Below are 57671 nucleotides of genomic sequence, written 5' to 3'. Positions count from 1 at the left end.
TGGGCCCCGTGAAAGCGGCAGCCCAGGTACATGTGGTTGGGGTCGTATTTTTTCATGGCCTTGGCCACGATGGAGAAGTACTTTTCAGCCGCGAAAGCCAGGAAATCCTGCCGGTGCTGGTCGGTGATGGTGGCCAGGGTGACGCCGCGCTCATCGGCCCATTTCTTGGCCGCCATGTAGCCGGGCTCCGTCACGGGCAGGGTGAGGTAGCCGTCGAGGTTTTTGCGGAGCAGCGGCATCTCGTTGTCGGAGAAATAGCCGAAGAGGTTCTTGTCTTTCTTGTGCTTGGCGAGCTGCTTGGCATGCTCCTCGGCGAAAGCTTCAAACCCGGGGTCGAAGGCAAAAATGACGTCGTTAGGGTAGCCTTTGTGGCCGGGCTGCACGTAGGTGCCGCCGCGCTTGTCCCCGTATTTGCTCATGAAGTCCAGGTTGATGGTGTACGCCAGCGGCCGGTCGGCCCGGGTGTTTTCCGCCTGAATATCCGCGGTGGCCGACCATGCGCCGGTGCCGTTGAACCCGTTTTCGAGCAGGAATTTGCGGGTGCCGGCCATCCAGCCGGCGCGGTCGCCATACTTGTCCTGCAGGGCCTTTTGAGTGCGCTCAGAGCGACCGGGCTGCACGTCATTGGGGGCATTGTGCAGGTAGAAGTAGCCGTCGGGGTCCACGGCCCACCAGCGGCCGTCTACTTTCTTCACGTGGAAGAAGCCGGTGGCCTTGGTGCGCTTGTCCAAACGCCCGCCGTATTTGCTCAGCTTCACGATACTGGGCGTGAAACCTTGGAGCTGCGCAATGGTGCGCGTGGGGTAGTTCTTGTACTCCGCAAATCCGGCTTTGCCGTCGATGGTGGAGTTATTGATGGTCTTTTTGGCGGCGACGCGCAGGGTATATTCGGCGCTGTCGCGGGACTGGGCCTGGGTTTGGGCGGCGGGAGCTAGCCCAAGGAGCATGCCAGCGCCAATGAGCAATCTTTTACCCGATAATTGAACGTCATGCAGAGCGTAGCGAAGCATCTTGCCCGCTTCGGCGCAACGCCATTGATTTCTGCTGCACGCGAGATGCTTCGCTACGCTCTGCATGACGGGATTTGGGGTTGTTCTGGAACTCATTTCCCGTCGTATTTCTGAGTCATCTGCCGGTAGTATTCCTGCAGCACGTAGTAGGCTTTCTTCTTGGTGCCGGTGCTTGAAATCAAGCCTTTGCGGTTGAATCCATTCTGATAAACCGGATGCTGGCGGCGAGTGGCGCGGAAGTCGGCCAGAATCCAGGGCGTCATGCCGCGCAGGCCCTTGATGGTGCTCAGCATCTTAATCTGGCTCTGGTAGAGGGCTTCCTGGTACTCCTCGCTCCAGCGGGTTTCGGCGTCGCCGTGGTAGCCGGCCAGGGCATCGCCGCCAAACTCGCTCACCACCACCGGCTTGTTGTACTTGATATCGAACGTGTACTTGGTGATTTCGCTGGGCTTGCCGCCCCAGTACCAGCCGGCGTACTCGTTGAAGCTGGTCAGGTCCAGGAACTCGCCCAGCTGGTCGTCCACGTGCACCACGTTATCGGGCGTGCGGTGCAGCTCCAGGGCGGCGGCAATCAGGCGGGTATCGTCGAGGCTGCGGGCCTTTTTCACCAGGTTAGTCATGAAAGCCAGGCGCGGGTCGCCGAGCGGGGTTTCATTGCCTACCGACCATACCACCACGCTGGCGCGGTTTTTTCCCATCGAAATCAGGTCCGAGAGCTGGGCTTCGGCGTTCTGGTAGGTGGCGGGGTTGGTCCAGGCAATAGTCCAGTACACGGGCACTTCGGCCCACACCAGCAGGCCCATTTCATCAGCCAGCTTGAGCATGGTTTCGTTGTGCGGGTAGTGAGCCAGGCGCACGTAGTTGCAGCCCAGTTCCTTGGCCCAGGTCAGCAGCATGCGCAGGTCGCCTTCGTTGCGGGCCCGGCCGGGGATGAGCGGGTTCTCATCGTGCATGGAAATGCCGCGCATGTAGATGGATTTGCCATTTAGCAATATGTCCTGCCCCTTGGTCTGGATGGTGCGGAAGCCGATTTTATCCTGCACGGCATCTCCCCCACTGCTCAAGCTCACGGCATAGAGCTTGGGGCTCTGCGGCGACCACATCTTGAGCTTTTTAGCGGGAATGCTGAAGGTGGCGCGCCCTTCGGCGTCGGTCTTCATCGTTTGTTTGATGCCGGCCTCGGCAATGTTCAGGGTCACTGACTGGTTGGCTTTGCCCTCGCCACTGAGCTGCACGAACCCCGCCAGCGTGCCGGGCGCATCCTTGGCCAGTTGCACTTTGTAGTCATTGATAAAGGTGGCCGGGGTCTCGGCCACGAACACGTCGCGCGTGATGCCGCCGTAGTTCCACCAGTCGGTGTTGATGGTGGGCACCTCCTCGGGGCGGCGGGTATTGTCGGCCTTCACCACCACGAAGTTGTCGCCGGTGGCACTCAGCTGGCTGGTGATGTCGTACTGAATGGGCGTGAAGCCGCCCTTGTGCATGCCCAGCTTTTTGCCGTTCAGGTAAATGTGCGACTCGTAGTTGATGGCGCCGAAGTAGATAAAGTAGCGCTTGCCCGCCTGGGGCTTGAGGTTAAAGCTTTTCTTGTACCAGATGGTGCCCTCGTAGTAGAGCAGCTTGGGGTCCTGCGAGTTCCAGTCGCCCGGAATCTGCATGCCAGCGGACTGGTCGAAGTCGTACTCAATCAGCTCCGACTCCTGCGTGGAGCTGGGCTTCTGGTTGTCGTAGTAGCCGCCCTTGCCCGACTTGGATTGGTCGAAGGCCTCGCGGCGGTAGTCGTAAAAGCCGTTTTCGTAGGGGTCAATGATGTAGTTCCAGCGGCCGTTGAGGCTGAGCACGCTCCGGCCGGGGGCGTTCTGCAGCAAGCTGGTTTGGGCATATGCTGAAGAGCCAAATAAGAGGGCCACTAGCACCATTAGGGCCGGCGGCAGCATCTTCAACAGGTTGGGTGGGGTCATAAGCAGGCGGGAAAGACAAAAGCGAGAAACAGCTAAAAACGAAGTGGTGAGGGTTTGCGCGGCACCCCGCCGTGGCAGCCGCCGGGCGACGTTTGGCAAACCCTCACCTCCTCACTCACCAAATGGCTACAGGTAACCCTCGTTCTGTTTCAGAATTGGGTTGGTTTGAATTTCTTGAATCGGCACCGGAAACACCAGCTTGCGGGCTTCGAGGCGACTGGCCGAACCAGTGCGCATAAAGAAAGCATTCATCACGGGGATGGCGCGGTCGGTGCGCACGAGGTCGAACCAGCGGTGGCCCTCTAAATTCAATTCCAGGCGGCGCTCCAGCTCCAGGCGGGTGCGCAGGTCGGGTTGGCTGATGCTGGCGGGCAGGTCCACCGTTGGGGCGGCGGTGGCCACGGGCAGGTTGCGCGAGCGGCGAATTACTCGGTTCACGGCGTCGAGGGCCAGGGCGTCGGGCCCGCTTTGCTCGTTCACGGCTTCGGCGTACATGAGCAGCACGTCGGCGTAACGCAGGATAATCCAGTCGTTTTCGGCGTCAAAGGCGCTGGTGGGCACGTCGCTGTACTTCTTGGTGTAGTACTGCGTCAAGTTGGCTACGGTGGAAGCGCCAAACGAGGCGGCGGCCCGCACGTCGGAGGCACCGCTGGCCGTGAAGGCGGCCACCAGGTCGGGGTCCACGGAGTTGTACTGCTGGCCGGTACCCACGTTGCCGTTCACGGTGAGGGCCACGGCGGCGGGCAGCACCGGCATAAACCAGGTGCTGAAGTAGCTGCCCACGCCCAGGCCGCCCTTGGTGTAGCGGGCGGCGGCCAGGATTTCGCTGTTCATCTCGTTGGTTGTCAAAAAGATATTGGCGTAGTTGGCTTGCAGCGTGTAGGTGTTGGCATCAATGACCTTTTTTAGGGAAACGGCCGCGGCGCCGTACTTCTTCTGCGTGAGCTGCACTTTGCCCAGCAGGCCTTGGGCGGCACCTTTGGTAATGCGGCCCAAATTGGCGCCGGTGTAGGTTACGGGCAGGTTGGCTTCGGCAAAGGCCAGGTCTTCCTCAATCTGGGCGTACACCTGAATCTTCGGCACGCGGCCAAACTGGTAGGCGTCGGCGATGGAGGCGATTTCGCTGGTCACCAGCGGCACATCGCCCCAAATCTGCACGGCGTTAAAGTACGCCAGCGCCCGAATGAAGCGCACCTCGCCGTAGAAGCGGTTGCGGGTGGCGTCGGTGAGCTTCACGGCGCCCGCCCGGTTCAGGATGACGTTGCAGCGGGCAATGGCGCGGTAGGTAACCTGCCAGTGGCTTTGCAAGCGCGGGTTGATGCTGGAAAGGGTGAAGTCGTTGAACTCGTTGAGCAGCTCGCCGGACGTCAGCGCAAAGGTGTTATCGGACGGGAGTTCGCTGAAAACGAACAGTCCCCGGTTGCTGCCGTTGCCGTAAATGTCTTGCAGCGATGAATACGCCGCCGTCACGCCGGTCACGATGCTCAGCGAATCGGTGTACCCTTCGGCGCTCGGCAGGCGGGTGGGGTCGGCGAGGTCGATGAAGTCCTTGCTGCACGACGTGGTGCCCAAGGTGGCCAGGCCCAGCAGCGTGGCAAAGGCCGCGCCCGCGAAAGATTTATTGAAAGTCATGAGGGAATAGTCTAGAGGTTTGTTAGGGACAGCCCATTATGCTGAGTAGGCCGTAGCCGGTCCATCATTTAGAAGCCCAGCTGCACGCCCAGCGTGATGGTGCGGGCCATCGGGAAGGCTCCCTGGTCGACGCCGTAGGTGGGCGAAGTGGTGTTGCCGAAGTTGTTGGCTTCGGGGTTGTAGCCGAAGTACTTCGTGAAGGTGTACAGGTTCTGGATGCTGGTGTAGATGCCCAGGCTCTGCAGGCTGGCGCGCTTCACCAGTTCGCTGGGCACTTGGTAGCGCAGCGTCACGTTGCGGACGCGCAGGAACGAGGCGTCGTGCACGTAGTGGGAGTTGAACACGGTTTTAAGCGAGCCGTTGACGGTGGCCACGGGCGTCATGCCATCACCGGGGTTTTCGGGCGAGCGCCAGCGGTTCAGCAGGTTGGTGCGGCCGTTGGTGCCGCCCTGGCCGTTCACCACGTAGCGGTCGGAGCCGTAGAGCACGTCGTTGCCCTGCGAGCCCTGCAGCGTGAAGGCCAGCGAGAAGGCCTTGTAGCCGAGGGTGTTTTGCAGGCCGAAGGTAAAGTCCGGGAACGGGTTGCCGATGACGCCGATGTCGGACGAGTTAATCTGGCCGTCGCCGTTCACGTCGCGGAATTTCAAGTCGCCGGGCCGAATCACGGTGCCGCTGCCGGTCCACCTCGGGCTGCTGTCGATGTCGGCCTGGTTCAGGTACACGCCCTCCTGCTGGTAGCCGTAGAACACGCCCAGCGGCTGGCCCGGTACCACCCGGATGGAGCTGGCGTAGCCAAATACGGCATCAAACGTAATCTGCTCGTTGGCACCGGCCAGGGCAATTACCTGGTTGCGGTTGAAAGAGAGGTTGGCGGCCGTGCTCCAGGTGAAGTCTTTGCCCTGAATATTGGCCGTGTTCACCTGGAACTCCAGGCCGCGGTTGCGCACCTCGCCCACGTTGGCCAGGGCCCGCGTCGAGAAGCCCAGCAGGGCCGGAATGTTGCGGTTTAGGAGCAGGTCGGTGGTGTTGCGCTCGTAAGCCGCCACGGTCAGGTAGATGCGGTCGCGGAACAAGCCCAGGTCGAAGCCGGCGTCAAACTGCTTGTTGGTTTCCCAGCTCAGGTCGCGGATGGCCACGCCGTTGGGCGAGAAGCCAAAGGCGCGGGTTCCGGTGCCAGTGCCAAACACGTAGTTGGCGCCGGCCTGGTAAGCCTGGAAGTTGTAGTCACCGATGTTGTTGTTGCCGGTCACGCCGTAGCTGGCGCGCAGCTTCAGCTCGCTGATAGTCGAAAACTGCTTGATGAAGGGCTCCTCGGCCACGCGCCACGCCAGGGCCACCGACGGGAAGGTAGCGTAGCGCTTGTCGGGCCCGAAGCGCGAAGAACCGTCCGTCCGCAGCGCGGCAGTCAGGATGTAGCGCTCCTTGAACGCGTAGTCGAAGCGGCCGAACACCGACGTCAGGGCGTTCTCGTTATTGAAGAGGCCCTGGCCGAACACCTGGCCGGCGGCCGTGGGGTACTCAATGTTGGTGTTGGTGTAGGTGCCGGTCTGGCCGAGCACCGTGCTGCCTTCCGCCGTGTTGTACTGGGCGGCGTAGCCCGCCAGCAGGGTCACGCTGTGGTCGGAGCCGAAGCTGCGGTTGTAGGTGGCGGTGTTCTCCAGCAGCCAGTTAAGGTTGGTGCTGTTCAGGCGCCGGGCATCCACGTTGTTGAGGATGGGATTCGAAAGGTTGGCGGTTTGGTTGCTGGCGGTGCTCAGCGTGGCTGGCACGTAGATGCTGCGGCGGGAGTTAATGAGCTCGGCGCCGAAGTTGGTGCGCAGGTGCAGGCCCTTGAGTACCTCAAAATCAAGGAACATCGAGCCCAGGGCGCGCACGGCGCTGTTGCGGTCCTGGTAGAGGTCCAGCGGGGCCACCGGACTCAGCAGGTCGCCGGGGTTGGTGATGGCTTGGTTGCTGCCGGTCCGCAGGCCGGCGTAATCGCCGTTGGGCAGGCGCACGGGCACAATGGGCGCCAATATGAGGGCGGTGGTCACGGCGCCGGTTTGGCCGCCGGCGCCGTTGCTGGTGTTGGCGTTGTTGTAGCTGCCGGTGGTGGGCACCAGGTCGGTGCGGCTGAAGTTGGGCGCCAGGCTCAGGCCCAGCTTCAACTTGGAGTTCAGCTGCGCATCGTAGTTGGCGCGCAGCGAGAAGCGCTCGAAGCCGGAGCCTTTCACGATGCCCGTCTGATTGAAGTAGCCGCCCGAGATGTAGAAACGCGACTTGTCGGTGCCGCCGCTGGCCCCCAGCTGGTACTGCTGCTGCACACCGGTCTGGAAAATCTCATCCTGCCAGTCGGTATCGGGCAAGCTATTTTGGTCTTGGGCAAAGAGCGTCGTCATGGCCGGCGTGAAGGCCCGGTTGGCGTTGGTGTACGACTCCTTGAAATACTCCAGGAACTGGTCGCGGTTGAGCAGGTCCACGCGCTTGGCCACCTGCTGCACGCCCGTGTTGGCGCTGAAGTTGAAGCGGGTTTTGCCGTCGGTACCGCCGCGCTTGGTGGTCACAATCACAATGCCGTTGGCCCCGCGCGAGCCGTAGATGGCGCAGGCCGCGGCATCCTTCAGCACCTGCACGCTCTGGATGTCGGCGGGCGGAATCTGAAAGTAGCTGTCGGCGTTGTTAAGCGGGTAGCCGTCCACGACGTACAGCGGGTTGTTGCCGGCCGAAATCGAGCCCAAGCCGCGAATGCGAATAACCGCTCCGGCGCCCGGCTCGCCCGAAGGCTCCGTAATCTGGGCACCGGCCACCAGGCCTACGAGGGCCTCGGAAGGCGAGGCCACCGGCAGCAGCTCTACTTGCTTGGCGGAGATGGTAGAGATGGAAGTGGCCAGCAATTTCTTTTCCTGCACGCCGTAGCCCACCACCACCACCTCTTCCAGCGCCTTAGAGTCGGGATTGAGCTTGGAGTTGATAGTGGTGCGGCCGCCCACGGCCACCTCCTCGGCCAGGTAGCCTACGAAGGTGAACACCAAGGTGGCGTTGTCGGGGGCCACGAGCTTGTAGTTACCGGTGGCATCGGTTTGCACGCCGTTGCTAGTCCCCTTCACAATGACGTTGACGCCGGGCAGGCCCACGCCTTTTTCGTCCACCACCTGCCCGCTAATGGTGATGTCGGCCAGCACCGCGCGGGATGAAACGGCTGCCCGGGGCAGCGCGGCCAGGTGATTGCCGAGGCCCAGGCTCAGCGCGGGCAGCAAGACCAGCGGCCGGACGTAGCGCCGAAACTCTAGGGGTATAAAAGCCTTCATAAGGTGGGTGGGTTGGTGATTAGGAAGAAACGCCGCAAACCGGGGCAGCACCGGTTGAGGGCCGTTAGGGCTCAGCTGCCAACAAGGTGCTTGGTGACTAGCTAATGGACTTTTTGCCCATTGATTGCTCTGCGAATTACCGGATTGTTCCTTGCTATTAAATAGAAAACCACGTCTTTATTTACGCAAACGTTTTCAGGCATTTCGTCCGCAAACGTTTACATTAAATTGACCTGTATCAAGGCCTTGCTGACAGGTAGTGCACGAGTTTGTATCTTGCCGGGCAATCAAGAACTCTTACCCAGCCAATTTTTATTATTTCGCCCTACGCCTTGCTGCCATGACGCCTGTAAACCTCAAATCCCTGGCGCAGGCGCTAAATCTGTCCATTGCCACGGTTTCCCGAGCGTTGCAGGACAGCCACGAAGTGTCGACCCAGACCAAAGAGCGGGTGCGGGCCCTGGCCGCCGAGCTCAACTACCAGCCCAACGCCTACGCCAGCAGCCTGCGCCGCAACCTGAGCAAGACCATCGGGGTGGTCATCCCCAAGGTGGCCAACCACTTTTTCGCGCTCGCCATCAACGGCATCGAGGAGGTGGCCCGCCAAAGTGGCTACCACGTGCTCATCTACCTCACCCACGACGACTACGAGCGCGAAGTCTCCATTATCCAACACCTGAAGGGTGGCCGGATTGACGGCTTGCTCATGTCCGTGGCCAGCGGGACCGAAGACTTCGCCCATATCAAAAGCCTGCAGGACAGCAACGTGCCCATCGTGTTTTTCGACCGGGTGTGCGTCGAGGTATCCACGGCCAAAGTCACCACCAACGATTACGAAAGCGGATATCAGGCCACCGAGCACCTCGTTGCCGCCGGCTGCGAGCAGATTGCTCATTTGCTCATTTCCAACAACCTGTCCATAGGCCGCAACCGCCTGCAGGGTTACCTCGACGCCCTCCAAGCCCACGGCCGCATCCACGACCCCGAGTTGATTCTGCAGGGCGTGATGGACAACCAGCAGAACGTGGGCCTCATCCGGGAGCTGCTGGAGCGCCGGCCCGACATCGACGGCATCTTCGCTTCGGTCGAGCGGCTGGCCATCAGCTCCTACCACGTATGCCGGCAGTTGGGCCGCGTTATTCCCGACGACATCAAAATCATCGGCTTCTCCAACCTGGAAAGCGCCTCCCTGCTCGAACCGCCGCTGACCACCATCACGCAGCCGGCCTACGAAATCGGCAAAGAGGCCGCTAAAATCCTGCTGCGCGGCGTGGAAAAGAAGAAAGCCATACTGCCCAGCCAGAGTATGGTGCTGGAGTCGACGCTGTTCGGGCGAGAGTCTACGGCGCGCGTCTGAGGCCAATCCGTGGTGCTAATAGAGCGTCATCAAGCCGAAAGGGAGGTCCTGCTGCGCTACGCTAAGCAGGACCTCCCTTTCGGGTCTCAAGCGGAAGCTCTGCCGCCTCCCCTATTCCTTTACAATTTTCTGGTGCACCTGCCCGCTGGCCGTGCTCACGGTGAGCAGGTACAGGCCTTTGGCCAAGCCCTGCAAATCAACCTGCCCGGTGCGGTCCAGGCGCTGCGTGCGGCAGACCCGGCCCGTCATGTCGCGCAGCGTAACGTCGCTGGCCGCCGCGTCGATGGTAATGGTGAGGGAAGCCGAAGCAGGATTGGGAAACACGCTCAGGCTCTTGGCCAGGGCATCATTGGGGCCGGTGGCGCCGGCTAACGGGCCGCTGCCGCGCGCCTGCATCGGCTCATTTTCGGCGGGTGCGGCGTCGAAGCGCCATTGCTCGGAGAGGTAGTCGGCGAAGTAGGTGAATTGCACCAGGGGAATGTCGGCGGTCACGCCACCGCCTTTCACGTTCAGGTACTTGCCGCTGCGCTTGTTGCGGAGGCGGTAGTATCCCCCGGTGCCGGTGTATTCCACGCGCCACATCAGGTAGTCGTTGTTCAGGCTGTTTTCATTCAGGGCTTCCTGGCTGATGAGCTGGTTTTCTTGGATGCGCTCGGCATCGGAAGTGCCTTTGGGACGCATGGCAAGGTCGGTGAACTGGTTCACGATGTAGTAGTAGCCCGGGTCGGCGGGCTTGAGCAGCCACCGCGCCGAGCTGAACGTGGCAACACTGCCCACGTACTGCGTCACGTCATTGGTGGCCGTGCCGCCCAGGGGGCGGGCGTAGCCCGCGGTGCCGGCGGCAACGGAGCTGCGGCTCACAAAAGTGAAGGCCAGCTGCTGCCGCGGGGCGGGGTCGCCTTCGGCGTAATAAAGCTTGGACAAGACGTTTCCCTCGGGGTCGAGCTTGTAGAGGTGCGTGCTGCGCGGGGCAATGTTGTCAACCAACTCCCGGCTGAGGGCGGTGTAAGCCTCCAACCTGATTTTCACGGCTTCGGTGCCGGCGTGGAAGGTGTTGTCGAACGAGGCGCGGTACGAGTAGCTGCCGGTGGGCTGCATGTTCATCACCATCAGGGTGTAACCATCAGGGCCGCGCATGCCGATGAACACCAGGTTGTCCTGCTGCGCGCTTTGGGCGCCGTTCATCACGTTGGCCTGGCGGTAGTTGCTCAGCAAGGCCATGTGCCACATGGTGGAGCGCCGGGTGGGGTTGGTGCCGTTGTTGTTGTAAAAAGAGTAGTCGAACTTGGTGCGGGCGCCTTCGCTCTCAAAAATGCTCCAGGGCGTGAAGCACAGGCCGCCTTGCTTCATCACGTTCTTGGCCATGAGCGCCACAAACTGCCCGGCTTTGAAGTCCCAGGCTTTCATCTCGGCTTCCTTGCCTGGGTCCATGTTGTTGAAGGCATTCACCTCCGTCACGGCCACGGTGATGGGCGCGGCCGTGCCATTGGTGCGGCGGCCATTCGCGTTGACGTTATCCAGCAAACCCTTCAGGGTGGCAAAGCGCGCCTGCAGCAATGACTCCTTGCGGTCGGCGTAGAAATGGAAGGCAAAATGGTCCAGCAGCGGGCGTTTCTGGCCCGCGGCGTTGGTGTGGTAGGCAGCGCCTAGCTCGTCAATAAAGGGCTTGTAGTAGCGCGGCACACCGGCCTCGTTCGAGGCGTTGCCGACATCGTAGAACAGCCGAAAGTCGGGGCCAACGAGTTTGGCGTCGGGCTCCACGTCTTTAAGCCTGGTGGCCAGGGATTTGAACTTGGTGCGCCACGAAGCATAGGTATAGCCTTCGAACGTAAACGTGTTCGCGGCCCAGGCCACCGCTTCTGCTTCCACCCCCGGGTCGGGCTCATTGCCGATGGCCCAGTACCTGATGTTATAGCCCAGGCGACGGCAATCGGCCACAAACACTCCCAGCTCCGCAGGCGTCAGACTGATGGGTATTTGCATGAGCGGCTCGGCGTTCAGCGTGCGGGCATAAGCCACCGCCGGCCCGTAAGCACTGGCCGACTTGTAGGGTTGGTCCATGTTGAACCCATTGCCGCCGATGCGCAGCCATTTCAAATCGGCTTTGCGCAGGTCGGTGGTCAGGGAAGTGGCCGGGTTGGGATTCCAGTAGTTAATCCCGAAGAAACTGGGCGAGATGGCCTGCGCCGTAACCGGGAGCCGCGCGGCGCCCAGTGCCAAACACAAAAAGAGCAGCACCTTCCACCGCGAAATGAGCGGAATTGGAGCGCAGACCAGCCGCGGGGCTAGGCATGAAATGGGGCGGGTAGAACCTTGTTGTTTCATAGGAAAATCGGGTTGGTTGAAAATGAGAAAGAACTACCTAGGCTGGAGGGAATTAGCGGTTTTAGGGCGGAATTAACTCCCCTCTCCAATTGAGAATAAAGTGGCCAGTCCAGCGGCCGGTCGTCTCATCACTTGTCCTGATGGTGCTACCGGCAGCCGAACTGGCCATTTCTATTAAATCCAAGGCTGCTGGGGGCCGCGGCTTACTTTATCACCACAAGCCGTTGGGTTTTCACATGGCCGTTGCTCACCAGGCGGCAGGTGTAGATACCGGCGGGCAGGGAAGCCGCTTCCAACGTCACTTCGTAGTCGCGGCCGGCTTCGGCCACGGCGTCATAGAGCGTGGCTACCACCTGGCCCAGCGCGTTGAACACTTGCACTTGGGCGGCGGCCGTGGCGGCGGGCCGGAAGTGCACCACCGCGCGGGAGGTTACCGGGTTCGGATAAGTTTCGAAAACTGCGCCGGCGAGTACGTTTTCAACCGACTTTCGGGCTACCGGCCCACACGTGGCCAGGCGGCTACCAGCCTGCCCTAATTGGGCGGGCACGGCACTAGCAGCAATGCACAGGGAGCTGCCGTTTTGGCACACCAGCACCTTGTCGTTGGCATCGCCGCAGCGAACATCGAGCACCGTAATGGTCACCGAGGCGCTGGCCGTGCAGCCGAATTCGTTAGTGGCCAACACCGTAAAGGTGTACGTGCCGGCTGCGGTGGGTGCAAAGGCGGGATTGGCAACTTGCGCATTACTCAAGCCCGCGGCAGGTGCCCACGAGTAGGTAGTAGCAGCTGCAGCCGAGGTGCTGTTCGAGGCCGTGAGCACGACGCTTTGCGCCCCGTAGCCAATGGCGAGGGTAGTAGCGTCGAGTCCGGTGAACGTCTTGCTGGTTTTGGAGACTGCAATGGCCGGCACCGGCGTAGCGCCGATTACCGTGACCGTGGCCGGGGCCGAAGCGCGGTTGCCATTCACATCGGTCACGGTCAGCAGCACGGTGTTGGCCCCGGTGTTCGAGCAGTCGAAGCTGGTTTTGTCCAGGGTGAGCGTTTGCAGGCCGCAAGCGTCCGTCGAGCCATTGTCGACGGTAGCAGCGGTAACGGTGGCGCTACCCGCCACTAGACGCACGCTGATATTCTGCGTGCGCACGGTGGGCGGCGTCAGGTCCTTCACCACTACGCTTTGGATGGCGGTGCTGGTGCTGCCATCGCCGTAGGCAAAGCTCCACATGATGGTAAAGCTGCCCTGGGCCGAGTAAGTAGTGGGGTCGGTGGTGGTGGCCGTTACCGTGCCGCCGCAGTAGTCGGGCGCGGTAGGCGCCGTGGCCGTCACGGTGCACCCGGCCGTGAGCGTGGGCAGGTTGAGCGCGGTGCGGTCAGCCGTATTGGTGTTGGCAGCAGCGTAGCTGGAAAACAGGCCCTCGCCGGTGGTGCGCACTTTGTAGTAGTAGCGGGTGGCGTAGCGCAGGCAGGGGTCGGAGTAAGTCGTAGCATTGGGCGCCAGCGTGGCCACCAGGGTGTAGGTCACGCCATCAAGCGAGCGCACTACTTCAAACCCGCTTTCTGTGGCGGCGTTATCAGCCCAGGTCAGGGCAATGCTATTGTTCGTGGCGGTGGCCACCAGCGCGGTGGGCGCCGGCAGCAGGGCATTGCGTAAGGACTGGATGTACTGCTCGTTGCCAGGCCCGAAGCCGTAGCCCCAGTTGCGAACGGTGCCCCGGTAGATTTCACTTTTCGCGCCGTTGAAGTCGCTCAGCAGCTGGTCGGGGTTCAGCGGGTAGTGGAATGAGCTGGGGTCGCCGCCCGCATCGGTGTTGGGGGAAACCAGCTTGGGACTGGTTACGGAGGTATAAATGGCCGAAGGAACTCCGTTGTTGCCGCCGCCGCGGGTAGCAAAGGCATGGATGGCCCCAGCCACCCCGCCGGGTACGCCCGCCTTTATCATCACCATGTCAAACTGCGTGATGTTAAACACATTGCCGGCGGACTCGTTGGCCAGGTAAGTAGCGTTTTCGAGCAGCAAATCGATGGTAAAATCCGAGGCGTCGGTATCCTGGGCGTAGCCCGCCGGGCCGGCCAGCTTGCGCAGCACAATGGTGGTGCCGGCCCGCATGTCCTGCCAGAAAGCTGTGTTGTTGAAGCGGTACTTGCCGCCGTTGTCGGCGGTGATATTGGATTCAAAATCCTTCACCAGCAGTCCGCGAATGTCCAGGTGGTCCTGGGTAACGAGAAGCTCCACGGCATCGGCGCGGCCGTCGCCGTCGTTGCTGCCGTTGTACACCCGGTTCACCACAATGGCCCCGGGCGCAATGGTGCCGGCTGGCGGCGCAATAGACGCCCGCAGCGCCGCGATGTAGGCAATGTTGTTATCGCCAAAGCCGTTGCCCCAGTTAAAGCTGGTCGACGTAGACGCGGCGGCTTTCACCCCATCGTAGTCGGCCGTGGTTTGAGCGGCGCTGAGCGGATATTGGAACGTGCCGCCGCCATTGCCCAGCGTCGAGGCCAGCTTGGGACCGGTGACGGCCGCGTACAGGGTCGGATTGGTGCCGACGTTAGAGGCAAAGGCGTGCACTGCGTTGGTTACCCCGTTGGGGTCGCCAGTTTTCAGCAGCACCATGTCGGTGCTGGTCAGGTTGAAGGTGTGCCCGGCCAAGCCGACAAAGGTCAGTAAAGTGGGGTTTTCCAGGGCCAAATCCAGCTTGAAATCGGTGGGGTCCAGGTCTTGGGTGTAGCCGGCAATGTTGGCGGCCAACTTCCGCAATACGATGGTGGTGCCAATGCGCAGGTCCTGCCAGAGAGGCTGGTTGTTGAACTGGTATTTGCCGCCCACGTCCGTTGTCAGGCTGGCTTCAAAATCTTTGATAATCAGTCCGCGGATGTCCTGGTGGTCTTTCACCACCAGCAGCTCCACGGCATCCGACTGGCCGGTGGCCTCGTTGGTGGCATTATAAATACGGTTCACTACAATGCCCGCCGCGGGCTGCTCCTCAAACGTGAGCTTCGAGAAGTTGAAGCCGCTGCCCACAATGTCCAGCTTGAGGGTGGCATTTGGCGATGCTTCAAGGTAGACATTGTTAATAACTAGGTCCTGATAGACGCCAAAGCCGCCCGTGTTGGCTACCGTCACCAGGCCGGTTTTGTCCACGTCGTTCACCGACAGCCGCAGCACGCCGCCCGTTGCCGTGCCCGACGCTACCCGCGCCGTAACCTTGTAGAGGCCGCTGCGCAGTACGTTCACGGAGTATTTCACCCATTCGCCGGGAGCCGTGTACCCAATGTTGCCGAGGCCGCCGTCCCCGTTTTCGGTATCCACGGCCTCGTCGCCCCGCGGCACGGTGGCATCCCGAACAAAGCCCTGATTAGTTACATCGGAGTCGTTGTAGGCCGCGCCCTGGCCGCCGAAGTCGTACTCCACAGCCTTCACCACGCCGGGCAACACGGCCGGACTCCCCCGGAATGGCGTCCGAATGCAGCTGCTTACTAGCAGGTAGCCTGGTTTGTTCACCACGATGGTGGTGTCGGGGTTCACCAGCGTCAGGCTTACGTCTTTGGTGCCGGCCGTGGCATAATTCACGGTAAATGGCCCCTTGCCCGTGCCGGTAGCAGGCGTAGCGCCGGCCCCAAAATTCCAGTCGAGCGTCGTGAAATCGCCCAGTACCGAGGCCGTGTACATCACGGTTTCCGGCGCCACGCAAGCCAGGGTTTTATTGGCCGAAAACGCAGCCAGCGTCACCGTTTGGCCGGGCTTAAGGTACGTGGGCGGCATGGTGTTCTGCGCGTGCTGCAGCGAGTACACTATTTTGCTTGTGAGGGCGCCCTGGCTGTTAAAGAGCAGCACCAGCGTCGACTGCGCGAAGATTTTATCGGTGTAGAAGTTGTTGATATTGGCCGGCACGTTGATTTTCAGCGCGGCCGTGCCAGGCGCGGCGTTCGCGTTTAGCTGCACCGTGAAGTCGTAGTCCGCCACGTCGCTTTCGTTGAGCACCATCACGGCAGTGGTGCCGTTGTCGGTGCTGCTAAGCACTTTCACCAGCGCCTGGTTGTCGGTGGCGTTGAGGTTGGTGCCGTGCAGGTTCTCAGACACCAGCATCTCGTGCCAGAAGGCCGAGCGTGGCTTAAAGGTCGAAGCAGTATTGCCATCGATGTAGCCCAAATCGCCCACGCCCCGGGCGCCGCTGCCCTCGTGAATGGACCACGGCTGCATTGACACGCCTTCATACTTCATCCCCACCCCAAACACCTCGGCCCAGTACTGGCCATTGAGGAAAGAATGCACACCCACGCCTTCCACCGTATTGGCGGTGGGATTAGCGTAGTCGACGTTGAATTCAGTGAGGGCCCAGCGCAGGGCCGCGGCTCCCGTGCGGTTGTGCAAGGCGTTGGCATTCGCCATCAGGCCCAGCAGGTTGGTCACGGTATTGGCCAGGTTTTGGGGCGAGTTTATTACCTGAGCCCGCGTTTGGGTGCCGGCAAAGGGGTAGGTGTGGAAGGAAATGATGTCGATGTAGTAGCGGCCGTTGGCATCTTTGCCGGTCACGTCATTGGCTCCCCCCACCAGCGCGGGGTAGTAGCTGTTATAAGATGCGTTTTCGGGACCCACTATCAGAATAGTAGGGTCCACGGCCTTCATGGCCGACGCAAAGGCTTTGATGTAAGCCTCCACGCCCGCCACGGGGGTTGGATTAGGGTGCGAGGCGTTGTTGAGGTCGGGCTCGTTGCCAATAATCCAGTACTTGATGTTGCGGCCCATCGTGATGTTCACATGGTTCACCACCTGCGCCGCCTGCGCCGCCGTGAACCTCCCCCGCCCTTCCGCCACCTGCACCATGGGCTCGGCGCCAATTTTTCGGATGGAGTCAATCTGGGCGATGTACTGCTGATTGGTGACCAGGTTAGAGTTCGCGCCATTGCCCCCAATGCGAATCATCTTCACCTGCGACTGCTTCACCAGTGGCCACAGCCTGTCGAGTTGCCCGTTGAATACCTGCGTGCCCAGGGCAGTAGGCAGCCAGGCGTTTTGGCCGGCCAGGTAGGGCGAAATAGCTTGGCTAAATGCAACTGTGGTTGATAACCAGCTGAGCATTACAAAGTAGACAACTCTTTTCATAGGAGAATTTTGGTTAGCAGGTTTCGTTTGCGATGGTTTCGTTCCGTAGCGTAGCTTGAAGCGGCCCCGATGCCCAAAGGCCCTCGAAGCGCCGGCGACCCCTGCTGATGGTAAAGCAGGCCGTATCCGGTAAGTATGGGCCTTGCAGCGACAGTTTTTGTGCCTCGGGGCGGGCAATAAAGCCTGGGGATATGGCACTAAAGCCCAAAAGGTCAGCGTCATTAGCGCACGGCATAGGGCCCCGCCTCTTCGGTAAAGGTGGGAAAACCAGCCGCCGAAAAACAGTAATACCCAATATTTATCTACGAAAACGTTTGCGGTGATGTCCCCGAAACATCATATAAGCACTCAAGCACTTAGCCCAAAAAAGAACTCAAGCAAGGCGTTAGCAGCCGACCCGCGGCGCCTACGGCAACCCTATGGCAACCATTGCCACTGGCAGCCGCGCTCGGCCAGGCCCAATCTGGTTTTGAAGGACAAGCGGGCGCTGGCAATGCCGGACGCAACGCGGGTGCTGGCTGTGGCGACTGGGCGCACGCCATGCGGCCCGGCGGAGGTCATCAACTCGGGGATGCCCAGGCGCCAATGCCGCCCGAGGCAAAGGCTGAATTGGCGGGCACCGTCTTGATTTTCTCTTCCAGCGTCAGCTTCTTGAGCTAAGCTTCCATCGCGGCGTCGTAAGCGGTGAGGGCCGTGGATTGCCGAGTAAGCACTGCGGGGCGTTTCGGCGGAGTCGGGGCATGGGACGAGCCAGGCTCAAGACGGCGCCGACAGCATGCAGGGCCTAGTCTGCCAGGGCCGCGAGTCGGAAGGAAGCGTAAAGCATACACTTGGTTGCGAAGAGGAAATTGCGAGAGAAAGGTAGGGCGCCCGGCTAGGGGCCAATACCTCGCCAAGGCGTGAGCGGAAGACTTTTTCGCGTAAACGTTTGCGTGAAAAAAGGGGGCCAGCCCACACCCGAAGCTTTCCGGCGCCATCTGCTTTCGTGTACTTGCAGGCCAAGTTCTCCTCGCTAGTCCATCACCCTCACCCTTCTATGCACCTACGAACCCTCCCGCTCCTTTTGGGAGCCGTGGCCGCCAGCTTCGCGGCGCAGGCCCAAAAGAGCATCTACCACAAGGGCTGGACGGACTTCAACAAAAACGGCCGACGCGACGTGTTCGAGGACAAGGCGCAGCCGCTGGAAAAGCGCCTCGACGACCTGCTCGGGCAGATGACGCTGGCCGAAAAATCCTGTCAGCTGGCCACCCTCTACGGCTACGGGCGGGTACTGAAGGACGAGATGCCCACGCCCGGCTGGAAAAAAGAAATCTGGAAGGACGGCATCGCCAACATCGACGAGGAGCTGAACAGCCTGCGCGAAACGTCGAAAGCCCAGACCAAGTACTCGTACCCCTTCAGCCGGCACGCGGCGGCCATCAACACCATCCAGCACTGGTTCGTGGAGGAAACGCGGCTGGGCATTCCCGTTGACTTCACCAACGAAGGCATCCATGGGCTGTGCCACGACCGCGCCACGCCCCTGCCCGCGCCCATCGCCACGGGCAGCACCTGGAACCGCGCACTCGTGCGCCAGGCCGGCGAAACGGTGGGCCGCGAGGCCAAGGCCCTGGGCTACACCAACGTATACGCGCCCATCCTCGACCCCGCCCGCGACCCGCGCTGGGGCCGCGTGGTGGAGTGCTACGGCGAGGACCCTTTCCTCATCGCCGAGCTGGGCAAGCAGATGGTGCTGGGCGTGCAGAGCCAGGGCGTGGCCTCCACGCTTAAGCACTACGCCGTGTACAGCGTGCCCAAGGGCGGGCGCGACGGCAACGCCCGCACCGACCCGCACGTGGCCCCGCGGGAGCTGCACGACATCTTTCTGTACCCCTTTCGCCGGGTGATTCAGGAAGCCCACCCGCTGGGCGTGATGAGCAGCTACAACGACTGGGACGGCCTGCCAGTGAGCGGCAGCCACTACTTCCTCACCGAGCTGCTGCGTCAGCAGTACGGCTTCGACGGCTACGTGGTGTCGGACAGTCGGGCCGTGGAGTTCCTGCACGAGAAGCACCGCGTGGCCACCGACTTCCAGGACGGCACCCGCCAAGCCATGGAGGCCGGCCTGAACGTGTGGACCAACTTCTACAGCCCCGCCCAGTACATCACCAACGTGCGCGAGCTGGTGACCAGCGGGCGCCTGGCTACCGCCACGCTCGACCAGCGGGTGCGCGAGGTGCTCAGCGTGAAATTCCGCCTCGGCCTCTTCGACCAGCCCTACGTGGCCGACCCTCAACGGGCTGACAAAATCGTGCATACGCCCGCCGACGAAGCCTTCGCGCTGCAGCTCAACCGGGAATCCCTGGTGCTGCTCAAAAACGAGAAGGGCCTGCTGCCGCTGAAAAAAATCCAACTGAAAAACATCCTCGTCACTGGCCCGCTGGCGGCGGAAAGCAGCCACGCCATCAGCCGCTACGGCCCCTCCAACAACCCCGTGACTACCGTGCTCCAGGGCCTGCAGGCCGCCGCCGGACCGGGGCTCACCGTGCTGTACGAGCAGGGTTGCGTGGCCCTGTCGCCCGGCTGGCCCGACTCCGAGCTGGTGCCCACGCCCCTGACGGTGGCCGAGCAGGCGGGCATCGCACAGGCCGTGGCCAAGGCCCGCGACGCCGACGTGATTGTGGCCGTGCTGGGCGAAACCGACAAGGCCGTGGGCGAGAGCCTCTCGCGCACCTCGCTGGAGCTGCCCGGCCGGCAGCAGCAGCTGCTCGAAGCCCTGCACGCCACGGGCAAGCCCGTGGTGCTGGTGCTCATTAACGGCCAGCCGCTCACCATCAACTGGGCCGACCGAAACGTGCCCGCCATTTTAGAGGCCTGGTTTCCGGGGCCCTCGGGCGGCCAGGCCGTGGCCGAGGCCCTGTTCGGCGACTACAACCCCGGCGGCAAGCTCACCATGACCTTTCCCAAAAGCACCGGCCAGATTGAGTTCAACTTTCCTTTCAAGCCCGGCTCGCAGGCCGGCCAGCCCAGCGCCGGCGACCCCAACGGCGGCGGCCGCACCAGCGCCAACGGCCCGCTTTACCCCTTCGGCTTCGGCCTGAGCTACACCACCTTCGCCTACTCCAACCTGCAGGTGTCGCCCCGGCAGGCCGCTCCTCAGGCCCTGATTGAGGTGGCCGTGGACGTGGCCAACACCGGCTCCTTGGCCGGCGACGAAGTGGTGCAGCTCTACCTGCGCGATGTGCTCAGCAGCGTGGTCACCTACGACAGCCAGCTGCGCGGCTTCGAACGCGTGCCCCTCCGGCCCGGCGAAAAGAAAACTGTCCGCTTCACCCTGCGCCCCGACGACCTGGCTCTGTTCAACCAAAGCATGAAGCGCGTGGTGGAGCCCGGCCGGTTCGAAGTGCTCATCGGCAGCTCATCCACTGATATTAGGGCGAAGGAATCGTTTGAAAGCCTGGCTAAATAAGCCCGGCCTACTTTGTGAATGTGGCCATTTGTTCCCGGTGGTTTTGGTCGCTATGCTCTATCCAAATGCTTGCTGTTGCAATATTTGGGTCCGTACGACCCCTCGTGGTCGGGAAGTACCACTTCGACGTTGGCTTCAAACCAAAATATGCCTACGACGACATTGACAACACGTACTCCCTCGTCACGGGCGTTTCCTCCCGCCCACCGCAGTGCAGCGCGATGCGCCAGCGCCCTTTGCAGACGACGGGCCAACACACCATAGACGGCTGTCACCTGCTGTTCCATGAACGGAGCTTTGGTCCACGCTGGTTTGGTAGGAGGATGTTTACCGGTTCAAAGGTGAGAATGCTATTGCCGCACCCGCCCGGCCTCAATTACTGGAACAAAAAATCACAGCGAAGGCAAATTCACTAGCGTGGTCTATGGCCGCCCTGACGAAGTGCTTGCCAACTCTGCGGTGCAGCAAACTAATCGGCGGCTACCAGCTGATTTCTGTGACGGGTTGAATGAAACGGTGATATTCCTACTTCTTACAAAAGCGGTTCGCTTTCATTGCTTGAGCCTACGCCCAATTTAAGAGTGTTGGCATATTGCCCAACAATACTGGCCACGTCTTCGCGGATGAGCTCAAAATTAGCTTGAATAACCGCCTGCACCGCGCTAACTGGCTCCAAAGCGGGAGTGCTGCCGGCCTGCCGGGCTGCCCGTCGCTGGCTCAGCCAATCCCGGCCTAAATCCTCCCCTGCCGGGGTATCCGCCTGCACGGGGGCCAGACCGCCCTCGAAGGTGGCCAGCGGGTGCAGGGGGTAATTCCCGGGCACCGCTTGGCGTTCTACTTTTCCCTTAAAAAAGGGCTGCTCGGTTTCGACGGTCTGGCCGATGAATTCGCCGGTCTCCAGCGTGATGGTATCCTGCAGGCGCACCAGATTGCGCTCCTGCCAGCTCACGCTCTGGTTGGTGCTGCTGCCCGCGCCGCGGCTGCCGCCGCTCTGGCTGCGCCCCAGGCTGGCCGAGACCATTTCGCGGTCTTCTTTGCCCACCAGCTCCGAAACAAACTTGGCCGTTTCGAGGGAGTTTACCTTGCCGAAAAACTGGTTGTTGAGGTTGCTCACCATCACCTGCATCTTCTCGCGGCCGTAGGCGTCAATCATCTGGCTTAAATCCTGGGTCATGTAAATCATGGCCACCTTGTTGCTGCGGGCCGTGGCCGGTATCACCTCCAGGTTGGGCACGTAGATGGTGGCGGCCTCGTCGAGAAACACGTAGCTCGGGTGCTTGTGCTGCTGGTTCATCAGCTTCAGGGCCACGGCCACGATGCAGCTGATAACCGGCGAGAAGGTTTCCTTCAGCGTGGGGTCGTTGCCTACTACCAAGACCTTGGGAGCCTTCGGGTTGTTGAGCTCCAAGCTGAACCCCTCCCCTCTCGCTTCGTCGGGCGTGAGCACCCAGGCAATTTCCGGCGAGTTGATGCGCGTGAGCACAATCTGCAGCGAGGCAATGACGCCGGCCACCTGCTTCTCGGCCCGCTGCTTCACGGCCGTCGTGATGGAACGCACCATGTCCCCGCACTCGGGGTCGGTGTCGAGCATGCTCAGCACGTGGGTAAAGTCCGGGTGCAGGGCCGTGTTCACCACGTGGGGCAGGGTGCAGAACGTGGGGAAGTTCTTCTTGTAAAACCAGATGATGGCCGTCAGGAAGGCGTTGGCGCTGGTGTCGAAGAAGTCCATCTTTTTGATGCTCTCCGGGTTTAGGTTGGCCATGATGGCGCGGGCGTACTCGTTGGCATAGGCCACCACCGGCATCTTGTCGGCCCGCAGCGGGTTCACCCGCTCGCTGCGTTCCAGGTCGTTGAAGTTGATGATGTGCAGCTGCACATGAGCTGGCTCCTCCCCTACTGCCCGGGCTTTGGCGTCGGCCAGCACGAAGGCTTTCTGCGCAGCTTCGGCCAGCACCGGGAACTTGAAGTCGTAGATGAGGCCGGCAAACCCCTTTTCCGTGAACTGCTCAATCAGGGGCTCCCCTATCGAATACGATTTACCCGCCCCCGCTCCGCCCAGGACCAGCGTACCCCGGAAGGGATCCAGCGTACCCCGGAAGGGATTGGGAATATTAATCCAGCCCCCGTCCGTCGTGGCCAGGCTGAAGCCGTGCTCCGAAATCTGCTGCCGGCGCTCGGTACGGAGCCCAAACCGCTCGGTCTTGTGCAGGGCGCGCGTCACGCCGGCAGCCAGGCCGGCGCCCAGAGCAAACAAAGCGGCCGCAGGGTACAGCCAAGCCACTACGCCGGCCGAAAACGTGGCGATGGGAAGCAACAGCGTCCCACTTAGCAGCACCAAGGCCGCTGCACCCAGCTGGATGCGCCGCAGCTGCAGCTGCGTGGGTTGCCAGCGCTGGTAAAACGTGGCCGTGCCCAGGAGTAGGCGGGAAGTAATGGAAGCACCCAGCCCTGATTGCGGGGCAGCCGAGGTAAGCGCCCCGGCAAAAAACAAGGGGTGAGACAGCAGGTAATACTCGCCGCCCGCCAGCACCACCAGCAAAAAACCCAGGGCGATATACAGCCCGGTCAGGCGGTGGCTACTCGGCTGCCGGGGGGCACTCATCATGCTCATAGAAGGGTGGATTTAGCGTACACGTTTGTTACAGTTCGGCTTCCCACTGGTGATGCCCGCGCCGGGGCTGCTCCCCAATATCCTGGGTGGCCACGCGCTCGGGCCCGGAGGTAGCGCGTAGCGTTTGCTGCAGGCTGTGCAGGGCGTGCCGCACCTGGTGACCGGTATTTGGGCGGGCCGGCTCCTCGCGGCCCGTGGCCAGCAGGTGGTAGGCGTTGTCGAGGGGCTGCCCCCGCCGGGCACGCCCCTCCAGCCGTCGCAGCCGGTCGTAGAAAATGGGGTCGTAGCCCCGCCCCTGCGCGATACGCTGCACCCGCTCCGCATCCAGGCGCTGGCGTGGGTCTGCCTGCCGGTTCAATTGTTCGACGCGCTGCGCAATCCGCGCGTTACGCTTCGGGTTGGGTGCGGAAATGGGAGGGGCCTTTCGCTGTTTGGAAGCGGGCCCCTGATACTGGAACTGCCGCTCAAATACCTGCCGGGCCTCATCCTGCCAGTCGCGCAGACTAAACCGGCTGACGCGCCCTCCGGGGTTGAGCGTGACGCGTTGGGCCCTGTCGCGAGCTGAAACCACCACGTGGATGTGAGCCTGCAGGCCGGGCCGCGGCTGCCCCGTCTTAGCATCTCCTTCCTTCACGGCCGGGTCCGTGCCGCGGTGGATGCGCTCCTGGTGAATAATAGCTCCCCATACCAGGTCCTCTTGCCCCACTGCCCCACCATCTTTCAGGCGGAAGCCCGCTGCGTAGGCGGCCATAACTTCCCGGGCAAAGGCGCGCAGCTTCGCTTCCTCCCCGCCGCCGATGTGCGCCAGCTCTTCCGGGCTGGGACTAATCACCAGGGAGTAGAACTTGGCCTCGTCGGCCCGTAGTCCCTTTACATTATTGTCCAGCGCCGCCAGCACCGAATCGCGGCTCAGCACGTCCTGCTGCCCATTAAAATAACGAGCTTCCTGGCCCTCCTTTCGGGCCTCATGGGTCAAATAATTCAAGGCCTGGGCCGCGCTGCCTTGATTATTATAGGCATTCTTGCCATTGCTTTTCGGGTTAATCAGCTTCGCATGCATGGCTTTAATCCCCGCTTTTGCGCCCTTTATTTAGCGCCTTTATATCCAGTGCGGCCAACCCTGCGGCCGTGGCTTCAGCAATGCGCTCCTGATTTTTTCGCTGAATTTTATGCAGAACCTCCCCTCCTTCCGGGGCCAATAAATTCTCAACTACCCGAAGGGTTTGCTCCTGCACCGCCTGCTGGTGCAACTGGGAACGCACTAGTTCCAGCAGCAAGCCCCGCTCCTGCTCCTGCAGGTAGGAAAACACCAGGTCGCCCAGTCGCTTTACCTCCGCCATGATAAGCTGTCCTTCCCGAGCCTGAGCTTCCACCGGGTTCAGGCTCCTTTCTGCAAAGTATCGAACGGCGGCGTCGGCATACTCCGTTCGCGTAAGGCCCAGCCGGGCCGACTCCGCTCCCACCAGCCGGTGCGCCGGTCCGCTGACCGTGAGGTGCTTCACAGCCGGTCCTCCAGACAGCTGTGAAACGGGTTGCTGTTCCTGCTCCTGCATACTGTTCTTAATTCTTACTGACTGATTTTTAAGGTCATACATTTTATAGTTAACCTTTATCAACTCTGTTGATAAATAACTACCAATTAATCAGTGCGTTAGCGCAGATAATTGGTAGTCTTCTTGCTAACTACCCTAATGGGGTCTTATCCAGCCGGTGGCTGGCATTCAGCGCAGGTACCGACCGCTGTTCGACCTAAGTAACCTAACCCCTGGGGTAACGTGGGCGTGTGGGCTAAAGCCTTATGGCTACTGTCATGGCCGATTGGTCTTGGCCTGCTGGGCAGCAAAACCTGGCGCAGTGCTCCCAGGAGCCGTTTAGCAGTTTCAGAAAGCATATTTTATTTCTTAAGAAATAAGTAAATTAGGAAAGCTAAAAATCTAGCATCCTGGGGACATTACGCCCCGTATGGCACTTTGTTTCTTAGTAATTTAGGAAATAAGTTTCTTAAGAGCTTTTAATTAATGTTTACTGAGAAACTTATAAACTATGTTTTATAGCAACTTAGAAATCAGGAAAACAAGAAATAAATCATTCTGTAAATAAGTTAACTTGTAATCTTATTTTCTAGGAAACAAAACAACAAGTTTACGAGTAACTTTGAAAATCAAGAAACAAGCTGCTTTATTTGCAACTTGCTTCCGCCCGCTGCGGCTTAACCCGTTAGTTCCCCTGCTTTATGAAAATCATTTGCGTTGCCAACCAGAAGGGCGGCATTGGTAAGAGTACTCTCATCACCGTACTGGCTGGCGCGCTCTCGGCCGACTATGGCTACCGGGTGCTCGTGGTCGATGCCGACTCGCAGCAAACCCTGGCCGGGGTGCGCCTCACCAACGACCAGCCCAGCGTGGAGCAGGAGCGCCTCGCCGGTACGCTTTCGGAGCCCGCTTTTCCCTACACGCTCGAATCCGTGGGCATGGGTCAGGTGTACGACCGGCTCGACGAAGTCGGCGACGAATACGACGTGGTGTTCATCGACGTGCCTGGCCGCTCGGACGACACGGCCATGATTGACGTGCTTAGCGGCGCTAACGTGGTGCTGGTGCCCGTCGGGGCCTCCGACGCCGAGCGCCTCGCCACCATCTCTTTCATGCAGCTGCTGCAGGAAATCTCCCGGCTCTCGCGGGAGCAAGGGCTGGACTTCAATTTTTTCGGCGTGCACTCGCACCGCACCAACCTGAAAGAGGAGAAGGACATGGACGAGTTCACCGACGCGCTGGGTCTGCCGCGCCTGCAGGCCTCGTTGCGTCAGCTCGGCTGCTATAAGCGCTTGTCGACCCGCTACAGCTACCTCAACCCGGCCTATCGTCGGTCAGTGGGGGCAGATGCATCCGTGGAAGCCGAAGTGCGCGCCCTGTGCGACGAACTGATTGCCCGTGCTCAACTCACTTCTGAACTCGTAGCGTAATGGCCAAGATTCAACGCCTGAAAATCTCCACAGACGAGAAGATATCCATGCTGCGCGGGCAACCCGGCCACATGCCGGCCGCACCCGCGGCTGCGGAGCCAGCTAAAGCTGAGCCAGCGGCAATCCCGGCGCCTGTGGCAGTCCCCGAACCAGCACCGGTGGCGGCCGCTCCACTAGCGGCCGCTCCAGCAGTAGCGCCGGCGCCGGCAGCAACCCCAGTGCCGGCAACGAAGCCCGCAGCCCAGCCGCAGCCCACGGCAATAGCCCCGGAACCCCGGAAGGGGAGGGGGCGCCCACCCAAGGTGCAGGCACCAGCTCCGGCAGCCGGTGCTTCCTCCGGGCTGCAGCCTTCCCTGATTCGCCTGGAAGGGGAAACCCAGCGGGCTGCCCTGGCTTACATCCACGAGGAGCTCATGTTCCACAGCCGGCGGGTGTACCTGAAGGAGCTGGTTGACGAAGCAGTCAACTACTACCTGCAGCACGGCCCGCCGGCGAAAGGCAAGTAGGGGAGGGGCGGCTCCTTATTAATTGAGGGACCGGCCGTTTAGAAATCTCGCAGACGGGCCCCAACCTGGCTCAGGGTAAGCTGGATGGCTGCCTTGGGAGGCAATACCCCTAGACGAGTTGCCGGAAAGCGCCCTGATAGGTTGGCACCAGTTGCTGCCAGGTTCGGCCCGCATCGGCGAACAGCTGCGCCTGGACTAGCGGCTGAGTAGCCCAGGCGCCCTGAAACTCCTGGTTGCGGGCGTCGTCGGCGCGTACCTCAGCCAGCAGGGTCTCGAACGCCGGGCTGGCCAGGAAAGCCTGCAGCGCGGGTTGCTGCAGGAGCTGGTGCAGGTCGTAAGCGTGGCGGATTTTCGCCCGCAGCTCAGCCAATGGGTCCGGCGCATAGCCCGCGCGTACCAAGGCCAGTATCTTCTCCACCAGCGTCCGCTCCAGGGCCAGTACGAGTACCTCAAATGGGGCCAGGCCGTGCTGCGCTACCATCTCCCGCTCGTCGCGCTGGGTCAGGAACTGACCGGCATAGGATTGCACCGACCGCCACTGGTTGGGGTGGGGGCGAGCGAAGGCGTTGACTTCGAGCAGCACCGCCCCCGGCCGCACCTGAGAGCCGGCAGCCGGGCCAACAATGGCTGGGTACTGGTGCAGGGTTTTGCGGAAGTGGCTGCCGCGCACGGTCACGCCCGGCTCCACCACGGCCGTCAGGCCCTGGGTAATGTGCTTGGCGCCCGCGTCCATGAGCTTCTTTATTTGCCCGCCCGTCCAGCCCTCGGTGCCGGCAATGGCCAGGTCGACGTCTTCAGCCCGTAGGCCTTGGACAGGGCCGTGCCGCCCTTGAACACCAGCTGCTCGCGAAAGGGTGAATCAGCCAGCGCCCGCAGCACATAGCTCACCCAATAGTCCTTCTCGACAAAGGCTTCGGGCAGCCCAGCTGCTGGGCCGTGGCCAGTAGGATTTGTCCGAACTCGGGGCTCAGGTGCAGGGTCATTGGATGTTCCAAGCGGCGCGGTTGGGCAGGGCCGCGGCGCTTAGGCCGAGGCGGTAGGTGGTCAGGGAATTGAGGGTGGCGCGCAGCTGGGCGGCGCCCTTCTTGTCGCCCTGCAATTCGAGCAGCGCGCCGAGCACGGCGCGGGCGCGGGGTGGGGCCTGGCGAGCGGCCAGCTCGGTCAGGCGGCGGCGCTGGGCAGAAGCGAGGGCTTTGACATAGCGCTGCACGCGGCCCAGTACCTCGTCGGGCTTAGCGTCGGGAATGCGGCGCAGGTCGCGCAGCACTTCCAGCCACTGCAGCAGCGGCACGTCGCTGGCCTGCTCCGGCACCGGGCGTACGACGAAGGCCACGCGCCGGGGCCGGGTGCGCCGCGGCTTGGGCGTGGTCACGACCAGTTCGGCCGGCACCTGGTTGGTTAGTCCCAGTTGATTGTACAAGCTGGTCCCAACCGGGTAAGCAGCTAATGTACCAGCGGCTTTCGTCAGCCCGCGCACCACCGACCCTTCAGAGGGCTGCAAGGTTCCGAACCGGCTGGTCTGGGGCCGGTAGTACTGGCCCTTGGCGTAACGCTTAAGCACGCCCTGCCGGGTCAGGCGGCTCAGGGCCGCCGCCACGGCCCCAAAGGAGGCGGGGTCGGTAGCCAGGTCCGCATAGGTCAGCAGCTCGCCCGGCTCGAAAGCCTGGACCTGCTGGCGGACGCGCTGCATAATGGAACCGGTCATGAACGAAAGAGATAACAAGGGCAAAAGTACGGAAAAGCGTCAAGTTTTTACACGTAAAAACTTGACGCTTTTCACACCTTACGAGTTCCGGTAGGCTACTCAGCTCCACTGGCCTGCACCTCGGCCAGCACGACGGCGATAATATTCTGCACGGGCTCGTTGAGCAAATCGGCCACGCGCAGCAACTCGGCAACGGTAAGGGTGGACGGGTCGGCCTCGCGCTGCTTGATGGTGCGGTAGGTCATGCGCAAATGCTCCATCAGCTCGCGCTCGGTGAAGGTGTAGCGGCCGTGGCGCAGCAGGTCACTAAAACGGCGGGGGAAACGGTGAGTAGTGGCGGACGGTGGGGGAGGGGAGGAGGGCATAAGGCAGTAGGCAAGAAGTTGTGAGGAAAGCCGGTGACAGCGGAACGGTACCCCACTGCCCCCGGCCCTGCCGGTGAAATCAGCACTCGTCGCCCGGGTACGGGTGGGGGTGCTGGCGGGCTTCCTCGGTTAGCGTGCGCTCTTCCCACTCGGCCACCCGCTGCATGATGTTGGTCAGCCAGCGCCCCAGCCGGGCGGGGTCGGTTTCGGGCAGTATCCGGGCGGTGGCCGTATGGCGCTGCTCGTCGGTGAAAGCGGGGTGCTCCAGCAGGCGGGGCAGCTCGATGCGCTGCGTGGCCACAACCACCGTGGTCAGGGAAGGCAGCGTTTTCTGCCCCAACACCACCGGCGGCAACGTGGGCAGCACCCATCACTACCGGCGCGACCGATGTCAGCGGCGCAGCAATGGTGCAATAATTTATTTCCTAGTAAATAAGTTTACCATTTTCTTGCTTTCCTGTATAATAAAAAGTCAAGTAGTTGCTGGCTTTGTCTTTTCCAGCCTGTTGGCGGCCGCAAATCCAGCTCAGGCGCAGATGGTGGTTAACGACCCCGTGCACATTGAGGACTTCGTCAAAAGGCTCACCCAGTGGACCGGAACGATGAAAAACTACAAGGTCATCAAAGATGCCCGGCAAATTGCCGGCGTCACCCGGGACATCACGGGGGAAGTTAAAAACATCACGGGCCAGAACCTCATGCTCCAGCAGCAGATTCAGGCCGACCTGCGCAAGGGGCAGTCGGTGAAAGACCTCCGCTACGCCAACCCCCTGGAGCTGTTTGGGCGCGCCATCGGAATGAACACCAGCTCCCAGCCCGACTACATGACGCCCGTTAGCAAAGCCCGGCGCTTGCGCCAGGCCCTGCAGGGGCGCACGGAGCAGGACGTGGAAACGGTGTGCCAGGCCTTCTCGGGCCTGGATATCGGCCGCAACGGGGCCCAGTCCTTTACTTACCGCGACTACAAGAACATGCGGGAAGAGGCCTTTGCCTCGGCGTATGCTTATGAGGAGGTGCTCAAGAAAAAGAACGTGGAAACAGCTTTCAATTACCAGAAGATTGCCGACGAGATGACGGCCCAGAGCGTAGAGTTCATGGCCACGCTCAAGAATCCGGGCCGGTACTCGATGACCGAAGCCGAGCGGCTGCGGGCTATGGGGCAGGCTAATGACAACATGGTAAAAGCGCTGCAGCGGCGGCAGGAAGCTGACCGCCTGATACACGAAGCTGGCAAGCCTGGACCAGCACGTATGGCTGTGGAAGGTGTTTATCGCGACCAATTACTGCAGAACCAACTGCTTAAGAGCATTAGTCGTTCGGGGAGATTTTGATTATCTACCAACTCTTTAATACCACTAAGTGCTATGCCATACCGGCGGGATGACATAGCTTTGACCATCGTAATGTGGGCTATTACGCGCCACATTTAGTACTCATCCTATCCCCAGTTTTTGCAGCTCATTGCAGGCCAGTTCGCTCTGTATACGGAGCATAGAATGTCAATCAGCCAGGTATGTGATAAGGTTAGCTACCTAGCTGAGGTAGTAGACCAAGTAGATAAGGCTGCTCGCACAACATATAGTCTTGGCCATGTCAATTAGGTATTATGCTCATGCAACGTCTTACTTCCCTTGGTGGAGGCTGCAAACATCTTGAGTAAAATAGCATACTGTCTTAGGCAGTTCGTTCATACTGAACTACCTCCTAAGCTACCTCAATCGACGGCGGTCAGGCTTTTACCCCACACGTGCTCCTTCCGGCGGAGCATCGCCGCCAAGGCCATCGAACCAAGCCGCCGCACCGGGAGTTATGGGTTGCTCTTCCCCTTCTAAGCAGCGCCGTTCCCGCATGAGACAGCTCAAAATCAGCAAGCAGATTACCAACCGCGAAAGCCAGTCCCTGGACAAGTACCTGCAGGAGATTGGCAAGGTGAGCCTGGTGTCGATAGACGAGGAAGTAGAGTTGGCCCAGCGCATTCGCGAGGGCGACCAGATGGCCCTCGAAAAGCTGACGAAAGCCAACCTGCGTTTTGTGGTCTCGGTGTCCAAGCAGTACCAGAACCAGGGCCTGACCCTGGGCGACCTCATCAACGAGGGCAACCTAGGGCTGATTAAGGCGGCCAAGCGCTTCGATGAAACGAAAGGCTTCAAGTTCATCTCCTACGCCGTGTGGTGGATTCGCCAGAGCATCCTGCAAGCCCTGGCCGAGCAGAGCCGCATCGTGCGCCTGCCCCTGAACCGCGTAGGCTCGCTGAATAAAATCAGCCGCTCGTTCGCGGAGCTGGAGCAAAAGTTCGAGCGCGAACCCTCGCCCGACGAGATTGCGGAGTTGCTGGACCTGAGCACGTCCGAGGTGGCAGACACGCTGAAAATTGGGGGGCGCCACGTCTCGATGGATGCGCCCTTCGTGCAGGGCGAGGAAAACGGCTTGCTCGACGTGATGGGGGACGAGGACGCGGACACGCCGGATGCGGGCTTGCTGCGGGACTCCCTGCGCCGGGAGGTGCAGCGCGCGCTCTCGACCCTGACGAGGCGGGAGGCCGACGTCATCACGCTCCATTTCGGGCTCAATGGCCAAGCCGCGCGCACGCTGGAGGAAGTCGGCGAGCAATTTGGCTTGACCCGCGAGCGGGTGCGGCAGATAAAGGAGAAGGCCATTCGGCGCCTGAAGCACACCTCGCGCTCGCAGTCGCTGAAATCGTACCTGGGCTAGCCCTTTTGTCAGCGTTCCTTTAAAGCAGACCCGCCCAGGCTGGCGGCTGACAACTTAGGCAAGGGGCAAGCAGGTGCCTTTTGCCGAAGCCTTGCGGAAGGAAGCATCGCAACCGGGCGTCAGGCAGGGAGTAAGAAGCAAAGGGGGGGGCGCTATTTCGGTTGGTGTGATAAGGCGCGATGAGGTTCACCTGCGAGTCGCTACCGGCGCGGCGTCTTAAGGTATGATAAGTCTTTAGCCCTGCCTACCAAATTTATAAGACCGGCTCACGGCTTTTGCCCCGCTGCCCCCGGCGCGGGCACTCCTTATAATAAGGAGTGCCCGCGGGCTACAAGCCGAGCTTCTGGGCGGCGTTGTGCTGGCGCACGTTGTCGAGGCGGGTGTAGCGGCGAATCATGTCGGTGGTCTTGTGCTTGGTCTGGTTCATCACCTCGGCGTCGTCGGCCCCGTTGAGCTTGGCAATGGTGACGAAGGAGGCGCGCAGCGAGTGGGCCGTGTAGGGCGCGCCCAGGCGCAGCTGCACAATCTCGTTCAAGCTGAAGGTGCTCAGCCGGCGCCGGCTCAGGCGCTGGCCCTTGTGGAACGAGAGGAACAGCGGGCCGCTCGTGCGCCCGTGCTGTTCGAGTACCGCCAGCCAGTCCTTGACGGCCCGCACTGGGCAACTGCGCCGGTCGGGCGAAAAGAAAACGGCCTTTTCTTCGGCCTCGCCTTTCTGGTTGGTTTTGCTCCGGGGCAACTCGACCACCAGCCCGTCTTCGTCGAAGCGCAGGTGGGCCAGGTCGAGGCTGGCCAGCTCGTCGCGGCGAAACGCCCCGGCCAGGCCGAGCAGCAGCAGGGCCCGGTCGCGCACCCCGTCGAGGCGCTCAACATCGATGCCTTGCAGCACGCGCTTGAAGTAGGCGAGCGTGAAGGCCGGGGCCTGCTTTTGGCGCACGCCTTTCTCGCGGCTGATGCCCTCGAGCAAAGTCTTGAGCTGCCGGTCGTCGGTGGGCGTGGGCAGCCCGGCCAGCTGGTGGGCCTTGCTCAGCGCCGCGCAGTGGCGCTGGATGGTGGCCACCTTTTTGCCGGCCTCGGCCAGCGCCGTGACGAAGGCCGCCACGGTGAGCACGTCGGCCGGCAACGACTCGCGGCCGTGTTCGCGGCACCAGGCGGTGAAGCGCCGCCAGTCGCCGGCGTAGGCACGCTGGGTATTGGCCGCGCCCTGCTGGCCGGTGGTGACGTAGCGCGCCCCGGCCGCGGCGTACTCATCGATGTGGCGCGCGGCGCCGACGGCGGCGTCGGGAACAATGGGGAGGGTTTCCATGGCGGGCGGGACGGCCGACGGCGGGTCAGCGAAAAAAACGAAACGATTTTTGAGCCCTAAAAGTACGGCAAAATTACCCTCGATAACTAAGGTTTATCGAGGGTAATCATATTTTAAAACAACATCTGTCGCTTTAATACAATTTTGCTGGCAAAGTACCGTAAATCTCATAAAAGTGCCATTCACTCTTCGTTGTCTGGGAAAACGAGCGCTAACGTAAGCTGGCCGAGAAGGTAGAACAACAGCACCGCGTTACCTACCTTGCCGCATGCAAAAACGGTTACTCGGACTCCGACCCGTTCGGACGGCTTACGCCGGCTTGTTCCTGCTGTGCCGGGCGCCAACTGCCCACGCCCAATCCCCGCCCTCCGCCGCGCCGGTTCAAGCCCTCAAAGGCGGCCACTTATTAGAGGGGCGCCCGGGCTGCGTCCTTCCCAACGGGGGGAGCACCGAGGCGCGTTGTAGTTCGCGGCGAATTGAACCCACCACGGGTAAATAAATAATAAACGTTAAGCATGAAAACGCTGCAATTGTTAATCAGCAAAAGTGTTGCGGGTGCGATTATGTTCTTATCAATCGCGCTGATTTTAGCTGGCTGCGACCGCAAAGCGGCCAGAACCAGCGCGGGCAACGAAGGCGGCAGGAAAAAAGTGGTCGGCTTTGCGCAAATGGAAAACAACGGACCGTGGCGGATTGCCGAAACCAAATCAATGCGCGACGAAGCCGCCAAGCGCGGGTACGAGCTGGTTGCCACCGACGCCCAAACCCAAACGTCAAAACAGATTTCGGATGTCGAGGACATGGTGGCGCGCAAGGTGGAAGCAATTTTTCTTGCGCCGCGCGAATTTGAAGGTTTGGATGGCGCGCTCGCAGTAGCGAAACAAGCCAAGATTCCGGTCTTTTTAATTGACCGCGAAGCCGCCGGCACGCCCGGCCAAGATTACGTTACGTTTATCGGTTCAAACTTTGTCGAAGAAGGTCGTCGCGTGGGCGAATGGACGGTCAAAAACACCAACGGCGCAGCCGGCATTATTATTCTCGAAGGCACGGCCGGTTCAAGCGTCGCGCTGGACCGCAACAAAGGTTTTCTGGCTGCCATTAAAAGCAGCCCAGACATGAAAATTCTCGCTTCGCAGCCGGCCGATTTTGCGCGCGCCACCGGTCAGAAAGTCATGGAAAACCTGATTCAAGCGCACGGCAAAAAAATCACGGTCGTTTACACGCACAACGACGAAATGGCGCTCGGCGCCATTCAGGCCTTAAAGGCCGCCGGAATGAATCCGGGCAAAGCCGTCAAAGTCGTTTCGGTTGACGGACAAAAGAGCGCGCTCGAAGCCATTATTGCCGGCGACCTGAACGTCACAGTCGAGTGCAATCCGCGTTTTGGCCCGATTGCGTTTGACACGTACGAAAAGTATTTGCGCGGTGAACAAATCCCGCCAAAAATTATCGTGCCCGATAAATTTTTCGATTCGTCCAACGCCGCGCAATTTGTTGCCGAAGCTTATTAAAAGCAATACGAAACGATTAGTGATTAATTCTTTTTACTTACCATTAATCATGACCAACGAACCATTGCTGCGAATGCATAACATCCGCAAAGTTTTTTCCGGCGTGGTCGCGCTCGATAACGTGAGTTTAACGTTAGAACGCGGCGAAGTTCATTCGCTCGTCGGCGAAAACGGCGCGGGTAAATCGACGCTCATTAAAATCATGACCGGGGCTTACATGCGGGACGGCGGCGACATGTTTTTAGAAGGCAAACCGGCAAATTTTCGCACGCCTGAAGACGCGCAGCGCGCCGGAGTTGTCGCGGTGTACCAAGAAGTTAATTTATTGATGTTTCGCACGGTTGCCGAGAATATTTTTTTGAATCGTGAGCCGTGCAGATTTGGATTTATTGATTGGGCGCGCATGAATCGTGAAACCGGCGAACTGCTTAAAAGACTCGGTTTAAATATTAATCCGAAAGCGACTTTGGGCAGCCTCAATATCGCGATGCGGCAAATGGTGGCAATTGCGCGCGGCGTCAGCCTCGGGGCCAAAGTCTTGGTTCTCGATGAGCCTACCAGCAGCTTAACCGAAAAAGAAGTCGGAATCTTGTACGAAGTGATTCGGCGCTTGAAAGCGGAAGGCACGGCGATTGTTTACATATCACACCGTTTTGACGAGCTGTACGCTGTTTGCGACCGCGTGACGGTTTTGCGCGACGGCAAATTCGTGGCGACGCGCAGTTTAAAAGGGCTGGAGCGAATTGATTTGATTTGTTTGATGCTCGGTAAGCAGCGCGAGGAGCTGGAGAAAAAAGGCGCGACCGCATTTGACGAACACCAACCGGTTAACAACAACGCACCGCCTCTATTGGCAGTCGAAAATCTAACGCGCGGGCGGCGACTGCAAAACGTGTCGCTCGACGTTCGGCGCGGCGAAATTCTGGGCATGGCAGGTTTGCTCGGTTCCGGACGGACCGAGGTTGCGCGGGCGATTTTCGGGGCCGACCGGACCGAAACCGGGCGCGTCGTCCTGAACGGCCAGGAAATCAACGCGCGCAACCCAAACGAGGCAATCCGCGCCGGAATCGCGTTTTTGTCCGAAGACCGCAAAGCTGAAGGAATTATTCCCGATTGGTCGGTGCGCGAAAATCTAACGCTCGCCGCGTTGCCGGCCCTTACCCGCGCCGGCGTGGTTTCGCGCAAAAAGCAAAACGAAATCGTCGAACGATTTATGCGGCGCTTGGGTATCAAAGCCACTTCGGCCGAGCAAAAAATCCGCGAATTATCCGGCGGCAACCAGCAAAAAGTGTTGCTCGCGCGCTGGCTGTGCTGCAATCCAAAGTTTTTGTTGCTTGATGAACCCACGCGCGGCATTGACATCGGCGCCAAAGGCGAGATTCAAGCGCTTGTCAATGAATTAGCAAAAGAAGGTTTGGGCGTGTTAATGATTTCGTCCGAACTCGAAGAACTCGTCGAAGGCAGCGACCGCGTGGTCGTAATGCGCGACGGCCAATTAAGCGCTGAACTGCGCGGTGCACAAATCTCGCAAGACTCGATAATCAACGCGATGGCAGAGGTAAACCAACGTCTTGACTCATAATCCGATGGCTGAAGTAACTACCAGTAGAATAGACCCGCGCGCGCGGCAGAAACGCAAATTTAGCGATTACGCGCCAACCTACGGAGCAGCGATTGCCCTAACCATTTTGCTGATACTAAACTTAGCTTTTACGCCGGGTTTTGCTTCGTTTAATAATTTTAGCAACATCCTCGTTCAAGTAACGCCGACGATGCTTGTGGCAATCGGGATGACGTTTGTGATTGCAACGGGCGGCATTGATTTGTCGGTCGGTTCGGTGATGGCGATTGCCTCGGCCGTCACGGCAGTTTCGCTCGATTACGGCGCGATTCCGGCGGTTCTACTCGGTTTGATTGTGGCCACCGCAGTAGGCGCGTTAAACGGCGCATTAATCAGCAGTTTTCGAATTCAGCCGATTATCATTACGCTGGCAGTATTAATTGCGGGACGCGGAATTGCGCAAGTTATCAGCAACGGTGGTCAGTTGATTCCGTTTAGCAACCCGACATTTGAGTATTTAGGCAAAGGGTTAATCGCCGGTATTCCGGTGCAAATTTTACTGCTCGCGGCAATCGTCGGGCTGGCAATTTTTGTGTTTCGGTCGACGATTTTCGGGCGTTACATCGCGGCGGTCGGCGGCAATGAAACGGCTGCGCATCTGGCCGGTGTGCCAACGGTTTCGACCAAGCTCTCGGTTTATGCGGTCAGCGGTCTGCTCGCCGGAATTGCCGGTTTGATTTACACGGCGCGGCTTGGCGCTTCCGACGCTTCCAAAGTCGGCGATACGATTGAACTCGACGCCATTGCCGCAACGGTTGTCGGCGGAACGCCTTTGGTCGGCGGACGTGCCAGCATTATCGGAACGGTAATCGGGGCGCTGATTATGATTGTAATTACGACAAGCTTTAACATGAACGATATGAAATATTCATGGTCGCTCGTGATTAAAGCCGCTATTATTTTGCTCGCGGTGTATCTGCAACGCCCAAAAACAAACTAAAATTTATACTCTCGTCAGTAATCGCTTGGTCAATGAATTTCTACGCTTTTGCGCAATTGCAAAAATGTAAACATGTTGTAGAGGAATTACAATTGTTCTTATGAGCCAAGCAGAAGCTACGACCCGTGACACGACCGAAGCCAGACCGCGGACGATGGCGGCGAAAATCGGTTCGGTGATGCAAAGCCAGGGCGCGCTCGTGATGCTTGTTGTGGTGTGCCTTATGGCCACACTTCGCTACGAAGCATTCTTAACGTCCGAAAATTTGCTTAACGTTTTGCGACAAAATTCGATGGTCGGATTGATTGCGCTCGGCATGACGTTCGTGATTTTAACCGGCGGCATTGATTTGTCGGTCGGTTCGCTGCTCGCGCTCGCCGGCGTCGTCGCCGCTTATCTGGTGCCATACGGCGTGTTCGTGGCCGTATTGGGCGCCGTCGCGGCGACAACCCTACTCGGATTGGTCAACGGCGTCATCATCGCCAAAGCCAAAATTCCGCCGTTTATCGTGACGCTCGGAATGATGATAGCCGCGCGCGGACTCGTGTTAGCCATTACCGACGAAAAAAGCGTGCGCATTGAGCGAACATTTGCGGATTTTATTTATTGGGGACGCGGCCTCATCGGCGATTTTCTGCCGGTTCCGGTGTTGATTTTGCTACTTGCTTTCGCCGTCGGCTGGGTGGTGCTCAATTACACGCGCTTCGGGCGGCACGTTTACGCGCTCGGTGACAATGACGAAGCGGCGCGTCTTCTGGGATTGAATATTTCGCGCACGACCATCGGCGTTTACGCCATCAGCGGCGCGTTGGCAGGACTGGCAGGTGTGATTTTAGCGGCCCGTTTGGGCGCCGGAAATTCGGTCGAAGGAGCCGGAGTAGAACTGGGCGCAATCGCGGCAGTTGTGGTCGGCGGCACGTTGCTGACGGGCGGGCAGGGCAACGTGCTTTCCACGCTGGTCGGCGTTTTGCTGCTCGGCGTAATTTTTAATTTATTTAATCTCGAAGGGCAAATTAGTCCGTGGTGGCAGCCCGTCTTGCGCGGCGTGATTTTGCTCGTCGTCGTGGTTATTCAAAACCGCCTCACCAAATTAAAGTGAGAATTAACCATAGCTGAACCACTCGGGCTAACCTAGATTGGAAATCAGACGTCAGCCCTCGGGATGCTTGAATCCCTCCGCATGACGTCCGATTGCCAGCCGCCAGACGTTCTATCGGCAAAGGCTGCCACTGGGCATATTCTTGCTACGCCTCGCCCATCATCAGCCCTTCTATTGTGTGCCCTTGCACAATGGGTTCGAGCGTATCGACCACCCGGCAAGTGAGGTGCGACTTCAAACTTTCGGGCAGGGTTTCGTAGAAGGCGCGGGTGAGCTGCAGGTCGTGGCGCTCGGCGTTGTTGGCGGTGGGCGCGTCGACGCCGAGCACCAGGGCGGGGCGCGATTTATTGGACTGATTGGCCGTGCCGCGGTGGATGGTGAGGGCCGAGCGGGCCGAGATGTCGCCCATATGGGGCAGCTTGCGCTGGGCGCGCTGCTCGTAGCGGGGGCTGTTGCTTTTGGGCGGAAACATGCCGTGCTCGAAGTCGACGGGCAAGTCCCACTGCGTGCCGGGCGCAATCTCGAAGGGGCCCATGTCTTCGGTTACGTCCACGGTGGTGAGGTTGAAGGCCAGGGAGTTGAGGCGCCGGCCCACGAGGGTGTCGTCGGGAGCGGGAAAGTCGCGGTGCCAGGGCTGGTTCATGGCCCCGGGGTTGGGCACGTCGAAGCCAATTTCCACGATTTTGTAGTCGGGGCCGAGCACGGCTTCGCAGACGGCCACAACCCAGGGATGGGTCGCCAGGTCGACGAAACCCCGGATGCTTTCGGGGTGAATTTCGACGTAGTGGCGCTTGGGGCCGCGGCCCAGGGCCCCGCCGGGGCGCTGCAGGGCGTCGGCATAGAGCCTGGCAATGTCTTCGCCCAGCTGCTGCACCCATTCGCGGCCAAAGGCGCCTTTCAGGCCGATGATGCCGTCCCCATAGAGCCCACTCATTATTTGGGCGATGTCGTAGGTGGGACGCGTGATGCTATTTACTTCCATTGTTTCCATGCTACACGCCTAATTGTTATCTGTTTCACAACAAGCACTTGTCCGCATCAATACGTGGCTCTGTAAAGCTACTTAACGCCTGTTCTTCAACAAACACCGTTGGAGTTTAGTATCGGTGTCCGGTCGCCATCAAGGCTTATCTTATCAGCAGCGCAGTGGAGTTCACCAGGCTGGTCAATGCTCTGGCCACCGCGGGAACGGCTCTTGTCACTTCCGCGGCCTTTCTGGCTACCCCGGCAACGGCGGCTGTCACTTTGCTAAGCGGTGTTGCTACTTCGGCAGCAGGCAGGGTTACGCTGGTGTGCAGGGTGCAGATGAAGCCCGCATTGCGAGAGCCAGTCCAACCTGGCAATCAGCAGCGTTGCCCTTACCCTTTAGCATCAGAAATCAAGCTGTTAAAAGTGCTGCGTTATTTTATGTAGTTCCGTTTGAATTTCCCTTTGCTTGTTTTCGCCCGCCAGTAAAAAGGAGTTTTTAGTGGTGTTCATTTTGTCTTTCGTGAGGGTGATTTCCTGGGAAATCTGGTTGATTTCAGCTTTGAGGGTAGTTAAGCGTTGGGTAAGGGTTTGCAGTTCCTGCGCTTTCTGCTGAATCAGTTCTTCCTTGGGCCGTACCTCTTTTTGGTATTGCTGCGTGTGGGCGCTCTGAAAGGCATTCAAATCCCGACCAATCAGGTTTAGGTATTCCTGTCCGGTGGAGAGCAGCTTTTCTTTGGTGAGGCCGGTGCTTTTTAAAACGTTGTAGGCGGTCTGGTACTTGAGGGCTTCGTCCTGAATGTCGTCTATGTCCAGTTTGCTGTCCACGAATTCTTTGTAATCGGTTCCCTGGAACAAGGGGTCGCGGGCGTTGGCCTCATCAATCAACCGTTCAAAGTATTGTTCGTGTTCGGGCAAAGGTTCCGTGATGGTGCCGCCGGCCGAATAGGTGGGAACATGGTCCGGAATCGTGACGGGGGCGGCGGGGCCATTGACCAAGGGATGCTGGACGTTCTCGGGGACAGCAGGTGCTGGCGGGGGCAGGAAGGAAGGCGTGGCCGGCGCCGGCTGCGGCGCCGCGGCCGGTGGATTCGGTTTTGCCGGTCCTTGCTTGGAATCGTTTTCAAACTCCACAAACGGCGTCAGCAGCTGCTTTAAGAAACTCATAGGAAGAGAACTTATTTATTAAGGCTCAGCAGGAACCCGATGGTAAAGTTGGCATCCCAGTCAAAAACAAAGGTGTCAGTGCCGGTTGCCTCTGCCAGGCCTTTGTAAATATTCAATCCCGAGGCCATTTTCTTGTCAGCGGCCTTGTATGCCCCTGGAGCCTTTAATACGGTATATCGTTCTTCTCCTTGCCGGTGTTGCTTGGCCAGGGTGAAGGGCACTCCACCCAGGATGAAGCCGACATTCCGCTTGTTCGCCGGTATTTTAGTTACCAGCGTTTTCACCTGGTTGTACACTTGCTCATCAGTGGTTCCGTTGGCGTAGTACTTGGCGCCGGGCAACTCAATGGATTGCAGGCGGCCATTCTCCTGCCAAGAGATTTTGGTATTACCTGAGCCAATGTCTACCAGGTAAGAATTATCGGCGAAGGCAGGCGGAACGGTGGCATTGAAGCCCAGTTTGCCTTCCTGCTCTGCGGTGACATTGTTCACCACATAGCCCATCTTCTTCAGCTCATTGCTGATGATGGTGGTTTTGGGTTCTTTCTGGGCGCCCGAGGAAATCACGAAGTGCATGTTGTTCTTCGACACCCCTTTGTCAAACATGGCCGACAGGTATTTTTTTAGACCGGCCCTGATGTCTTCGGTGGTTGCCAGGCCTTCGTAGGCCAGGGATTCGCCAAAATCTTTGGAGACAATTTCCCAGCGTTTCTGGCGGTCCATGTTGATGACGAAGGAGTTGAAACCAGTGGCCCCTACTTCTACTACTCCCCGCAGCGTGCCGTTTGCCGGTTTCTCGGGCGTGTAGCTGAATTCCCGGGTTTCCTCAGTAGTACCGGCCGCAGTGGTGGTAGTTGCGGCAGCCGGTGCCTCTGTAGTATTATCCCTGGGCCGGTTGCTACCGGGGATGCTGGGCGAGTCAACCGAGGAGGTAGCCCCACCGTTATTTCCCCCAGATAAGCGAGGACTGAGGGCGAAATACGCCAGTACCCCCATGATTAGGAGAACAACAATAATTCCTAGTGGCTTGATTCTCATTTTGGTAAGTGTTAGTGCGTTTTAAGGTTGTTTACCCTCTCAACTTCTCGGTTCTTTCTGGTCGCTTGAGGCCGTAGCGGCGCTATTTATTGGCCATGGTAATCACCACCACCCGGCCGCCTGCTTCATTGGAGAGCAATAGTTTCTTGCCGTCGGTGAGGTCTACCATGGTGTTCACGGGTATCTCTTTGTCTTCGGTGAGGTCTTTCAAAGAGGTGAGTTTCTGGTTTACCAATACCCACTTACCATGGTGGAAGGTAAAATACCCTACCGGTGTCTTTTGCTCGGCGGTCAGTTTTTCATTTCTGACCACGTGCCGGTTCACGTGCCACTGGAACAGGTACTGGTTGTGGTAGACCATGAGGCGGTGCTGCTCGGGGCGCCAGACGGTGGGCTTGAATTCATAGTAGAGGTCCAGCACGGGCAGCGTTCCCTTCACCGGCGTGCCGCAAAACGGACACTTGGGCGAGGCAGTATTATCGAACACAAACCACTTCTGCTGGCATTTGGGGTTGCTGCAGGGCTGCATCAAATCCGTGGTTTTGAGCAGGGCCTGTTCCCATTGGTCGGCGTTGGGCCGGTGGTTGGGGTCGTGCAAGCCCGTTACAAAGGCCTGGTCGAACAACGCCTTCAGGTAGGGGCCCGTGATGGTGTAGGGCAGTTTAGCGACATCCGCCCAAGGCAGCGTCCACTTCGACACCTGGTTCATTTTGGGCCGGTTAGAGGCGTCCGTCGGGTGCTCAATGAACAAGGCCTTTTCCCCCATGGATAGCAAATCGTCTTGTTCCGTATCCAGGGAGTTGACTTTTCCTCCTTTCAGGGGGTGCCGGTAGAGCAGATACAGATAAATCATGACCGGCAGGGCATGCAGGTCGGTGGTGCGGTTGGCGTGCTTGCGGTTGGGGTCGCGCAGGGGCAGATGCTTGGTGGCCAGTACTTCCGGCGCGATAAAGTCGGCGGTGCCGATGACATCCGGGGGATACAAACCGGGTACTACCAGCCCGTCAATGTCAATGATGGTGGCTGATTTACTGACCGGGTCGATTAAGACGTTTTTATAGGACAAATCGGAATGCGCCAAACCGGCCGCGTGCAGGCGCTTCACCCCCCGGGCAATTTTCACGCAGATTTGGAAATAGCTGAGCCAGTTGCCCAACTCGCTTTCATCCAGCCGCAAGGCGAACTGCGGGTTGCGGAACTTGGCCGAGGCAAACCACAAGCCTTGTTTCTCTTTTCCTTTGATGCCCTCGCTGGTGGCGTAGCCTTGCTTGAAAAAGAAGTTCTTGTTGTAGGTAGGCACCACCAAACCCACTTTCCCGTCGGTGGTTTCCACCATGTCGGTGGGCCAGCAGTATAGCTCTTTGTAGTATTCGCCGCCTTCGCGGTTGAAGAAACTGTCGTAGTACTGCGTCACCAGTTTCTTCAGCCGTTCCCGGGAGTTGTAATCCTGTTTGTCGCGGTAAAAAGCGACCACATACGATTTATCGGGCCCGAAATAAACGTCCTTCATGCCGCCGCGCATAGGCTCGCCATTATCCACGTACTGGTAGGTTTTACCAGGCGTGATGATGGACGGCACCGACTTCACGGTTGGACCGGTTTTATTGAGAAAGTTGGTGCTACTGCTCTGGCTCACAGGTTCGATGCTGTAATAAAGTAAGTGCTCTGCTTGAGGGGCGTTTTCTGGTTGTTATCCCGATACGGGCTAGAAAACAATGGCCAATGTTCGGTCGTCGTGGTTGCCGGGGCTCCAGAAATCCATCCATTTGGAGAGTTGCGCTTCAATGTCGGGATTGGTGGTGCTCAGTTCCACCGTGGCCTTCTCATCGTTCTGCCCATTCAAATCAGCCAGAAACTCCTGCCACTTGGCAATGTTAGGCAGGTTCGCCTCCACCACGAACTTGGGGTCATAGATGCCATCAGACATCATAATCAAGTAAGAAAAATCGTCTATCAGTTTAAACCCAAAACGGGTAGCAAACTTTTCATTCTGGAAAATCTCGGGCATGGTGATAAACCGGGTACCACCCCCGAATTCGCCCACGTCAATCCAGTTCATGAGCGTCACTTCGGTCACGTCTTTGTTCAATACGGCAATGGGGCAATCCCCCACGCCAAAGGACAGCAAGGCGTAACCCACGTCGTACTTCTTAAACAGGGTGAAGATGAGCGTACTGCTCAGGTCTTTCAACGTGGCCTCCTGCGCCTTGGCGAAGCTTTCCAGTTGTTTGTGCACCTGGAAAGCCGCTTTGCCCAGGTTGTTGTAGACGAAACGGTTGAGGTTTTTCAGGGTGTCGGCCCCGGTCTGGCTCGCGTGCTGTTGCACCAGGTCGTCAAACTCGGCCATGCTTTCGACGGAGGCGGGGTCCAGAAAATAGTCGACCACGCCGGCACAGGCCAGCGCCGAGCCTTTGCGGGACAGCTTCGCGCTGCCGGCCCCATCCGAGACCACCACTACGTTCCAGCCATTGGGCAGCTCCCGGAACGCAAAGTCATCTTCCCGGAACGAACCCACCGTGGCGTGGGAGCGCCCGCGCTTGGAAGAAACCACCAGGTGCCGGTCGCCTAGCGGAGCGAACAAGGTGACATCGTCTTCCTTCCAGTAGGGGTCGTTCTTGTCGCTCTCCAGGTTTTTCCAGAGGCCTTTCGGGTCGGGGTTGATGATGAGCAGAATGTCTTTTTGGTGGAAGGGCGCTTCCTCCGGTTGGCCTTCCACTTTGAAGAAAACCGAAAACTTCAGGTCGCCGCTTTGGGTGGGAACACCGGTAATCTGGTCGTTTTCGGCGCTGTAGGTCAGGCCCAGGGCTTCCAGACCTTCTATTCGGAAGGCAACAAGGTCGTTCCAACCATATTTCTCGAAGTCAAACGGCGCCGCGTAAGGCTTGCCCACGGTAGCATTTGGAATACGAATGGGCTGTTGCACAATCTCAGCTATTCGGTCTTCGATTTTCCAATTCGCCATGAGTTGTTCCTGGTTTTTTCTGAGTTGGTGGAGAATGGCAAGGTTCTGTTCTTCCTGCAAAAAGCGGTCGAACAACTTCTTCCGGTGCTCGGGAATGACAATGCCGTTGCTTTTGAAAAGAGCAGTCACCAGTTGTTTTGCATCGGCCATTCCTGCTTTTGTGCTCACTGTTTTAGATTCTTTTTCTCAATACTCACGCGTAGTCTAACCTTTGCCGTTCGTGCTACCCAGTAGTCTTTAGCTACCCTATCATCTATTGTCGCCGGGCCTGATACTCAAGAAAATAAGGAAGAGGCTGATGAAGATTACCTCCAGCCTCTTCCTTGTCTGGTGAGGTGCTAAGCGCTTACGTAACGATATTCAACTCCGCAGGAGGCGGGGGCAATTCGCCCATACCGGTCACTTCCTGGCCGCCATCCTCAACCTTAGTCGAGGAAACGCCAATGGAGGCACTCACCCAGGTAAAGAACTTGGCAATGCTCTGGCTGTCAGCGGTATCAAGGCTTACGACATTTTCCGTAATCTGCTTTAATAACGAAGAATCGGCGGCGCTACCAGCGGCGCAGGCCACGGTAAAGGCGGTTTTTCGTTTTCTGAATTCTTCCAGGCCAAGCTGCCAGTCATCGGTGGGAATACCATCCGTCATGATGAACACAAGGGGTTTCCAGTCGCCTTTTTGCTCAGCCGTGGTTTTAGTAACCTCATTGTCAATGCAGGTAGAAACCAATTTAAGCGCCGCGCCTAAGCTGGTAGTGCCGGTCGCTCGGATGTCCACCATCTGAAACGAAGCTAGGTCGGTTAACGGCACCACTTGTTTGGCCTCACTATCAAAGGTGATGATGCTGATGAAGGCCGTCTCGATAGCCTGCGGATTCTGCCGCAACGAACTAATCATGACCTGAACACCATTTTTAACGGCTTCAATGGGCTCTCCGGTCATGGAACCAGATGTGTCCAATAGTAAATAGACGGGTAGTCTCCTCATCGTTTTAGGTTTAAATGGGTATTTGTGATAAACTCTGCAATTGTAGCGGCTTGTGCCAAGCAGAAGCCAGTTCTCTTTAGGGAAATGTCTCTTACACTACCTGTTATTCCAAGCGTCATTTTTTATTCCAAGCGTCATTTTTGAAAAACAGCTATAAAACCCTATCTCAAAAAATGGCGATTGAAATGTTTAACGCAGGCCTTTGGGCAAGGGTTGGGAGCTTGCTTTGACCACGCACTACCTGGCCAAACCCTGCATGCTCAAGCACCTGACCCCGCGCCTTAGCCAGCAGCTGCGGCTCGACACTGCGACTAGCTCGACCAGCCCAGGCAACGCGTGGCGGTGAGCCTTACACGCCGGCCAGCGAGCGTAATTGACAAGCTGTGCGACGTAATTCCCGCCGACTATACCCGGGTTGTGCGCTCGTGGGCTCCCGAGTGGCACTTCGGAAACAAAACGAATTCGTGGGTGAGGTGGTCTAAGGAAGGCGGACAGAAGAAGGACGTATATTTCTTCTGTTATGGCAACCAAAACCAGCGGGTCGTCGCCCGACAAACGGCGTAAATACGACGAGGCCTTCAAGGCCGAAGCCCTGCGCTTGGCCGGCGAGAGCCGCAGCACCCAAGCCGCAGCCCGGCAATTGGGCATCAGCCCCAAACTGCTCTACCGCTGGCAGCGGGCGCAGCTCGTGGCCGAAGTGGGCAGTGAGGAAGTGGCCCGCGACCCGGAGGTGCGCGCCTTGCGCGCCCGCCTCCAGCGGGCCGAGCAAGAGCTCGATATTTTAGGTCATCTTCGCCCAGCCGACCCGGTGAGCACCTACCAGCACATCGCCCGGCAGGCGGCCCACGCGCCGGTGCGCCAACTCTGCCAGGTGCTGCAGGTCGCGCCCAGCGCGTACTACGCCTGGCAACGCCGCCGGCAGCTGCCGGCCGCCGAGCCTGCCTGGCAAGTGGCCGTCGAGGTATTCGCCTATCACAGCCAGCGCTACGGCACCCCCCGGCTGCGCGTGGAAGTGCAAGCGCAGGGCCATGCGGTGGGCCGTTGGCGCATCCGCCGCGTGCTGAAAGCGCACGGCCTGCGCGCCCTCCGGGTACGACCCAACAGCCCCGCTCGTTTGTGCCCCGTACGACCGACTCGGACCCGGCCGTGTGGCTCGACCGCTGCTCGCGCAAAGTCGTGGGCTGGGACGTGCGCGACACCAGGCCCGAAGACCTGGTGAGCGAGGCGCTGCGGCGCGCCCTGGTGGTGCGCCGGCCCCCGGCCGGGCTGGTCGTGCACTCCGACCAGGGCAGCCAGTACACGGCCACCCGATTCAAGAACTTACTGGCCCGGCACGGGGCGGTGCAGAGCATGAGCCGACGCGGCAACTGCTACGACAACGCCCACGCCGAATCGTTTTGGAGCCGCTTCAAAGCCGAACTGCTCAATGGCGGCAGCTTCCCCGGCCTGGCCGAGGCCAAGCTCGAAATCAGCTTCCACATCGCCTACTACAACGCCGAGCGACGCCACTCAGCGCTGGGCTACCGTGCCCCCAACCACTTCGAAACCCATATTCGAACAACGTCCCAATTATGTCCGGCTTAGCTAGACCACCTCACCATTCCGAAAGACGTGGGTGTGGTTGTACTGGTCGAGGTAGTGAGCCGCGCTCGGCAAACCTCTCCTTGGACAGCCCCTCCGGGCAGTTCCTAAACCTTCGGGCCCGTGAGGAAATGGAGTTGCGTCTGAAAGGAGTCCAGCGCCTGAGCATCCGGCAACACAAACCACGTGGTCTTACTTGTCAGGGGAAAGCGCAGCTGCTGCGCGGGTATGCCCAGGCTCCCGAGCACGCGCTGCACCAGACGGGGTTCGTCGCGCTTGAGCTTGCCGTTTTTCAGGTTGACGATGTTGGTGTAAGTGAGCTGGTGCGTCTCACAGAAAGGCTTCAACTTCCCACTACCCAGCATTTTCAATCTTGCCTGTGCATAGAGCAGGGCATCGGCTTAGGAAACGGTCAAACTCAGGTCCGGGAACGGCAACGGGTCAACGCTTGCCTGGCGGGCTTCTATTGCATTCATGTGTGGTGTATCGTCTTCTTGGCCATGCTGGGCTCAAGAGTCATTGTTAAGTTCAGTCAGGACAGTAACAGAACGGTGCTGTTAGCGCAAAGGAAATAAGTCAAAGTGGTTTCCCCTATGGCCCAATGCCTTTCAAGGGTGCGTGGAAGCCACTTATTAGTCCGGCCTGCTGTGGTCAGGGCCAACCGGTACGTTGCCTTGCCGGGCCCTCGTCAGCGTGCCATAACCCGCGATTAGGTGGTGCCAGCCCGTCTTTTGGCTTATAAAACCTATTAGTTCGCGTACCTGCTTAGCTGAAGTGTAGGCCACTGGGCCTGCTAAAAAATAGGTTTTATAAGCCCAGAGGGTGCTGTGAGGGCTGCTACCATGCTCAGCGGCCCCTTTCTCGGCTGTTTTGCATGCTGCCGCAGAAGCTGCCGAGAAAATCTTACGGGGCTTATAAAATCTATTAATGAGCCATCTATGAGCTTTCAGCGTAGTTTTTAGGTTACCTTTGAGGTATACAGTGGTGACCTAGATAGTAGAAAAAGGTAAAAAAATATTTAAAAAATGCAATACGCTTTTGTGCTGATTTAGACTCCCTTTTTTGTTGTTTTCGTCCGGGCATCGACCCAAACCACCACTTTATAAGCTTTTGTACTCCAGCTTCAACAAGCTTGTGAGTATTTTAAGTATTTAAGGTATTTGCAGGGCTCACAACTTTTTGTACCTGAGTGTCTTAAGCGGCTTTAGTAATAGGCTTTATAAGCCAACTAATAGGTCTTATAAGCGGGGTAATAGGTTTTATAAGCTGAATAATAGGTTTTATAAGCCAAACTAATAGCTTTGATAAGCTAACTAATAGAGCCGAATCGTGGGCCTGTTATAAGGACTTTAACCGGCGAACTAATAGATTTTATAAGTCACGGGTGGTTCGCCCCTCTGGGGTCACCCTACTTCCAGACCGCGAACTAATAGCTTTTATAAGTCTAACTAATAGCTTTTATAAGCTTCGGTAAAAGTTCGCGGCGACTTAACTAATAGATTTCATAAGTCTAACTAATAGCTTTTATAAGTCGACGAAGCTGCCGCCTTTCTGCTTACTCATAGATTCAGGATTTGGCTCTATTAGTTTCCGATTTATGCCGTATGTTTGCTTTGTATCACCACAGTAGCTGCGAATGGCCGCGCCCGAATCCACCGTCCCGCTAGAAATTCGGCAGCATAACGCGCTGACAACGGCCCGCTACGAGATGAGTGCCTGCGAGATGGACATTGTCTTCTCGCTGCTCTCCAAGCTCACCAAGCAGGACAAGGCCGGCACCATCTACGAAATCCGGGTGCAGGAGCTGATGGAGCTGACGGGGCGTACCTGGAACTACAAGCAGCTACTTGAATCCACCGAGAACCTCAACAGCCGGGTCTACCACATCGAGAACGGCAAGACCCTGCTGCAAGTGAGCCTACTGGCTTCGGCGCTGTACCGCAAGGGCGAGGGAACCATTGAGCTGGAAATCTCCGAGCGCATGCGCCCCTTCCTGATTGACCTAAAGAGCAACTTCACGTCCTACCGGCTGCAGGCGGCTTTTAGCTTGAGCAGCAAGTACGCCAAGCGCATCTACCAATTGGCCTCGCAGTGGAAAGACATCGGGGAAACCAAGACTTACTCCCTGGATGAGTTCAAGGGCATGCTCAAGCTCAAGGACCCCACCGGCAAAGAGGCCGAGCAGTACGCCCAGATTTCCTCCCTGCAGAAATACGTGCTCGACGTGGCCACGACGCAAATCAACGAGCATACCGACCTGCGCATCAAGTACGAGCTGCTCAAGAAAGGTCGCTCCTTCCAGAGCATCAAGTTCTACGTTAACACCCAGGTGCCCCAGCAACTGCCCATCCCCTTCGAGCTGGAGGCCGACGACGCCAAGGTGCAACTGGCCCGCAAGCACCTGGAAACCCTCGGCATTGCCGAACCCAAGCTGGTACAGGACATTCTGCATTCCCCCAAGCACGTGGACGCGCTGTTTGCCTTCATCTACAAACTAAAGACCGACAAAATCAAGGCGACCAAAAACCCGGGCGGCCTGTTTCTGAAAATGCAGGGCTTGCGTTAACGCAAGCCTATCGCGGCGGTTCTGGCTGCGTCCACGTGCGGCGAGAGCCGCAGGCAGTGCATTCCATCAGGAGTTCCGTAGCGTGAGAGTACCGCTCCAGCACCTCTACGTGGGCGTGTAGCGTTTCCTGTCCGCAGGTGGCACAGGGCAGCAATTCGGTAGCCTCCAGTTGTTCCTGTAGAAACCGTAGTTCATCGTCCTTCATCGGCAGCAAGGTAGCAGGTAACGGTGGTCGGTTGAGGGCTACCCATTCGTAGCTTGGCTTTCCCGGGTGGCTAAGGCCTCTTTGGCTTGGGCTAAGTTGACCAAGTACTGCCGGGCCAGCGCGGGATGTTCGCGGTGGGCCCATGCCCTGGCCCGCCGCGCTTCTTCAACTGGCCCTTCGGGTAGGCGCGGGGGTACCGGCGAGGGCCAATGACAAGCGCCTTGCCGAAAGAATGCTTCGATGGCGGCCAGCAGGGTGAGCGTGCGCTCGGCTTGCTGCGGCCACTGGTCCAGCAACTCTTCCAGCTCCCAGCTGGCTGCTTCGTACTCGGCTGCTATGTATAAATCCATGGACTGGTCTGGGGGTTAAATTCGGAGCTGGCAGGTGCTTACCGTTCGGGACCGTCGTTTTCCCGGCCCGGCTGCGCTGGCGCAACCGGGCGCAGCGCTTCCTGCAAACTGCGCCCTGCTCCCCGCAGGGTAGCGGTCTCGTCGGCTAACGCCGGTATCTTCTCCGCCCTAGTTAATGCCTCGGCTACTGCCTGCAGGTTCGCGCCACCCAGGTACGCGGACTTCTCCACGGCTTTAGCGGCTCGCGATAAGGAATCAGCTGGCCCGGGGTAGCCCTGCTCCTCCAACCCGTCGACCAACCGCTTAGCGGCTTGCACAAAAGCCGCCGTCAACGCTGGCTGTGGACTGGTGGCCGGCACAGCCCCAACGGCCTTCGTTTGCTCCGGTTGCAAGACAGCCAGCGCGGCGCCAAAACGGGCGGCCTCGCGCTTCGACGCCGGGTCCTGAAAGCGCTTGTCCTGCACGACCTCCTGCAGCAGCCGCTGCAGACCTGCCCCGTGCCGGGCCACGCCCGCCTGCGGGTTGCGGTCGATGTCGAGCACCTGGCTCAGCAAGGCATCCGCGCGCTGGTTGCGCCGGTAGTCTACGCCGGCGACCAGCTGCTGCAGGGCCGGAGTGGCGGCCACCAGTTCGCGCAGCTGCTCTATCTGCCGGACTGCGGGGGTCGGTCCGTCGGGCAGGGCACGGGCTTGGCTGGGGTGCCGGGCCGCTTCGGCTTCCGGCCCGGGCAGGGTCATGGTGTTGTGGGCAAATAAGTCGCGCAGCGCCCGCAAGTCTTTTTCCCGGTGCTGCGCTCCGTGCAGGCTCACAATGCCCTGGTCCCAGGCCGGGTTCAGCTTCTCGTGCTCCCGGTTAAAGTCGACCTGGTAGCCGGCCTAGTATGCAATTTCGGCGAAGGTGGCCTGCAACGTGCGGCCGTTGCCCTCCCGGAAGGCATGCACGTGGTTGTAGTGGTCGAAGTAGTAGGCGGCCCGCTCGGCAAAGGCCTCGGGCGTAGGCAGGCCCCTGAGGTTGTTTTCAAGCTTGAGCTGCTCGCCCAGTGCGTTTAGCCGCTCGTCAATACGCTCGAAGGGGGCAAAGTGCATCGGCACGGCGGTGGTACCCGGGAGGTCCGCGGCTTTCACGCCCTGGAATCCGGCCTCCCGGCGGGTTTGCCCGGCCCACTCAAACGTGTCCTGAAACAAGTGCTGATGCACGGCCCGCAGCCGCGGGGCGTCAAAGGTGTCGCCCTGGGGGCCGTAGCCGGCGGCCAGCTCCTGCAACCGGCGCAGCGAGGCGTCCTTGGTGGCCTGCTCTAATTCATCGGCATCCGTTATGCCGAGCTTGTTGTAAAAGACGCCGGTGTGAGGGTCAGTAAACTTATCCATCGTACTTGTCAATACGAGAGTCGGGCTGCTCGCTGGAATAGGGCTAAAAAATTAGCCCGACCAAAGCCGGGCTAATGCAATTACATATTGGAAAGCTAGCCATTAGGCCACGTGCGCGAGTGCATGCTCGAAGTTGTGTGCCTGCAGCTGCCGCTGGTGCTCGTCGTGGCGGGCTCCCACGGTGTCCAGTTCAATCTGACCGGCGACGTACTGGGCGTGCAGCTCAGCCAGCCACTCGGGCTCCTGGTACGCGCCCTGGCTGCGGGTGATGCCCAGCGACTGGTTTATGATAAACTGCCGCTGCTCGCGGGTTTGTTCGCGGGGACCAAACTGCGGGATATGGGAAGCTTGCGTGTTCATAAAAGGCAGTACGTAAACGGGAATCGAGAGTACAAATTAAACAAAAACCCCGACATTATGGTGCCATTAGACGTGATTACCAGACTAGCTTTAGTATCAACTAAAATCACCGTGGCTGTTGCAGAACTCGAGTTATGGTGTTCCATTTTGGGGTAGCCGCTTCGCGAGTGCCCAAGTGGGCGCTTGGGGCACCTATTTCGCTGCCCAGCACGCCTATTGGCCGCCAGAAGCAGCCTTGAGAGCACCATAGCAGCGCTCACTTGCCGCTGGGGGCGGTACTTGAGTAGCTTTTTAAGATTGTAGGCGACGGCCGTGAGCAGCATGGTTTTGTGAGCGCCCGCGTAGCCGCGCACGTTGAGCCGGCGCAGGCCGTAGTGGTGAATCAGGTTGCCGAACACGGGTTCGACCGTGCCTTGGCGGACCCGGCGCAAGCGCTGGCCCCGCCGGCTCTGTTGGCGGAGCCAGGCCCGGCGGTAGGCCGCGTCGTAAATCGTGCGGTTAATCTGCTTGCGCCGGGCACGTGGGGCACACGTGGGCTTGCGCGGGCACTGTTGGCAGTCGCGGCAGGCGGCCCAATAGATTTTGTGCCAGCCCCCGTCTTGGTTCGTGTCGTACTTCTGGAACGGGAGCGTTTTGCCTTCGGCACAGGTAAAAGCATCGGTGCGTGCATCGCAGGCGAAGCCGTCGAGGTCGGGCTTGTACTTGCCAAAAACGGGAATCCACGCTCGGATGTGTTGGGCTTCGAGCAGGGCGTAGTTGGCACCGTTGGCGTAGCCAGCGTCGGCCAACAGGTCGCGCAAGCGCAGTTCGTGGGACCGCAAGCGCCGTTGCAGCCCGGTGAGCAGCCGGGGCAGGTGCAAGCTGTCTCGGCTGTCGGCAAAATCGGCCTGCACGTGGCTGATGACGCCCTTGGCCGTGTCCACGGCCAGGCTGCAGAGGTAGTTCAGGGCCCGGGCCTTGCCGGGTTTTACCGAGATGCGCGCGTCGGGGTCGGCGGGGCTGTAATGGGTCTTGTTGCTGAGCAGCCGCGCCTTGGGATGCTGCGCGCCCGGCACGCTGGAGTGGGCGACGAGCCGGGCCTGGTGGGCGGCCAGGTTGCGCAGCTGGTGCGCGGGGGCCGTCACCACCGACGCGGCCGGGGCCAGTGGTGCGGGCTCGTCCGTGGCCAGACGGGGCCCGGGCGGCCCGGCGGGCTGCTTGACTTGCACCGATTCGAGCGACGCGTTGGCCTTGACGGGGGCCGAGTCGACGGCCTGCCGCTCGCCGGCCACCAGGCCCCGGGCCACGCACTGGGCAAAGACGTGGTCGAACAAGCGCTCGAAGACGGCGGCCGGAAACAGCTGGCGGGTGCGGCTCACGGTCGAGTGCCAGGGCAGCTCCTCGTCCACCTCGTAGCCCAGGAACAGCAGGATGTCGAGCCGCAGGGCGCAGTGCTCGACCAGGCGGCGGTCGCTGACCAGGTTTTCCAGCCGGCCCACCAGCACGAGCTTGAAGAACACGACCGGGTCGAGCGAAGGCTGGCCCGTGTGGCTGTACAGCGCCCGGGTCTCGTCGTAGAGAAACGACCAGTCCACCAGTTCCGCGAGCCGGCGGTACAGATTGTGGGGCGAGACCCGGTCGGAAAGCCGAAAGCGGGCCACCTCTTGGTCGAGAAACAGCTTCTTGCCTTGCATCTTCCCTCTACGAACCTGGGTTCTGCAACAGCCACTACCGTTTTGTTGAACGGATACAGCGGCGTACGTTTCACTTTGGACGTACCTTCTCGAGGGCTCCGGTTGCCAATCCGAGGCTAATGGAGCGCCAACTTGTTTTTGTGGATGAACTCGGCCACCGTTTTGCTGAGTTGATAGGGCCTTTCAACGGGCAGTTGACACCGCGCCTTTGGCAAAGACCGGCCCTCGCTATCCGTTAACCGGTACTCGCCCGGGCGCAGGCGCCGGCCCGCGGCGTAGTAGTGCACCCGGGTTTCGTGGGCGACGCCCTCGGGGTCGGGGGTGCACAAGCTATTGAAGAAGGCGGTGCGGCATTCGTAGGCAAAGGTCTGCCCGTGGGGGGTGAAGTAGTGGGTGTGGGTTAAGTGCCAGTCCCCGCTTTCACTGGTGGGTGCTTCGTGGACGAGCACGACGCGGTGCTGGTTCAAGAGCATGCGGTACACCGTTTGGGTGTCGTCGGGCAGGTCGTTATTCTTCACCCGCACCAGCCGTCCGTTGCCCATGCGGGCGTAAGTGACAAAGCCGGTGGGATGCGCCCGCGCGTAGGCGTCCAACGCGCGTTTTTGTTGCTGTAGCGCCGGGACGCTCACCGGCAGAGGAGCCGGAGCCCCCACCTGCGCGGCCCCACCCGGCAGACAGAACCACACCCACAGCACCGACGGAAGTAGCCAGACCAGCATAAAGAGTCAAAAAGGGGAAAGAACCAGCAAGCCCCATGCTTCGCGAATGTCCGATGAATGTAGCAGGAAATAAATTCGCTCGTTTTGCTGTTTGGACTGTTTCCGTGAACACTTCTTAGTACTTTCCAACATGAAAGTTGCTTTACAGGGGGCAGAGATGACAAGCAGACCGGCGCTGCACGCTCAGCTCAAGCAGAAACTCTCCTTTCCCGACTACTACGGCGAGAATTTAGATGCGTTGTGGGACTGCATCAGATGCGTAGATGTTCCTTTAACGGTGGAATGGCAGGACTTTGCTCAGTGCCGCCTGCACCTTGGCCAGTACGCCGACCAAGTACTCGAAACCCTGCGGGATGCTGAGCAAGAAGTACCGGGGTTTATTCTCGACGTCCATTAGGACGCTCGTTTACCTTGGGACCGTTTGGCTGAACTGAGGTGGTCTAGGAATGCCGGACAGAAGAAGGACGTATATTTCTTCTGTTATGACAGCCAAAAAGAGCGGGTCGTCGCCCGACCAACGACGTAAATACGACGAGGCGTTTAAGGCCGAGGCCCTGCGCCTGGCTTCGGAAAGTCGGAGCACGCAAGCCGCCGCCCGCGCGTTGGGCATCAGCCCCAAGCTGCTCTACCGCTGGCAGCAGGCGCAGCTCGTGGCCGAAGTGGGCAGCGCGGAAGTGGCCCGCGACCCGGAGGTACGGGCCCTGCGCGCGGCCAATAAGCGGCTGGCGCAGGAGCTCGCTATTTTAAAAAAAGCCTTGGCCATCTTCGCCCAGCCGACCCCGTGAGCGTGTACCAGCACATTGCCCGGCGGGCCAACAAGGCACCGGTGCGCCAGCTCTGCCACGTCCTGCAGGTCGCGCCCAGCGCGTACTACGCCTGGCACCGGCAGCAGGGCCAACCGGCTCCGGAACCGGGCTGGCAAGCCGCCGTGCGCGCGGCGTTTGCGCGCCACAGCCAGCGGTACGGCACGCGCCGGCTGCGGGCCGAAGTGCAGGCCGAAGGCCACCGGGTGGGCCGGTGGCGCATCCGCCGCGTGCTCCACGCCCACGGGCTGCGCGCCCAGCAGCCCCGCTCATTTGTGCCCCGCACCACCGATTCCGACCCGGCCGTGCGCGCCGCGCCCAACCGCTTGCTGGGCCAGCCGGCCCCTGCGGCCCCGAACCGGGTCTGGGTGGGCGACATCACGTACTTGCCCCGCCAAGGCGGCGGCTGGCTCTACCTGGCCGTCTGGCTCGACCGTTGCTCGCGCAAAATCGTGGGCTGGGACGTGCGCGACACCATGCCCGAAGATTTGGTCAGCGAGGCGTTGCGCCGCGCCCTGGCCGTGCGCCGGCCAGCGGCTGGCCTCATCGTACACTCCGACCAAGGCAGCCAGTACACCGCTACCCGATTCAAGGGCCTGCTGGCGCGACACGGCGCCCAGCAAAGCATGAGCCGGCGCGGCAACTGCTACGACAACGCCCACGCCGAATCCTTTTGGAGCCGTTTCAAAGCCGAACTGCTCGACGGCGGCCGCTTTCCCGGCCTGGCCGAGGCCAGGCTCGAAATCAGCTTCCACATCGCCTACTACAACGCCGAACGACGCCATTCTTCGCTCGGTTACCAATCGCCAAACCACTTTGAAACCCACTTCAAAACCACGTCCCAATTGTGTCCAGCCTAGCTAGACCACCTCATGTTGTAATTGTTGGAACTGTCAATCTGCTCTTCGTTCACGTCTTGCATGTCGTAGACGCACCACCACCACCACTTTTTTTCCATCCATTCGGCCCGCAGCAACAAGCCGGCCCAATCGGCCGAACAATCGTCCGAGAGGTCGCCCCGCCAAGTGATGCGCTCTTTCGCAAGCGTTTGCCGCTCATCTTTTGTCATGTCCGATGAAGAGGGGTAGTTGATAAAGAGCGGCAAGGTAAAAGGCATAAAGCTCCATTGCTTGAACCACCGTTTTCGTGAACTGGGAAGGCATTTGGTTCGGCCCCACACTAGCCGTTGCTCGGCCCTTGGCCCGGGGGCCTGCTGTACCTTGTGCGGGTCTACTTCTCTCCTTTCGTCGCCCCATGTTTAACATCCTGTATGTCCTCGTGGCCCTGGACGTCGCGCTGCTCGGGGGCTGGTTGCTGTGGGTGCGGCCCACCCCAGACGTGGCCATCATCGGTGCCGTAATCATTCCCTTGCTGGCCGTGTTCAACGCCTTGGTGGCGGCCGTGTGCTGGCTGCGCAAACGCCCCGCCCTGGCCGGGGCCTTTTTGCTCAACGTCTTTTTCGCTAGCGGCGTTTTTGCGCTGCTGCTGGATAGCTGGTACGACTACGACCGCCAAGGTCGCTACCTGCGCTATGCCTTTGCCCAAGACGCGAAGCACTACGAACTAATTCTTGAAAAGAAAAAGCACGGGTTCTCGATTTCGGATGTCACCAACCAAAAAGACGGGTACACGACCGAGGTGGCGACGGGCGAGTACGTCGTGCGTCACGACTCGGTGGTGTTGCGGGAGTGGAATGGAACGCGGCGGTACGTGCTGCATCAGCGCATGCTGAGGGGCTTTGAGGGCCGCGCCGTGCCCATCCTCCTTCGGGAACTAAAGTAACCCTACTTCAACTGAACGGAGCGCGTTTCCCGTCGGACCGTTTTGCTAGACAGCTCATGAGCCTTTGGATGGAATTTTTAGGAAACGCAATCCAAGTAACCAAGTGGCTAAGGGCACAACGCCAGCTAGGGTCCACCACGCATTCATTTCCCCTATCACCAGCCCCAACCACGCAAAGAACAGACTCCCTACCAAACTCATTAGGCGCCAGCGCAAAGAACTGCGTTTAAACAAGAACACCACCAAGACGACGTACAGCACCAGCGTGGGGATGCCAAAAAGCCACAGCCCAAAGGTGATAGGCGATGTTTCGTTCAACAGCAGAAGGGCGTACATCGCTAGGGCGTGCTCCGAGAGTTAAGGGGCATTCGTTCTGAAAAATACGCCAATCAAATAGGGTATGACAATCGCTCGTTTTGCTTTTCGGACCGTTTGGTTGAACCCATTCCCCAAGCAGTAGGGCCGCCTTATGTTTGCTGCATCGATAACAGGCACAAACATCACTGCCTCATCAAACCATCCTCGTTGCCGTTTATCTACCCCAAATGAAAACCGATTATTCACGGCTGTGGGCCGGCCTAATGGCGGGGATGCTGACCGCGTGCGTCCCACAGGCGTATGAGCAGCAGCACTACCGAAAACACCTAACCCGGGAAGAGCGGCAGGTATTGCAGACCGGGCGCCCCGTCGACAAGGTGCACACCTCGTACTGGCGCTTCACGCCCCGCCAATTGTATTCCCAAGGGCCGCTGCGGGCCGAAGTCGACCGTCCCGGCCACGTGCGCTTTACGGAGCACGGGACGTGGTACAGCTACCACCGAAGCGGAGCGGTCCGGGATACGATCGGAACTACCGGGAGAACGGCGACTTGTACGTTGCGCTAAAAAGTGTTCGCACGCAGCGGGAAGGGCGCGCCTTTATCGAAGAGGCGGACGTTGAGTTTAGGGGAGGGAACCGGCGGGATACGTTGAGCATTCGGCGCTGGGGCCACTTTGAGGGAGCGGCCAAAGCCGTGTTAGACGAGCGAATCGATTTTGATGAGCAAGGGCGCCGTATGCCCTTACAGAAGATTAAATAACTTGTGCACCTGCTCCACCAGCGCAGTGTAACGCTCGTTTTGCGATTCGGACCGTTTTCGTGACAGGTTAGTATAAATAAATGTCGCGTTCGAGGAAGTACGAGCGCGACTGCTGTTGGGCCGCTTCTTCGTCTTGCCTCGCGCGCCAGCGGCACGGGTGCAGGCGGCGGCGGTGGACGTGCCCGACGGCATCCACCCAGTGCGCGGTGCCAGGCACGAGTGCAAAGTCAAACACCCGGATCCCGTCCGTGGGGGCGTGCCGGTAGGCCTCGTTCCGCTCGGCCACCAGCAAGCGCGTGCCCGCGGCCAAGCGCACGGTTACGGCCACGGAGTCCCCGGGGATCGGCGCCACGTGCGCGCGCACCGTGTCCCGCCAGCCCGCCCACAGCGTGTCCCGGCCGTGCGGCACCAGGCGGGGGCGATGCGTGGCGTCGGGCTCGACCACCGCCACTTCGGCCCCGTCGCCCGGCCACGGGCTTGGGAAGGGCCGGGCGGGGCACGGCACGTGCCAGGTGAGCCGCACCTCGGCCCCCGTGCGGTTGCGCACGAACACGCGTCGGCTGTTTTCCCACTCGGGGGCGCAGCCGACGGCGGCGCAGGCGAGCCCCAGCAGCCC

45 protein-coding genes and 1 pseudogene (1 of these 46 only partly in view) are annotated in these 57671 nt (G+C 59.7%); 17 read left to right on the top strand and 29 right to left on the bottom strand.

The annotated features are described in order from the left end of the window. The 4 genes from BMZ66_RS23040 to BMZ66_RS23025 all read right to left on the bottom strand — a co-directional run. Positions 1 to 947, bottom strand: partial view of a hypothetical protein gene (locus tag BMZ66_RS23040; RefSeq protein ID WP_092678732.1) — the 5' portion only. The gene continues 472 nt to the left of window position 1, outside the view; 947 of the gene's 1419 nt are visible here — the first part of the coding sequence; it begins with the start codon at positions 945 to 947; its stop codon lies beyond the left edge, outside the window. A gap of 155 nt (positions 948 to 1102) precedes the next feature. Next, positions 1103 to 2971 carry a glycoside hydrolase family 2 protein gene (locus tag BMZ66_RS23035; RefSeq protein WP_214607059.1) on the bottom strand — a complete coding sequence of 623 codons (1869 nt, stop codon included), beginning with the start codon at positions 2969 to 2971 and terminating at the stop codon, positions 1103 to 1105. A 126-nt stretch (positions 2972 to 3097) separates the two neighbouring features. After that, positions 3098 to 4603, bottom strand: a complete 1506-nt coding sequence (locus BMZ66_RS23030; RefSeq protein ID WP_092678731.1) for a RagB/SusD family nutrient uptake outer membrane protein — start codon at positions 4601 to 4603, stop codon at positions 3098 to 3100. A gap of 68 nt (positions 4604 to 4671) precedes the next feature. Then, positions 4672 to 7890 (bottom strand): SusC/RagA family TonB-linked outer membrane protein, encoded by a 3219-nt coding sequence (locus BMZ66_RS23025; protein WP_092678730.1) that lies wholly within the window; start codon positions 7888 to 7890, stop codon positions 4672 to 4674. Between the two features lie 340 nt (positions 7891 to 8230). Between BMZ66_RS23025 and BMZ66_RS23020 the strand changes: the two genes are divergently transcribed. Then, positions 8231 to 9247, top strand: coding sequence for a LacI family DNA-binding transcriptional regulator (locus BMZ66_RS23020; protein ID WP_092678729.1), 1017 nt, complete (start codon positions 8231 to 8233; stop codon positions 9245 to 9247). A 111-nt stretch (positions 9248 to 9358) separates the two neighbouring features. Here the strand turns inward: BMZ66_RS23020 and BMZ66_RS23015 are convergent, their stop codons facing one another. Next, positions 9359 to 11572, bottom strand: coding sequence for a T9SS type A sorting domain-containing protein (locus tag BMZ66_RS23015; protein WP_092678728.1), 2214 nt, complete (start codon positions 11570 to 11572; stop codon positions 9359 to 9361). Positions 11573 to 11775: 203 nt separating this feature from the next. Continuing rightward, positions 11776 to 16671, bottom strand: coding sequence for a carbohydrate-binding protein (locus BMZ66_RS23010; protein ID WP_177204872.1), 4896 nt, complete (start codon positions 16669 to 16671; stop codon positions 11776 to 11778). Between the two features lie 1036 nt (positions 16672 to 17707). On the opposite strand from BMZ66_RS23010, the gene BMZ66_RS23005 reads away from it, so the two are divergent. Next, positions 17708 to 20119 (top strand): glycoside hydrolase family 3 N-terminal domain-containing protein, encoded by a 2412-nt coding sequence (locus tag BMZ66_RS23005; RefSeq protein WP_092678726.1) that lies wholly within the window; start codon positions 17708 to 17710, stop codon positions 20117 to 20119. A gap of 532 nt (positions 20120 to 20651) precedes the next feature. Here BMZ66_RS23005 and BMZ66_RS22995 read toward each other — a convergent pair. Genes BMZ66_RS22995 through BMZ66_RS22985 form a run of 3 tightly spaced genes read right to left on the bottom strand, consistent with a single transcriptional unit; the run spans position 20652 to position 24232 of the window. After that, positions 20652 to 22724 carry a type IV secretory system conjugative DNA transfer family protein gene (locus tag BMZ66_RS22995; protein WP_177204871.1) on the bottom strand — a complete coding sequence of 691 codons (2073 nt, stop codon included), beginning with the start codon at positions 22722 to 22724 and terminating at the stop codon, positions 20652 to 20654. A 34-nt stretch (positions 22725 to 22758) separates the two neighbouring features. After that, positions 22759 to 23790: a DUF5712 family protein gene (locus BMZ66_RS22990; RefSeq protein WP_092678723.1), complete on the bottom strand. Its 1032-nt coding sequence runs from the start codon at positions 23788 to 23790 to the stop codon at positions 22759 to 22761. 4 nt (positions 23791 to 23794) lie between these two features. Continuing rightward, a complete protein-coding gene (locus tag BMZ66_RS22985) occupies positions 23795 to 24232 on the bottom strand; it encodes a hypothetical protein (RefSeq protein WP_143080379.1) in 438 nt (145 codons plus the stop codon). A gap of 731 nt (positions 24233 to 24963) precedes the next feature. On the opposite strand from BMZ66_RS22985, the gene BMZ66_RS22980 reads away from it, so the two are divergent. Both BMZ66_RS22980 and BMZ66_RS25655 read left to right on the top strand, forming a co-directional pair. Further along, positions 24964 to 25692: a ParA family protein gene (locus BMZ66_RS22980; RefSeq protein WP_092678721.1), complete on the top strand. Its 729-nt coding sequence runs from the start codon at positions 24964 to 24966 to the stop codon at positions 25690 to 25692. After that, a complete protein-coding gene (locus tag BMZ66_RS25655; protein WP_092678720.1) occupies positions 25692 to 26198 on the top strand; it encodes a hypothetical protein in 507 nt (168 codons plus the stop codon). The genes BMZ66_RS22980 and BMZ66_RS25655 overlap by 1 nt, the downstream gene beginning before the upstream one ends. Before the next feature lie 109 nt (positions 26199 to 26307). Here BMZ66_RS25655 and BMZ66_RS22970 read toward each other — a convergent pair. The 4 genes and pseudogenes from BMZ66_RS22970 to BMZ66_RS22950 form a co-directional block, all read right to left on the bottom strand. After that, positions 26308 to 27035, bottom strand: a pseudogene (locus BMZ66_RS22970) (nucleotidyl transferase AbiEii/AbiGii toxin family protein). Positions 27036 to 27177: 142 nt separating this feature from the next. Beyond that, positions 27178 to 27903 (bottom strand): DUF6088 family protein, encoded by a 726-nt coding sequence (locus tag BMZ66_RS22960; RefSeq protein WP_092678717.1) that lies wholly within the window; start codon positions 27901 to 27903, stop codon positions 27178 to 27180. Between the two features lie 95 nt (positions 27904 to 27998). After that, complete coding sequence (locus BMZ66_RS22955) at positions 27999 to 28268, bottom strand: hypothetical protein (protein ID WP_092678716.1); 270 nt, start codon at positions 28266 to 28268, stop codon at positions 27999 to 28001. 79 nt (positions 28269 to 28347) lie between these two features. Continuing rightward, positions 28348 to 28635, bottom strand: coding sequence for a hypothetical protein (locus BMZ66_RS22950; RefSeq protein ID WP_092678715.1), 288 nt, complete (start codon positions 28633 to 28635; stop codon positions 28348 to 28350). A 169-nt stretch (positions 28636 to 28804) separates the two neighbouring features. Here BMZ66_RS22950 and BMZ66_RS22945 point away from each other — a divergent pair, with 169 nt between their 5' ends. Together BMZ66_RS22945 and BMZ66_RS22940 are read left to right on the top strand one after the other, a co-directional pair. Then, complete coding sequence (locus BMZ66_RS22945) at positions 28805 to 29599, top strand: hypothetical protein (protein ID WP_092678714.1); 795 nt, start codon at positions 28805 to 28807, stop codon at positions 29597 to 29599. Positions 29600 to 30116: 517 nt separating this feature from the next. Then, positions 30117 to 30980: a sigma-70 family RNA polymerase sigma factor gene (locus BMZ66_RS22940; RefSeq protein ID WP_092678713.1), complete on the top strand. Its 864-nt coding sequence runs from the start codon at positions 30117 to 30119 to the stop codon at positions 30978 to 30980. 328 nt (positions 30981 to 31308) lie between these two features. On the opposite strand, the gene BMZ66_RS22935 is transcribed toward BMZ66_RS22940, so the two are convergent. Beyond that, complete coding sequence (locus BMZ66_RS22935) at positions 31309 to 32283, bottom strand: site-specific integrase (protein WP_234795215.1); 975 nt, start codon at positions 32281 to 32283, stop codon at positions 31309 to 31311. A 515-nt stretch (positions 32284 to 32798) separates the two neighbouring features. Between BMZ66_RS22935 and BMZ66_RS22930 the strand changes: the two genes are divergently transcribed. The 4 genes from BMZ66_RS22930 to BMZ66_RS22915 all read left to right on the top strand — a co-directional run bounded on the left by BMZ66_RS22930 (position 32799) and on the right by BMZ66_RS22915 (position 37454). Next, positions 32799 to 33794, top strand: coding sequence for an ABC transporter substrate-binding protein (locus tag BMZ66_RS22930; protein WP_092678712.1), 996 nt, complete (start codon positions 32799 to 32801; stop codon positions 33792 to 33794). A 49-nt stretch (positions 33795 to 33843) separates the two neighbouring features. Next, complete coding sequence (locus tag BMZ66_RS22925) at positions 33844 to 35376, top strand: sugar ABC transporter ATP-binding protein (protein ID WP_092678711.1); 1533 nt, start codon at positions 33844 to 33846, stop codon at positions 35374 to 35376. Positions 35377 to 35380: 4 nt separating this feature from the next. Further along, on the top strand, positions 35381 to 36355 hold the full coding sequence (locus tag BMZ66_RS22920) for an ABC transporter permease (protein ID WP_092678710.1): 975 nt from the start codon (positions 35381 to 35383) through the stop codon (positions 36353 to 36355). Between the two features lie 100 nt (positions 36356 to 36455). Further along, on the top strand, positions 36456 to 37454 hold the full coding sequence (locus BMZ66_RS22915) for an ABC transporter permease (RefSeq protein ID WP_214607057.1): 999 nt from the start codon (positions 36456 to 36458) through the stop codon (positions 37452 to 37454). 145 nt (positions 37455 to 37599) lie between these two features. Here the strand turns inward: BMZ66_RS22915 and BMZ66_RS22910 are convergent, their stop codons facing one another. The 6 genes from BMZ66_RS22910 to BMZ66_RS22885 all read right to left on the bottom strand — a co-directional run bounded on the left by BMZ66_RS22910 (position 37600) and on the right by BMZ66_RS22885 (position 44544). Next, on the bottom strand, positions 37600 to 38445 hold the full coding sequence (locus tag BMZ66_RS22910) for a phytanoyl-CoA dioxygenase family protein (RefSeq protein WP_214607056.1): 846 nt from the start codon (positions 38443 to 38445) through the stop codon (positions 37600 to 37602). Positions 38446 to 38840: 395 nt separating this feature from the next. Continuing rightward, complete coding sequence (locus BMZ66_RS22905; protein WP_092678709.1) at positions 38841 to 39587, bottom strand: hypothetical protein; 747 nt, start codon at positions 39585 to 39587, stop codon at positions 38841 to 38843. Positions 39588 to 39598: 11 nt separating this feature from the next. After that, on the bottom strand, positions 39599 to 40624 hold the full coding sequence (locus tag BMZ66_RS22900) for a hypothetical protein (RefSeq protein ID WP_092678708.1): 1026 nt from the start codon (positions 40622 to 40624) through the stop codon (positions 39599 to 39601). Positions 40625 to 40706: 82 nt separating this feature from the next. Then, entirely contained in the window at positions 40707 to 42260 is a 1554-nt protein-coding gene (locus BMZ66_RS22895) for a helix-hairpin-helix domain-containing protein (RefSeq protein WP_214607055.1), read from the bottom strand. A gap of 69 nt (positions 42261 to 42329) precedes the next feature. Next, positions 42330 to 43736 (bottom strand): PP2C family serine/threonine-protein phosphatase, encoded by a 1407-nt coding sequence (locus BMZ66_RS22890; RefSeq protein WP_092678707.1) that lies wholly within the window; start codon positions 43734 to 43736, stop codon positions 42330 to 42332. Positions 43737 to 43932: 196 nt separating this feature from the next. Beyond that, the gene (locus tag BMZ66_RS22885) at positions 43933 to 44544 is read right to left on the bottom strand and encodes a vWA domain-containing protein (RefSeq protein ID WP_214607054.1); all 612 of its coding nucleotides are present in this window, start codon (positions 44542 to 44544) and stop codon (positions 43933 to 43935) included. Between the two features lie 547 nt (positions 44545 to 45091). On the opposite strand from BMZ66_RS22885, the gene BMZ66_RS22880 reads away from it, so the two are divergent. Then, positions 45092 to 45790 (top strand): transposase, encoded by a 699-nt coding sequence (locus tag BMZ66_RS22880; RefSeq protein WP_092678705.1) that lies wholly within the window; start codon positions 45092 to 45094, stop codon positions 45788 to 45790. Then, positions 45718 to 46155: an IS3 family transposase gene (locus tag BMZ66_RS22875; RefSeq protein WP_177204870.1), complete on the top strand. Its 438-nt coding sequence runs from the start codon at positions 45718 to 45720 to the stop codon at positions 46153 to 46155. Before BMZ66_RS22880 ends, BMZ66_RS22875 begins: the two co-directional genes overlap by 73 nt. A gap of 104 nt (positions 46156 to 46259) precedes the next feature. Here the strand turns inward: BMZ66_RS22875 and BMZ66_RS22870 are convergent, their stop codons facing one another. Further along, on the bottom strand, positions 46260 to 46499 hold the full coding sequence (locus BMZ66_RS22870) for a hypothetical protein (protein ID WP_143080378.1): 240 nt from the start codon (positions 46497 to 46499) through the stop codon (positions 46260 to 46262). A 1289-nt stretch (positions 46500 to 47788) separates the two neighbouring features. Between BMZ66_RS22870 and BMZ66_RS22865 the strand changes: the two genes are divergently transcribed. Beyond that, positions 47789 to 48718 carry a replication initiation protein gene (locus BMZ66_RS22865; RefSeq protein ID WP_092678702.1) on the top strand — a complete coding sequence of 310 codons (930 nt, stop codon included), beginning with the start codon at positions 47789 to 47791 and terminating at the stop codon, positions 48716 to 48718. Between the two features lie 243 nt (positions 48719 to 48961). Here BMZ66_RS22865 and BMZ66_RS22855 read toward each other — a convergent pair whose 3' ends face one another. From BMZ66_RS22855 to BMZ66_RS22830, 6 genes are all read right to left on the bottom strand, one after another. Further along, positions 48962 to 49273, bottom strand: coding sequence for a hypothetical protein (locus BMZ66_RS22855; RefSeq protein WP_092678700.1), 312 nt, complete (start codon positions 49271 to 49273; stop codon positions 48962 to 48964). Positions 49274 to 49311: 38 nt separating this feature from the next. Further along, on the bottom strand, positions 49312 to 50082 hold the full coding sequence (locus BMZ66_RS22850; protein ID WP_143080377.1) for a hypothetical protein: 771 nt from the start codon (positions 50080 to 50082) through the stop codon (positions 49312 to 49314). Between the two features lie 66 nt (positions 50083 to 50148). Then, the gene (locus tag BMZ66_RS22845) at positions 50149 to 50640 is read right to left on the bottom strand and encodes a Fic/DOC family protein (RefSeq protein WP_092678698.1); all 492 of its coding nucleotides are present in this window, start codon (positions 50638 to 50640) and stop codon (positions 50149 to 50151) included. Positions 50641 to 50742: 102 nt separating this feature from the next. After that, the gene (locus tag BMZ66_RS22840; protein ID WP_092678697.1) at positions 50743 to 51000 is read right to left on the bottom strand and encodes a hypothetical protein; all 258 of its coding nucleotides are present in this window, start codon (positions 50998 to 51000) and stop codon (positions 50743 to 50745) included. Further along, a complete protein-coding gene (locus tag BMZ66_RS22835; protein WP_092678696.1) occupies positions 50997 to 52673 on the bottom strand; it encodes an IS1182 family transposase in 1677 nt (558 codons plus the stop codon). Before BMZ66_RS22835 ends, BMZ66_RS22840 begins: the two co-directional genes overlap by 4 nt. Positions 52674 to 52789: 116 nt before the next feature. Then, positions 52790 to 53392: a hypothetical protein gene (locus tag BMZ66_RS22830; RefSeq protein ID WP_092678695.1), complete on the bottom strand. Its 603-nt coding sequence runs from the start codon at positions 53390 to 53392 to the stop codon at positions 52790 to 52792. Between the two features lie 130 nt (positions 53393 to 53522). On the opposite strand from BMZ66_RS22830, the gene BMZ66_RS22825 reads away from it, so the two are divergent. From BMZ66_RS22825 to BMZ66_RS22815, 3 genes are all read left to right on the top strand, one after another. Then, positions 53523 to 53789: a barstar family protein gene (locus tag BMZ66_RS22825; protein ID WP_092678694.1), complete on the top strand. Its 267-nt coding sequence runs from the start codon at positions 53523 to 53525 to the stop codon at positions 53787 to 53789. 85 nt (positions 53790 to 53874) lie between these two features. Further along, positions 53875 to 54177, top strand: coding sequence for a transposase (locus BMZ66_RS22820; protein WP_177204869.1), 303 nt, complete (start codon positions 53875 to 53877; stop codon positions 54175 to 54177). Beyond that, a complete protein-coding gene (locus BMZ66_RS22815) occupies positions 54174 to 55055 on the top strand; it encodes an IS3 family transposase (protein ID WP_092678692.1) in 882 nt (293 codons plus the stop codon). Before BMZ66_RS22820 ends, BMZ66_RS22815 begins: the two co-directional genes overlap by 4 nt. Here the strand turns inward: BMZ66_RS22815 and BMZ66_RS22810 are convergent. After that, complete coding sequence (locus BMZ66_RS22810) at positions 55052 to 55312, bottom strand: hypothetical protein (RefSeq protein WP_143080376.1); 261 nt, start codon at positions 55310 to 55312, stop codon at positions 55052 to 55054. The genes BMZ66_RS22815 and BMZ66_RS22810 overlap by 4 nt on opposite strands. Positions 55313 to 55449: 137 nt before the next feature. On the opposite strand from BMZ66_RS22810, the gene BMZ66_RS22805 reads away from it, so the two are divergent. Next, entirely contained in the window at positions 55450 to 55977 is a 528-nt protein-coding gene (locus BMZ66_RS22805) for a hypothetical protein (protein WP_092678690.1), read from the top strand. A gap of 1145 nt (positions 55978 to 57122) precedes the next feature. Here the strand turns inward: BMZ66_RS22805 and BMZ66_RS22785 are convergent. After that, positions 57123 to 57671, bottom strand: a 549-nt coding sequence (locus BMZ66_RS22785; protein WP_214607053.1) for a hypothetical protein, incomplete at its 5' end; no start/stop codon positions are given.

The sequence above is a fragment of the Hymenobacter arizonensis genome (assembly GCF_900115775.1).
GTDB classification, from domain to species: Bacteria; Bacteroidota; Bacteroidia; order Cytophagales; family Hymenobacteraceae; genus Hymenobacter; species Hymenobacter arizonensis.
The sequence above is the reverse complement of the archived record's forward strand: the minus strand, read 5'-3'. Positions and strand labels throughout refer to the sequence as shown.

Bases quoted from the DNA above. Each gene is read 5' to 3' on its own strand.
- BMZ66_RS23035 (WP_214607059.1), bottom strand. From the start codon at position 2,971: ATGACCCCACCCAACCTGTTGAAGATGCTGCCGCCGGCCCTAATGGTG.
- BMZ66_RS23030 (WP_092678731.1), bottom strand. From the start codon at position 4,603: ATGACTTTCAATAAATCTTTCGCGGGCGCGGCCTTTGCCACGCTGCTG.
- BMZ66_RS23025 (WP_092678730.1), bottom strand. From the start codon at position 7,890: ATGAAGGCTTTTATACCCCTAGAGTTTCGGCGCTACGTCCGGCCGCTG.
- BMZ66_RS23020 (WP_092678729.1), top strand. From the start codon at position 8,231: ATGACGCCTGTAAACCTCAAATCCCTGGCGCAGGCGCTAAATCTGTCC.
- BMZ66_RS23015 (WP_092678728.1), bottom strand. From the start codon at position 11,572: ATGAAACAACAAGGTTCTACCCGCCCCATTTCATGCCTAGCCCCGCGG.
- BMZ66_RS23010 (WP_177204872.1), bottom strand. From the start codon at position 16,671: ATGAAAAGAGTTGTCTACTTTGTAATGCTCAGCTGGTTATCAACCACA.
- BMZ66_RS23005 (WP_092678726.1), top strand. From the start codon at position 17,708: ATGCACCTACGAACCCTCCCGCTCCTTTTGGGAGCCGTGGCCGCCAGC.
- BMZ66_RS22995 (WP_177204871.1), bottom strand. From the start codon at position 22,724: ATGATGAGTGCCCCCCGGCAGCCGAGTAGCCACCGCCTGACCGGGCTG.
- BMZ66_RS22990 (WP_092678723.1), bottom strand. From the start codon at position 23,790: ATGCATGCGAAGCTGATTAACCCGAAAAGCAATGGCAAGAATGCCTAT.
- BMZ66_RS22980 (WP_092678721.1), top strand. From the start codon at position 24,964: ATGAAAATCATTTGCGTTGCCAACCAGAAGGGCGGCATTGGTAAGAGT.
- BMZ66_RS25655 (WP_092678720.1), top strand. From the start codon at position 25,692: ATGGCCAAGATTCAACGCCTGAAAATCTCCACAGACGAGAAGATATCC.
- BMZ66_RS22960 (WP_092678717.1), bottom strand. From the start codon at position 27,903: ATGACCGGTTCCATTATGCAGCGCGTCCGCCAGCAGGTCCAGGCTTTC.
- BMZ66_RS22955 (WP_092678716.1), bottom strand. From the start codon at position 28,268: ATGCCCTCCTCCCCTCCCCCACCGTCCGCCACTACTCACCGTTTCCCC.
- BMZ66_RS22945 (WP_092678714.1), top strand. From the start codon at position 28,805: ATGGTGGTTAACGACCCCGTGCACATTGAGGACTTCGTCAAAAGGCTC.
- BMZ66_RS22940 (WP_092678713.1), top strand. From the start codon at position 30,117: ATGAGACAGCTCAAAATCAGCAAGCAGATTACCAACCGCGAAAGCCAG.
- BMZ66_RS22935 (WP_234795215.1), bottom strand. From the start codon at position 32,283: ATGGAAACCCTCCCCATTGTTCCCGACGCCGCCGTCGGCGCCGCGCGC.
- BMZ66_RS22930 (WP_092678712.1), top strand. From the start codon at position 32,799: ATGAAAACGCTGCAATTGTTAATCAGCAAAAGTGTTGCGGGTGCGATT.
- BMZ66_RS22925 (WP_092678711.1), top strand. From the start codon at position 33,844: ATGACCAACGAACCATTGCTGCGAATGCATAACATCCGCAAAGTTTTT.
- BMZ66_RS22920 (WP_092678710.1), top strand. From the start codon at position 35,381: ATGGCTGAAGTAACTACCAGTAGAATAGACCCGCGCGCGCGGCAGAAA.
- BMZ66_RS22915 (WP_214607057.1), top strand. From the start codon at position 36,456: ATGAGCCAAGCAGAAGCTACGACCCGTGACACGACCGAAGCCAGACCG.
- BMZ66_RS22910 (WP_214607056.1), bottom strand. From the start codon at position 38,445: ATGGAAACAATGGAAGTAAATAGCATCACGCGTCCCACCTACGACATC.
- BMZ66_RS22905 (WP_092678709.1), bottom strand. From the start codon at position 39,587: ATGAGTTTCTTAAAGCAGCTGCTGACGCCGTTTGTGGAGTTTGAAAAC.
- BMZ66_RS22900 (WP_092678708.1), bottom strand. From the start codon at position 40,624: ATGAGAATCAAGCCACTAGGAATTATTGTTGTTCTCCTAATCATGGGG.
- BMZ66_RS22890 (WP_092678707.1), bottom strand. From the start codon at position 43,736: ATGGCCGATGCAAAACAACTGGTGACTGCTCTTTTCAAAAGCAACGGC.
- BMZ66_RS22880 (WP_092678705.1), top strand. From the start codon at position 45,092: ATGGCAACCAAAACCAGCGGGTCGTCGCCCGACAAACGGCGTAAATAC.
- BMZ66_RS22865 (WP_092678702.1), top strand. From the start codon at position 47,789: ATGGCCGCGCCCGAATCCACCGTCCCGCTAGAAATTCGGCAGCATAAC.
- BMZ66_RS22855 (WP_092678700.1), bottom strand. From the start codon at position 49,273: ATGGATTTATACATAGCAGCCGAGTACGAAGCAGCCAGCTGGGAGCTG.
- BMZ66_RS22845 (WP_092678698.1), bottom strand. From the start codon at position 50,640: ATGGATAAGTTTACTGACCCTCACACCGGCGTCTTTTACAACAAGCTC.
- BMZ66_RS22840 (WP_092678697.1), bottom strand. From the start codon at position 51,000: ATGAACACGCAAGCTTCCCATATCCCGCAGTTTGGTCCCCGCGAACAA.
- BMZ66_RS22835 (WP_092678696.1), bottom strand. From the start codon at position 52,673: ATGCAAGGCAAGAAGCTGTTTCTCGACCAAGAGGTGGCCCGCTTTCGG.
- BMZ66_RS22830 (WP_092678695.1), bottom strand. From the start codon at position 53,392: ATGCTGGTCTGGCTACTTCCGTCGGTGCTGTGGGTGTGGTTCTGTCTG.
- BMZ66_RS22825 (WP_092678694.1), top strand. From the start codon at position 53,523: ATGAAAGTTGCTTTACAGGGGGCAGAGATGACAAGCAGACCGGCGCTG.
- BMZ66_RS22820 (WP_177204869.1), top strand. From the start codon at position 53,875: ATGACAGCCAAAAAGAGCGGGTCGTCGCCCGACCAACGACGTAAATAC.
- BMZ66_RS22810 (WP_143080376.1), bottom strand. From the start codon at position 55,312: ATGCCTTTTACCTTGCCGCTCTTTATCAACTACCCCTCTTCATCGGAC.
- BMZ66_RS22805 (WP_092678690.1), top strand. From the start codon at position 55,450: ATGTTTAACATCCTGTATGTCCTCGTGGCCCTGGACGTCGCGCTGCTC.